The sequence below is a fragment of the Streptomyces plumbidurans genome (assembly GCF_019857225.1).
Classification (GTDB): Bacteria; Actinomycetota; Actinomycetes; order Streptomycetales; family Streptomycetaceae; genus Streptomyces; species Streptomyces plumbidurans.
The window spans coordinates 1-57,671 of sequence record NZ_JAFJSY010000002.1 but is presented as its reverse complement, the minus strand read 5'-3'; the positions used below and the strand labels follow the sequence as shown (position 1 = coordinate 57,671).

Annotated in this window: 47 protein-coding genes and 1 tRNA gene (1 of these 48 running past the window's edge); 19 read left to right on the top strand and 29 right to left on the bottom strand. The window is 70.6% G+C overall.

What is annotated here, in order from left to right; all coding sequences use genetic code 11:
* Together JYK17_RS01780 and JYK17_RS01775 are read left to right on the top strand one after the other, a co-directional pair.
* On the top strand, positions 1-932 hold the 3' portion of the coding sequence (locus JYK17_RS01780; RefSeq protein ID WP_222809616.1) for a trypsin-like serine peptidase. The gene continues 304 nt to the left of window position 1, outside the view; 932 of the gene's 1,236 nt are visible here — the last part of the coding sequence; the start codon falls outside the window, past its left edge; its stop codon occupies positions 930-932.
* 272 nt (positions 933-1,204) lie between these two features.
* Entirely contained in the window at positions 1,205-2,446 is a 1,242-nt protein-coding gene (locus JYK17_RS01775; protein ID WP_222809615.1) for a trypsin-like serine peptidase, read from the top strand.
* Positions 2,447-2,541: 95 nt separating this feature from the next.
* On the opposite strand, the gene hflX is transcribed toward JYK17_RS01775, so the two are convergent.
* The 6 genes from hflX to miaA all read right to left on the bottom strand — a co-directional run bounded on the left by hflX (position 2,542) and on the right by miaA (position 10,727).
* Positions 2,542-4,035, bottom strand: a complete 1,494-nt coding sequence (hflX, locus tag JYK17_RS01770; RefSeq protein ID WP_222809614.1) for a GTPase HflX — start codon at positions 4,033-4,035, stop codon at positions 2,542-2,544.
* Between the two features lie 123 nt (positions 4,036-4,158).
* On the bottom strand, positions 4,159-5,751 hold the full coding sequence (locus JYK17_RS01765; protein ID WP_222809613.1) for a M1 family metallopeptidase: 1,593 nt from the start codon (positions 5,749-5,751) through the stop codon (positions 4,159-4,161).
* An 82-nt stretch (positions 5,752-5,833) separates the two neighbouring features.
* Complete coding sequence (locus JYK17_RS01760; protein WP_222809612.1) at positions 5,834-7,963, bottom strand: RelA/SpoT family protein; 2,130 nt, start codon at positions 7,961-7,963, stop codon at positions 5,834-5,836.
* 298 nt (positions 7,964-8,261) lie between these two features.
* Positions 8,262-9,131 carry a diaminopimelate epimerase gene (gene dapF, locus JYK17_RS01755; RefSeq protein WP_108007335.1) on the bottom strand — a complete coding sequence of 290 codons (870 nt, stop codon included), beginning with the start codon at positions 9,129-9,131 and terminating at the stop codon, positions 8,262-8,264.
* Between the two features lie 46 nt (positions 9,132-9,177).
* Complete coding sequence (locus JYK17_RS01750) at positions 9,178-9,681, bottom strand: hypothetical protein (protein WP_108007337.1); 504 nt, start codon at positions 9,679-9,681, stop codon at positions 9,178-9,180.
* 107 nt (positions 9,682-9,788) lie between these two features.
* On the bottom strand, positions 9,789-10,727 hold the full coding sequence (miaA, locus tag JYK17_RS01745; protein ID WP_108007339.1) for a tRNA (adenosine(37)-N6)-dimethylallyltransferase MiaA: 939 nt from the start codon (positions 10,725-10,727) through the stop codon (positions 9,789-9,791).
* Between the two features lie 182 nt (positions 10,728-10,909).
* On the opposite strand from miaA, the gene JYK17_RS01740 reads away from it, so the two are divergent.
* The gene (locus JYK17_RS01740; protein ID WP_128801749.1) at positions 10,910-11,248 is read left to right on the top strand and encodes a hypothetical protein; all 339 of its coding nucleotides are present in this window, start codon (positions 10,910-10,912) and stop codon (positions 11,246-11,248) included.
* Positions 11,249-11,286: 38 nt separating this feature from the next.
* Positions 11,287-11,586, top strand: a complete 300-nt coding sequence (locus JYK17_RS01735; RefSeq protein WP_128801750.1) for an antitoxin — start codon at positions 11,287-11,289, stop codon at positions 11,584-11,586.
* A gap of 159 nt (positions 11,587-11,745) precedes the next feature.
* Here the strand turns inward: JYK17_RS01735 and JYK17_RS01730 are convergent, their stop codons facing one another.
* The 3 genes from JYK17_RS01730 to JYK17_RS01720 all read right to left on the bottom strand — a co-directional run bounded on the left by JYK17_RS01730 (position 11,746) and on the right by JYK17_RS01720 (position 14,661).
* Positions 11,746-12,465: a class III extradiol dioxygenase subunit B-like domain-containing protein gene (locus tag JYK17_RS01730; RefSeq protein WP_108007515.1), complete on the bottom strand. Its 720-nt coding sequence runs from the start codon at positions 12,463-12,465 to the stop codon at positions 11,746-11,748.
* Positions 12,466-12,656: 191 nt separating this feature from the next.
* Positions 12,657-14,174, bottom strand: a complete 1,518-nt coding sequence (gene miaB, locus JYK17_RS01725) for a tRNA (N6-isopentenyl adenosine(37)-C2)-methylthiotransferase MiaB (RefSeq protein ID WP_108007345.1) — start codon at positions 14,172-14,174, stop codon at positions 12,657-12,659.
* Between the two features lie 88 nt (positions 14,175-14,262).
* Positions 14,263-14,661 carry a pyrophosphohydrolase domain-containing protein gene (locus JYK17_RS01720; RefSeq protein WP_108007347.1) on the bottom strand — a complete coding sequence of 133 codons (399 nt, stop codon included), beginning with the start codon at positions 14,659-14,661 and terminating at the stop codon, positions 14,263-14,265.
* 109 nt (positions 14,662-14,770) lie between these two features.
* On the opposite strand from JYK17_RS01720, the gene JYK17_RS01715 reads away from it, so the two are divergent.
* On the top strand, positions 14,771-15,769 hold the full coding sequence (locus tag JYK17_RS01715) for a TAXI family TRAP transporter solute-binding subunit (protein WP_108007349.1): 999 nt from the start codon (positions 14,771-14,773) through the stop codon (positions 15,767-15,769).
* On the opposite strand, the gene JYK17_RS01710 is transcribed toward JYK17_RS01715, so the two are convergent.
* A complete protein-coding gene (locus JYK17_RS01710; RefSeq protein WP_222809611.1) occupies positions 15,759-17,162 on the bottom strand; it encodes a sensor histidine kinase in 1,404 nt (467 codons plus the stop codon). The genes JYK17_RS01715 and JYK17_RS01710 overlap by 11 nt on opposite strands.
* A 9-nt stretch (positions 17,163-17,171) precedes the next feature.
* Positions 17,172-17,858: a response regulator transcription factor gene (locus JYK17_RS01705; RefSeq protein WP_222809610.1), complete on the bottom strand. Its 687-nt coding sequence runs from the start codon at positions 17,856-17,858 to the stop codon at positions 17,172-17,174.
* 289 nt (positions 17,859-18,147) lie between these two features.
* Between JYK17_RS01705 and JYK17_RS01700 the strand changes: the two genes are divergently transcribed.
* From JYK17_RS01700 to JYK17_RS01670, 8 genes are all read left to right on the top strand, one after another.
* A complete protein-coding gene (locus JYK17_RS01700; protein ID WP_108007355.1) occupies positions 18,148-18,924 on the top strand; it encodes an amino acid ABC transporter ATP-binding protein in 777 nt (258 codons plus the stop codon).
* An 84-nt stretch (positions 18,925-19,008) separates the two neighbouring features.
* Positions 19,009-19,851: a glutamate ABC transporter substrate-binding protein gene (locus JYK17_RS01695; RefSeq protein ID WP_108007357.1), complete on the top strand. Its 843-nt coding sequence runs from the start codon at positions 19,009-19,011 to the stop codon at positions 19,849-19,851.
* 75 nt (positions 19,852-19,926) lie between these two features.
* Positions 19,927-20,592, top strand: coding sequence for an amino acid ABC transporter permease (locus JYK17_RS01690; protein WP_108007359.1), 666 nt, complete (start codon positions 19,927-19,929; stop codon positions 20,590-20,592).
* Entirely contained in the window at positions 20,589-21,530 is a 942-nt protein-coding gene (locus JYK17_RS01685; RefSeq protein WP_108007361.1) for an amino acid ABC transporter permease, read from the top strand. Before JYK17_RS01690 ends, JYK17_RS01685 begins: the two co-directional genes overlap by 4 nt.
* Positions 21,531-21,712: 182 nt before the next feature.
* Positions 21,713-23,332 (top strand): FAD-dependent monooxygenase, encoded by a 1,620-nt coding sequence (locus JYK17_RS01680; RefSeq protein WP_108007363.1) that lies wholly within the window; start codon positions 21,713-21,715, stop codon positions 23,330-23,332.
* A 79-nt stretch (positions 23,333-23,411) separates the two neighbouring features.
* The gene (locus JYK17_RS41120; RefSeq protein WP_351482515.1) at positions 23,412-23,498 is read left to right on the top strand and encodes a putative leader peptide; all 87 of its coding nucleotides are present in this window, start codon (positions 23,412-23,414) and stop codon (positions 23,496-23,498) included.
* Positions 23,499-23,576: 78 nt separating this feature from the next.
* A complete protein-coding gene (locus tag JYK17_RS01675; protein ID WP_108007365.1) occupies positions 23,577-24,107 on the top strand; it encodes a cupin domain-containing protein in 531 nt (176 codons plus the stop codon).
* On the top strand, positions 24,104-24,517 hold the full coding sequence (locus JYK17_RS01670; RefSeq protein ID WP_108007367.1) for a rhodanese-like domain-containing protein: 414 nt from the start codon (positions 24,104-24,106) through the stop codon (positions 24,515-24,517). The genes JYK17_RS01675 and JYK17_RS01670 overlap by 4 nt, the downstream gene beginning before the upstream one ends.
* Before the next feature lie 53 nt (positions 24,518-24,570).
* Here JYK17_RS01670 and recX read toward each other — a convergent pair whose 3' ends face one another.
* Positions 24,571-25,425 carry a recombination regulator RecX gene (gene recX, locus JYK17_RS01665; RefSeq protein ID WP_108007369.1) on the bottom strand — a complete coding sequence of 285 codons (855 nt, stop codon included), beginning with the start codon at positions 25,423-25,425 and terminating at the stop codon, positions 24,571-24,573.
* Positions 25,426-25,428: 3 nt separating this feature from the next.
* Positions 25,429-26,553: a recombinase RecA gene (gene recA / locus JYK17_RS01660; protein WP_108007370.1), complete on the bottom strand. Its 1,125-nt coding sequence runs from the start codon at positions 26,551-26,553 to the stop codon at positions 25,429-25,431.
* A 317-nt stretch (positions 26,554-26,870) separates the two neighbouring features.
* On the opposite strand from recA, the gene JYK17_RS01655 reads away from it, so the two are divergent.
* Entirely contained in the window at positions 26,871-27,668 is a 798-nt protein-coding gene (locus JYK17_RS01655) for a hypothetical protein (RefSeq protein WP_234548183.1), read from the top strand.
* On the opposite strand, the gene JYK17_RS01650 is transcribed toward JYK17_RS01655, so the two are convergent.
* Together JYK17_RS01650 and JYK17_RS01645 are read right to left on the bottom strand one after the other, a co-directional pair.
* Positions 27,662-28,954: an AI-2E family transporter gene (locus tag JYK17_RS01650; RefSeq protein WP_108007372.1), complete on the bottom strand. Its 1,293-nt coding sequence runs from the start codon at positions 28,952-28,954 to the stop codon at positions 27,662-27,664. The two genes, JYK17_RS01655 and JYK17_RS01650, sit on opposite strands and share 7 nt — an antisense overlap.
* A gap of 60 nt (positions 28,955-29,014) precedes the next feature.
* Positions 29,015-29,209 (bottom strand): DUF3046 domain-containing protein, encoded by a 195-nt coding sequence (locus JYK17_RS01645; RefSeq protein ID WP_108007375.1) that lies wholly within the window; start codon positions 29,207-29,209, stop codon positions 29,015-29,017.
* A gap of 79 nt (positions 29,210-29,288) precedes the next feature.
* Between JYK17_RS01645 and JYK17_RS01640 the strand changes: the two genes are divergently transcribed.
* Positions 29,289-30,263, top strand: coding sequence for a hypothetical protein (locus JYK17_RS01640; protein WP_222809609.1), 975 nt, complete (start codon positions 29,289-29,291; stop codon positions 30,261-30,263).
* Between the two features lie 398 nt (positions 30,264-30,661).
* Here JYK17_RS01640 and JYK17_RS01635 read toward each other — a convergent pair whose 3' ends face one another.
* Genes JYK17_RS01635 through JYK17_RS01625 form a run of 3 tightly spaced genes read right to left on the bottom strand, consistent with a single transcriptional unit; the run spans position 30,662 to position 32,615 of the window.
* The gene (locus tag JYK17_RS01635) at positions 30,662-30,970 is read right to left on the bottom strand and encodes an AzlD domain-containing protein (protein ID WP_222809608.1); all 309 of its coding nucleotides are present in this window, start codon (positions 30,968-30,970) and stop codon (positions 30,662-30,664) included.
* Positions 30,967-31,749, bottom strand: a complete 783-nt coding sequence (locus tag JYK17_RS01630) for an AzlC family ABC transporter permease (RefSeq protein WP_108007381.1) — start codon at positions 31,747-31,749, stop codon at positions 30,967-30,969. Before JYK17_RS01630 ends, JYK17_RS01635 begins: the two co-directional genes overlap by 4 nt.
* Complete coding sequence (locus JYK17_RS01625) at positions 31,650-32,615, bottom strand: AraC family transcriptional regulator (protein ID WP_108007383.1); 966 nt, start codon at positions 32,613-32,615, stop codon at positions 31,650-31,652. The genes JYK17_RS01630 and JYK17_RS01625 overlap by 100 nt, the downstream gene beginning before the upstream one ends.
* 135 nt (positions 32,616-32,750) lie before the next feature.
* On the opposite strand from JYK17_RS01625, the gene JYK17_RS01620 reads away from it, so the two are divergent.
* Genes JYK17_RS01620 through JYK17_RS01610 form a run of 3 tightly spaced genes read left to right on the top strand, consistent with a single transcriptional unit; the run spans position 32,751 to position 39,420 of the window.
* Complete coding sequence (locus JYK17_RS01620) at positions 32,751-37,730, top strand: ATP-dependent helicase (protein WP_222809607.1); 4,980 nt, start codon at positions 32,751-32,753, stop codon at positions 37,728-37,730.
* A 56-nt stretch (positions 37,731-37,786) separates the two neighbouring features.
* Entirely contained in the window at positions 37,787-38,623 is an 837-nt protein-coding gene (locus JYK17_RS01615; RefSeq protein ID WP_222809606.1) for an Fpg/Nei family DNA glycosylase, read from the top strand.
* Positions 38,624-38,655: 32 nt separating this feature from the next.
* The gene (locus JYK17_RS01610) at positions 38,656-39,420 is read left to right on the top strand and encodes an SDR family NAD(P)-dependent oxidoreductase (RefSeq protein ID WP_108007389.1); all 765 of its coding nucleotides are present in this window, start codon (positions 38,656-38,658) and stop codon (positions 39,418-39,420) included.
* On the opposite strand, the gene JYK17_RS40370 is transcribed toward JYK17_RS01610, so the two are convergent.
* The 9 genes from JYK17_RS40370 to JYK17_RS01570 form a co-directional block, all read right to left on the bottom strand.
* On the bottom strand, positions 39,368-39,646 hold the full coding sequence (locus JYK17_RS40370) for a hypothetical protein (protein ID WP_108007391.1): 279 nt from the start codon (positions 39,644-39,646) through the stop codon (positions 39,368-39,370). The genes JYK17_RS01610 and JYK17_RS40370 overlap by 53 nt on opposite strands.
* 257 nt (positions 39,647-39,903) lie before the next feature.
* The gene (locus JYK17_RS01605) at positions 39,904-40,278 is read right to left on the bottom strand and encodes a helix-turn-helix domain-containing protein (RefSeq protein WP_108007393.1); all 375 of its coding nucleotides are present in this window, start codon (positions 40,276-40,278) and stop codon (positions 39,904-39,906) included.
* A gap of 109 nt (positions 40,279-40,387) precedes the next feature.
* Positions 40,388-40,933, bottom strand: a complete 546-nt coding sequence (locus JYK17_RS01600; protein WP_108007395.1) for a CinA family protein — start codon at positions 40,931-40,933, stop codon at positions 40,388-40,390.
* Positions 40,930-41,652, bottom strand: a complete 723-nt coding sequence (gene pgsA / locus JYK17_RS01595) for a CDP-diacylglycerol--glycerol-3-phosphate 3-phosphatidyltransferase (RefSeq protein WP_108007397.1) — start codon at positions 41,650-41,652, stop codon at positions 40,930-40,932. Before pgsA ends, JYK17_RS01600 begins: the two co-directional genes overlap by 4 nt.
* Entirely contained in the window at positions 41,649-43,118 is a 1,470-nt protein-coding gene (rimO, locus tag JYK17_RS01590) for a 30S ribosomal protein S12 methylthiotransferase RimO (RefSeq protein WP_108007399.1), read from the bottom strand. Before rimO ends, pgsA begins: the two co-directional genes overlap by 4 nt.
* An 85-nt stretch (positions 43,119-43,203) precedes the next feature.
* Positions 43,204-44,043, bottom strand: coding sequence for a helix-turn-helix domain-containing protein (locus tag JYK17_RS01585; RefSeq protein ID WP_128801759.1), 840 nt, complete (start codon positions 44,041-44,043; stop codon positions 43,204-43,206).
* Positions 44,044-44,287: 244 nt separating this feature from the next.
* Complete coding sequence (locus tag JYK17_RS01580; protein WP_181362329.1) at positions 44,288-46,990, bottom strand: DNA translocase FtsK; 2,703 nt, start codon at positions 46,988-46,990, stop codon at positions 44,288-44,290.
* A gap of 124 nt (positions 46,991-47,114) precedes the next feature.
* Positions 47,115-47,795 (bottom strand): response regulator, encoded by a 681-nt coding sequence (locus tag JYK17_RS01575; protein WP_108007403.1) that lies wholly within the window; start codon positions 47,793-47,795, stop codon positions 47,115-47,117.
* Positions 47,796-48,039: 244 nt separating this feature from the next.
* A complete protein-coding gene (locus tag JYK17_RS01570) occupies positions 48,040-53,508 on the bottom strand; it encodes a HAMP domain-containing protein (RefSeq protein ID WP_108007405.1) in 5,469 nt (1,822 codons plus the stop codon).
* Between the two features lie 374 nt (positions 53,509-53,882).
* Between JYK17_RS01570 and JYK17_RS01565 the strand changes: the two genes are divergently transcribed.
* Entirely contained in the window at positions 53,883-56,636 is a 2,754-nt protein-coding gene (locus tag JYK17_RS01565) for a SpoIIE family protein phosphatase (RefSeq protein ID WP_222809605.1), read from the top strand.
* A 55-nt stretch (positions 56,637-56,691) separates the two neighbouring features.
* Here the strand turns inward: JYK17_RS01565 and JYK17_RS01560 are convergent.
* Both JYK17_RS01560 and JYK17_RS01555 read right to left on the bottom strand, forming a co-directional pair.
* Positions 56,692-56,764 (bottom strand) — tRNA-Thr (locus JYK17_RS01560).
* A gap of 96 nt (positions 56,765-56,860) precedes the next feature.
* Entirely contained in the window at positions 56,861-57,523 is a 663-nt protein-coding gene (locus JYK17_RS01555; protein WP_108007410.1) for a DegT/DnrJ/EryC1/StrS family aminotransferase, read from the bottom strand.
* Between the last annotated feature and the right edge of the window lie 148 nt (positions 57,524-57,671).

Sequence of the window (57,671 nt, the reverse complement as noted above, 5' to 3'; positions counted from 1 at the left end):
GCGAGGCCAACGACTTCGTCAACCCCATCATCAACGGCCTGTGGGACCCGGACCGGATGCGGCACGCCGACGACCCGGACAAGGGCGTCGACGACAACGACCTCTCCGGTGACCAGGGAGTGACCGACCCGACGCCCGCGCCGGTGAACGCCAAGGCCGTGGCGCCTACGTACCACGCGAACGCCGCGACGGCGGGCAAGGTGTTCTTCGACTCCCCCGAGGGCACGATGGTGTGCTCGGCGACGGTCGTCGAGGACCCGGCGCATCCGGGCAAGTCGAATCTCGTGTGGACGGCGGGCCACTGTGTGCACGCCGGCAAGAAGGGCGGCTGGTACCGCAACATCGCGTTCGTGCCGTCGTACAACGACTCGGGCAAGAGCGCCGATCAGCTGCAGAACGCGACCAAGGAAGAGGTCGCCCCCTACGGCGTCTACTGGGCCGACTGGGCGCAGACTTCCCAGCAGTGGATCGAGCAGGGCGGTGAGACGGGCGGCAACGGCGCGCCGTACGACTACGCCGTCATCCATGTGACGCCGGAGAAGGGCGGCAACGGCAAGTCGCTGGAGGAGACGGTCGGTTCGGCGCTTCCTGTGAACTTCAACGCCCCGGCCGTGCCGAAGGTTCCCAGCATCACGGCGACCGGCTACCCGGCAGCCCCGCCGTACGACGGCCAGAAGCTGTACCAGTGCACGGACAAGCCGGGCCGTCTGTCGATCGACACCGCGGCCCCGACGATGTACCGCATCGGCTGCACCATGACCGGCGGTTCATCCGGCGGCGGTTGGGTGGCCACCGGCTCGGACGGCAAGCCCGCGCTGGTGTCCAACACCTCGATCGGCCCGGTGACCTCGGGCTGGCTGGCGGGCCCGCGACTGGGTGACGTGGCCAAGGGTGTGTACGACTCTGTGAGCAAGAAATTCGCCGGGCAGTGAACCGCCGATCGGCGTCCGCAGTGACCGGCCGATGGGCACAGACTGATGGGCACAGACAGGGGTGGGGCGCCTCACGGAAACCTTCACCGTCCCGCCCCTGTTCGCCCTCAACCCCACCGGCATAGTGGGGTGTTGCTTCCCAGGGACAGGTTCGGCGCTCAACCCGGAACCAACGAGTCAGAATCGACACGTCGGAACCGGCAAGTCAGGACCGACACGTCAGAACTGGCAAGCACATGGCAGACATACGTTCCAACGGGGGTTACCGCACCATGCGTTCCACACGTACGCCCGCACCGTCATCACGCGACCGACGCACCCACCGCACCGACCACACTCCGCGCACCCGTCGCACCGCTCTCGTCGCCACCGGTCTGGTCGCGGCGCTCGCGCTGACCGCGACCGCCTGCAACGGCTCGGACGACAACTCGAGCGGCAAGCCCGACGGCACCATCACCGCCTCGGCGAGCGGCGGCGACGGCAAGCTCAAGATCCCCTCCGACATCGCGAGCAAGCTCAAGGACCACGGCATCGACGTCGACGAGTGGGCCAAGGGCGGCTGGAAGAACTGGGACAAGGACAAGTGGCTCAGCCAGGCCAAGGACTTCGTCAACCCGGTGATCGAGGGTCTGTGGAAGCCGGAGCGGATGCAGTCCGCGAAGGAGGCCAACAAGACGGTCTCCACCAAGGACGCGGCCGCCGACCAGGGCGTCAGCGATCCTGAGCCGGCGCCGGTGCAGGCCCAGGCCGAGAAGACGCCGTACCACCAGCACGCGGCCCCGGTCGGCAAGGTCTTCTTCGACTCCCCCGAGGGCTCGATGGTCTGCTCGGGCACGGTGATCAAGGACGTCAACCACCCGGGCAAGTCGAACCTGGTGTGGACGGCGGGCCACTGCGTGCACGCCGGCCAGGGCGGCGGCTGGTACCGCAACATCGCCTTCGTGCCGGCCTACAACGACCAGGGCCTGTCGGAGTCGCAGCTCAGCAGCGCCGACTCCACGCAGGTCGCTCCCTACGGCGAGTACTGGGCGGACTGGGCCTCCACCTCCAACCAGTGGATCCAGGGCGGCTCGGAGACGGGCGGCGCGGGTGCCGCGTACGACTACGCCATCCTGCATGTGAAGCCGGAGCGGGGCTCCAAGTCCCTTGAGGAGACGGTCGGCGCGGCCCTCGACGTGGACTTCTCGGCACCCGCGCCGCGCGAGGTGTCGAGCATGGGCGCCTGGGGATACCCGGCGGCTCCGCCGTTCAACGGCCTGAAGATGTTCCGCTGCATCGACCGGCCCGGCCGGCTCTCGCTGAGCCCCTCGCTGCCGACGATGTACCGCATCGGCTGCACCATGACCGGCGGCTCGTCCGGCGGCGGCTGGTTCCGCGTGGTGAACGGCAAGACCGAGCTGGTGTCCAACACCTCGATCGGCCCGTCGAACAACACCTGGCTCGCGGGCCCGCAGCTCGGCAAGGGCGCGCAGAAGCTGTACGAGAACATGAGTGAGACCTACGGCGGTCAGTGACGCCGCAACGCACAAGGCCCGCCCCCTGATGGTGCATTTCAGGGGCGGGCCTTGTGCGTTGCGGATCGCCGTTCTTCGCAGCGGACCGCCGTGGATCAGAGGGCCGGAGCGGGTGCGTACGGCTGGAGTTCCGCCGCGAGTTCCTCGTGCACCCGCACCTTGAGCAGGGTGCCCTCCGGGGTGTGCTCCTCGGAGATCACCTCGCCCTCGTCGTGGGCGCGGGCCACCAGCTTGCCGTGGGTGTACGGCACCAGCACCTCGATCTCGACGGACGGCCTGGGCAGTTCGTTGTCGATGAGGGCCAGCAGTTCGGTGATGCCGCGGCCGGTGCGGGCCGAGACGGCGATGGCGCGCTTCTCGATCCGCAGGAGCCGCTGAAGGGTCAACGGGTCGGCCGCGTCCGCCTTGTTGATCACGACGATCTCGGGCACGTCGGTGGCGCCGACGTCCCTGATCACCTCGCGCACGGCGGCCAGCTGCTCCTCCGGGTCGGGGTGCGAGCCGTCCACCACGTGCAGGATCAGGTCGGACTCGCCGACCTCCTCCATGGTGGAGCGGAACGCCTCGACCAGGTGGTGCGGCAGATGCCGGACAAAACCGACCGTGTCCGCCAGCGTGTACAGACGGCCGCTGGGCGTCTCCGCGCGGCGGACGGTCGGGTCCAGGGTCGCGAACAGTGCGTTCTCGACCAGGACGCCCGCACCCGTCAGGCGGTTGAGCAGCGAGGACTTGCCGGCGTTGGTGTAACCCGCGATGGCCACCGAGGGCACCTTGTGGCGCTTGCGCTCCTGGCGCTTGATCTCGCGGCCCGTCTTCATGTCCGCGATCTCCCGGCGCATCTTCGCCATCTTCTCGCGGATCCGTCGCCGGTCCGTCTCGATCTTGGTCTCACCGGGACCACGGGTGGCGAGGCCGCCGCCCTTGCCGCCGCCCATCTGACGGGACAGCGACTGACCCCAGCCTCGCAGCCTCGGCAGCATGTACTGCATCTGCGCGAGAGCGACCTGCGCCTTGCCCTCTCGGGACTTGGCGTGCTGGGCGAAGATGTCGAGGATCAGGGCCGTACGGTCGATGACCTTGACCTTGACGACGTCTTCCAGGTGGATGAGCTGCCCCGGGCTGAGCTCGCCGTCGCAGATGACGGTGTCCGCGCCCGTTTCGAGCACCATGTCGCGCAGTTCGGTGGCCTTGCCGGAACCGATGTACGTGGCGGCGTCCGGCTTGTCGCGGCGCTGGATCACGCCGTCGAGCACGAGCGCGCCCGCGGTCTCCGCGAGGGCGGCGAGCTCCGCGAGGGAGTTCTCGGCGTCCCGGACCGTACCCGTGGTCCACACACCTACGAGCACGACCCGCTCCAGGCGGAGCTGGCGGTACTCGACCTCGGTGACGTCCTCGAGCTCTGTGGAAAGGCCCACCACGCGGCGCAGGGCCGCGCGGTCCGAGCGGTCGAACTGGTCGCCGTCCCGATCTCCGTCGATCTCGTGGCTCCAGGCGACGTCCTCTTCCATCAGGGCATCGGCCCGAAGACCTTCGGCGTAGTTCTGCGCGAAGCGCTCAGTGTCCTGGGAAGGGGATGAAGAGGAGGTCATTGGATCCTTACGTCGATGGGAAGTGACTCGATACTCACAACGTACGAGTACCCCGGGAGATTCCCGGGACCCGAGTCACGGACTGGAAGATGGTCGCACGGCACGGCCCGTCTCGTCATCGCCTTATTTCGCGGCCTTGGCGGTGCTGGAGGCCTTGGGCGCCTTGGCGGCCTTCGGGTTCTTGGCGTCCGGTGCGTCCGACTTCCAGTCCGGGTGACCGGGCATCGGAGGGGTCTTCTCGCCGTACAGCCATGCCTTGAAGAAGCCGCTCAGGTCGCGCCCGGAGATCTGGGAGGCGAGCCGCTCGTAGTCGGCGGTCGAGGCCGTCCCGTCGCGGTGCAGGCTCACCCACCTCCGCTCCAGCTTCTCGAAGGCCGGCCGGCCGATCTCCTGGCGCAGGGCGTAGAGCGCGAGCGCGGCGCCGTCGTAGACGTTCGGCCGGAAGATGCTGATCTTCTGGCCGGGCCGGGGCCCCTTGGGTGCGGCCGGCGGGCCGCCGTCCGCGCGCCAGCCGTCGGAGGCGGCGTACGCGGCCTTCATGCGCTTGTCCATGGACTTGCCGGCCTTCTCCTGCGCGTACAGGGCCTCGTACCAGGTGGCGTGCCCTTCGTTGAGCCACAGGTCGGACCAGGTGCGGGGGCTGACGCTGTCGCCGAACCACTGGTGGGACAGCTCATGGACCATGATCGACTCGACGTACCAGTCGGGGTAGGTGTTGCCGGTGAAAAGCTCTCTCTCGAAGAGAGAGAGTGTCTGCGTCTCGAGTTCGAAGCCGGTGGAGGCGTCCGCCATGAGCAGGCCGTACGTCTCGAAGGGGTAGCGGCCGACCTTGCTCTCCATCCAGGCGATCTGGTCGGGGGTCTTGGCGAGCCACGGTTCGAGTGCCTTGCGGTCCTGGGTGCGTACGACGTCGCGTACGGGCAGGCCGTGCGGTCCGGTGCGGTGCAGCACGCTGGAGCGGCCGATGGACACCTGGGCGAGTTCGGTGGCCATGGGGTGCCGGGTGCGGTACGTCCACGTGGTCGCCCTGGCGGACCGCTCCCGGTCGGTCTGTACTCCGTTGGCCACGGCCGTGTAGCCGTTGGGGGCGGTGATCCTGATCTTGAACATCGCCTTGTCGGAGGGGTGGTCGTTGCACGGGAACACCAGGTGCCCGGCGTCGGCCTGGTTGGCCATCGCCAGCCCGTCGGAAGTCTGCACCCAGCCGCCGTCCTGGCCCTTCGCGGGTACGGGGTCGCTGGTGTGCCGCACGGTGATCCGCGTCCAGCTGCCCGCGGGCAGCGGTGTGGCGGGCGTGACGACGAGGTCCTCGCCCGCACCGGCGAACGTGGCCGGCCGGCCGTCGACCGTCACCGACTCGACCTTGCCGTGAGCGAAGTCGAGGTTGAGGTGGTCCAGGCTCTCGGTGGTCCGCGCGCTGATGGTGGTGACGGCCTGGAGCGGCTTGCTGTTGCTGCCGGCATACCTGAACGAGAGGTCGTACGACTGCACGTCGTAGCCGGGGTTGCCGAGGTCCGGGAAGAGGCGGTCACCGATGCCCGCGGGGGTGGCGGGCGCGCCGGCGGCGAGGAGGCAGACGGAGACGGCGGAGGCGAGCAGCGCGGTCGCCTTCAGGCGGCGCGATCGCGGTGGCCTACGACGGAACCGGGACGGGTTGCCGGGCCGGGGACCGTGGGCGCCCGTTCCTGTGGTCTGGGAGCGAGGGGTGAGCAGCATGGATCACCGCTATCAGCGCACACGCCCCGAACGGCGCCGACTCGCGATCGGCCCACTCGAATGGGTTCTCCCGCCCCCGGCGTCAAGCCCCCGATGTCTGCGCCCGGCTCACGTCGTACACGCCCGGTACGTTGCGCATCGCTCGCATCAGGGCGGGGAGGTGTGCTGCGTCGGGGAGCTGGACCGTGTAGGTGTGGCGGACGCGTTGCTGGGTGGGGGGTTCGACCGTGGCGGAGACGATCTCGGCGCCTTCGAGGGCCATGGCCTCCGTGAGGTCGGCCAGCAGGTGCGGTCGGCCGAACGATTCGGCATGCAGGGTGACCCGGCACTCGGTGGTGTCCCCCCAGCGCACGCCGACCTCCGGGCGCCCCGCGCTCTTCATGCGCTCCACCGCGGCGCACTCGACGCGGTGGACGGTGACCACGCCGCCGCGTACGGCGAAACCGGTCACCTCGTCGGGAGGCACGGGCGTACAACAGCCGGCGAGGCGTACGGTCGCGCCGGGCCGGTCGACGACGATGTCATCGGTGGTGGAGCGCAGGGCGGCGCCCTCGCCGACGGGCCGGGGAGCGGTCGCGGGCGCCTCCTCGATCTCCAGCAGCCGCTCCGGCTCGCTCTCCTGCGCGTCGTCGTGGGCCGGGTGGGCCGCGAGCCAGCGCTGGATGGCGATACGGGCGGCGGGCGTGTGCGCGTGCTCCAGCCACTCCCTGGATGGCTCGGAGGCCGGGTCCTGGCCCATCAGGAGCTGGACCGTGTCGCCGTCCCGCAGGACCGTACTCAGCGTCGCCAGGCGGCCGTTGACGCGGGCGCCGATGCACGCGTGCGCGTCCTCGCCGTACTGCGCGTACGCGGCGTCGACGCAGCTGGCGCCCTCGGGCAGGCCCAGTGTGCCGCCGTCCGGCCGGAAGACGGTGATCTCGCGGTCCTGGGCGAGGTCCTCGCGGAGGGTCGACCAGAACGTGTCGGGGTCGGGCGCTCCCTCCTGCCAATCGAGGAGGCGGGAGAGCCAGCCGGGGCGGGTGGGGTCGACCCGCTCGCCGTCGGTCGGATCGTCGGGCGCCGGGGCGTACGGGTTGCCCAGTGCGATGACCCCGGCCTCCGCGACCTTGTGCATCTGGTACGTGCGGATGAGGACCTCGGCGACCTGGCCGTCCGCCCGCGCGACCGCGGTGTGCAGCGACTGGTACAGGTTGAACTTGGGGACGGCGATGAAGTCCTTGAACTCCGAGACCACGGGGGTCATGCAGGTGTGCAGTTCTCCGAGGACGCCGTAGCAGTCCGCGTCCTCGTTCACCAGTACCAGCAGGCGGCCGAAGTCGGCGCCGCGCAGTTCGCCGCGCTTGCGGGCGACACGGTGGACGGAGACGAAGTGCCGCGGCCGGATGAGCACTTCGGCCTGGATGCCGGCCTCGCGAAGGACGCCGCGCACCTCGTCGGCGATGTCGGCGAGCGGGTCGTCGGCGCGGGAGGCGTTGTCGACGATCAACTCCCGTGTGTACTCGTACTCCTCGGGGTGCAGGATCGCGAAGACGAGGTCCTCCAGCTCGGTCTTGAGCGCCTGGACGCCGAGCCGTTCGGCGAGCGGGATGAGGACGTCCCGGGTGACCTTGGCGATGCGCGCCTGTTTCTCGGGGCGCATGACGCCGAGGGTGCGCATGTTGTGCAGCCGGTCGGCGAGTTTGATCGACATCACGCGGACGTCGCTGCCGGTGGCGACGAGCATCTTGCGGAAGGTCTCGGGCTCGGCGGCGGCGCCGTAGTCGACCTTCTCCAGCTTCGTGACGCCGTCGACGAGATAGCGGACCTCCGCCCCGAACTCCTCGCCGACCTGATCGAGGGTCACATCGGTGTCCTCGACGGTGTCGTGGAGCAGAGAGGCCGTCAAAGTCGTTGTTTCGGCGCCGAGTTCGGCGAGGATCAGGGTCACGGCGAGCGGGTGCGTAATGTACGGCTCGCCGCTCTTGCGCATCTGGCCGCGGTGCGAGGACTCGGCCAGCACATAGGCGCGGCGCAGCGGTTCGAGGTCGGCGCCCGGGTAGTGGGCGCGATGGGCGTCGACGACATGACTGATGGCGCTGGGCAGCCGGTCTCGGGCGGTGGGGCCGAGCAGCGCGGCACGGCCGAGGCGGCGCAGATCGATGCGCGCTCGCCAGCGCGCGGCCGAGCCTGCTACCGGACCTGGGGTCGCGGGGTTGGTCGCCTCCGCACTCATGGGCACCTCCGGCTGCATCGACCGGCGGACGGGGTGCCCCAGGACGGACACGGCTCAGGGGATGGCAACGGTCCCCCGCCCGGGCCGGTGCTTGATGCTACCGAGCCCATCACGTGCGACCGACCGCCTCTCGCCGAGCGTGAAACGGATCACTCATTCGAGCGAAGGTCTGTAGGTTTACGATTTCGCGCCATGCGAAAGGCGGACGGCCATGGTTTCGAACGCCCGGTCGTCGCACCGGTAGTTGACGCGTGCACCTTCCGATGCACACGCCTGCGATCCCAAGCCGCCGTCCCACTCACTGGGCGATCTTTTCCAGCCACTCGCCGTCGATCTCGCCCTCGGCGACGATCACCGCGGGACCGGTCATCTCGATCTCGCCGTCGGTCCGCTCGGTGATCACCAGCGTTCCCCCGGGCACATCGACGGTGTACGTCGCCGGGGTGCCGGTGACGGCCGGGTCGGCGCCGTCCCGGCGGGCGGCGGCCACGGCGACCGCGCACGCGCCCGTGCCGCAGGAGCGGGTCTCGCCGGAGCCGCGCTCGTGCACGCGCATCGCGACGTGCCGGGCGCCGCGGTCGACCACGAACTCGACGTTCACACCGTCCGGGTAGGCGGAGGCCGGACTGAACGGCGGGGGCGTGTACAGATGGCCGGCGTGCGCGAGGTCGTCGACGAACGCGACCGCGTGCGGATTGCCCATGTTCACGTTCCGCGCGGGCCAGTTGCGCTCGCCCACGCTCACGGTGACGTCCCCCTCGGGCAGGCGCGCCCTGCCCATGCCGACGGTGATGTCGCCGTCCTTGTCGATGTGCACGCCCTTCACGCCACCGCGCGTGGCGATCGCGAGGTCCCCCTCGCCGGCGTACCCGGCGCGCTGGAGGTAGCGCGCGAACACGCGCACGCCGTTGCCGCACATCTCCGCTACCGAGCCGTCGCCGTTGCGGTAGTCCATGAACCACTCGGCCTCGGCCGCCATGTCCCGCGCCTCGGGATGCGCGGCGGACCGCACGACGTGCAGCAGACCGTCACCGCCGATGCCCGCGCGGCGGTCGCACAGGGCGGCGACGGCGGCCGGGGGCAGGTCGACGGCGTTCTCGGGGTCCGGGACGATCACGAAGTCGTTCTCCGTGCCGTGCCCCTTGAGGAAGGCGATCCGCGTGCTCATGCCTCGATCGTACGGTGTGGGTACGACAACCCCGCGCGCGTGATCGTCAGCGCAGCCGGGCCACGCGCCACACGGCGAGCACCACGACCGCCGCGACGACCACGACGTACGCCAGCACGACCCGCCAGTCCGGTCTGCGCCCGGAGCCCCGCTGCGGCAGTCCCGGCCACGTGTAACCGACGCGGCGCGCGGCCATCATTCCCCAGCCGGCGGCACAGGAGCAGATCAGCAGTCCCAGCATGGCGATCACCGCGCCGCTGTCGCCGAAGTCGAAGGCGAGCGGGAAGGCGAACATCAGGGAGCCGACCGCGGCCAGGGCGACGATGGGAGCGAGCTGCCAGATGCGCAGCCGCCGCTGCGGGCGCAGCTCCACCTCGACCTCGGGGCCGCCGGCGAACATCTCGTCGGGCTCCGGGCCGTCGGCGGTGACGCCGCCCTGTGTGTCGTCGGGCCCGTCGGGGCTCAGACGGTCCTCGTCCTCCTCCTGATCACCGCTTTCGACGGTGAGGGGCTCGGTGCCTTGTGCGGTGTCGCGAGGGCCGGCCTCCATCGCCACGCGCCCTCCCAACTAGGACTCCACTGGTCGATCGAAGCTCGATGATGGCACGGCGCCGAAGGCCGGGATGACGGCCGGAGCGTCCCGATGCCATGACGTGATCAGGCTGTAACCGGTCGTTCGACCAAGGCCATTGCGAGCTGCGGAAGTTCTGTGACATCCGCCGCAGCCCCACTGAGCCAGTGCACCCGTGGGTCGCGCCTGAACCATGAATCCTGGCGGCGCGCGAAGCGCTTGGTGGCTCTCACGGTCTCGGCCCGCGCCTCCTCGAGCGTGCACTCCCCCGCGAGCGCCGCGAGCACCTGCTGATAGCCGAGCGCGCGCGCAGCCGTACGCCCCTGGCGCAGGCCCTGCGCCTCCAGCGCGCGCACCTCCTCCACGAGCCCGGCGTCCCACATGCGGTCCACCCGGCGGGCGATGCGCTCGTCGAGCTCGGGGCGGGCCACGTCGACGCCGATCTGCACGGTGTCGTAGACCGAGTCGTGCCCGGGGAGATTGGCGGTGAAGGGCTGTCCGGTGATCTCGATCACCTCGAGCGCCCGGACGATACGGCGGCCGTTGCTGGGCAGGATCGCCTGCGCCGCCCCGGGATCGGCGGCGGCCAGGCGGGCGTGCAGCGCTCCGGAGCCGCGCAGCGCGAGCTCCTGCTCGAGGCGCGCCCTGACCTCGGGGTCGGTGCCGGGGAACTCGAGGTTGTCGACGGCCCCGCGGACGTACAGGCCGGAGCCGCCGACCAGGATCGGCCAGCGGCCGTCGGCGAGCAGGGCGTCGATCCTGGCGCGGGCCAGGCGCTGGTACTCGGCGACGGACGCCGTCACCGTCACGTCCCAGATGTCCAGGAGGTGGTGCGGGACGCCGCCGCGCTCCTCGGGCGTCAGTTTGGCGGTGCCGATGTCCATCCCCCGGTAGAGCTGCATGGAGTCGGCGTTGACGACCTCCCCACCCAGGCGCCGGGCGAGAAAAACACCCAGATCGGACTTTCCGGCCGCGGTGGGTCCGACGACGGCGATGACTCGGGGGGCGGGGGGTGCGCTGCTCACCGGACCAGTCTCGCAAACCCCCGAGGCGCTCCTCGAACGAGTTACGTGACGGGGCAGGGGCGGGGTCGTTGCCCGTTGCGAGGTTCTCGCCGCCGGTTTCGAGTGGCGGCGATCCGGGCGGCGCAAACGGGCGCACCGGACGACGCGGGATTTCGCCCGCACGAGTAACGTATGGAGTGGATATGGGCGTTTTCGCACGACTTCTCCGGAGGTCGAAGACTGCGGAGGAGGCGTCAACCGCCGGGGCACAGGCCGGCACACCGTCGGCCGGGTCCACGGCGGCCGAGCCTGCGGCCGAGGAGGCGGCAGAGGCGAAGGGATCCGGGGCCGCCGAGGCCGTCACCGGCACCGATGCCAAGGCCGATGCTGAGGCCGAGGGCGGAAGCGAGCGCGCGGCGGACGAGGCGGGGGCCGTCGAGGACGCTTCCCGTGACGCGTCCGGTGAGGGCGTCGAGATTCCCAAGCAGCAGTCCGCGGAGGCGGCGGCCGACAGCGAGGCCGGCGAGGACGCCCGCACGTAACCGCTCCGCGCGAGCCCGGTGACGACGGAAGGTGGACCATGGGTCTCCTGGACAATATGAAGGCCAAGCTCTCCCCGGCCAAGGACAAGGTGTCCGGCCTCGCGCAGCAGCACGGGGACAAGATCGCCCACGGCCTCGACCGGGCCGCGCAGGTCGTCGACGAGAAGACCAAGGGCAAGTACAGCGACCAGATCCAGACCGGGACCGGCAAGGCCAAGGGCGCCATGGACAGACTCGCGCACAAGGACGACCCGGGGGCCCCGGGCGACCCGGGCGACCCGGGGACGGGCGGCGGCACGACCGCGACGCCCCCGGACTCGCCTCCGCCGGCTTCCTGACCGGCAGCACGGCACGGCAGGACGGCAGGTCGCACGACAGCACGACAGCACGGCACATCGACGGACGGCTGCGGGGCCGAGGGCTCCCGGCCGTCCGCCGTGTCCGCGGTGCCCTCCGCGCCTGCCCTGTTCGCAGTTCCCGCCTTCGCGGTCGGTGCGCTACGACCAGGTCGCGACCAGATAGCCCACGCCGTACGGCGCGTCCTCGTACAGCAGGGCGCCACTCAGGCCCGCGCCCTCCGCCGCACCCGCGAGCACCTGCCACGGGGCCCGGCCGGACGCCTTCAGCTCGTACGCCAGCTCGGGGTCCAGCTCCTTGACGGCCGTCACGTCCGCCGCGCCCAGCGCACGTGCGACCTCCGCGTCGAAGGGGGCCGCCCGCTCATCGAGGTAACCGGGGGCCTTGAGCGTGCGGCAGGCGCTGGCGTCGCCCATCACCAGCAGCGCCACCCGCCCGGCACGGGAGGCGACGTCCCTTCCGACTTCAATACACCGCTCGGGCGCGAGAGGTTCCCCCACGCCGAGTCCCTCGATCGGGGCATCCGCCCACCCGATCCGCTCCAGCAGCCAGGCCCCCACGGCGAGCGAGGTCGGCAGGACCCGCTCCGCCTCCGCGCCAGATGCCTCCGGTACGCCCAGCCGTACGTCGACGTCCACGCCGAAGCCGCTGAACGAGCCTCGCGCGCCTTGCGGGTGCGCGCCGCGTCCGCTCTTCTCGGCGGGGCCTACGACCACCAGCAGGTCGGGCCGGGATGCGGCGAGCACCCCGAGCGCGTCGGCGCACGCCCTCCGGGCGGCGTCCAGTTCGGCCGCTGCGCCCGCCGCGACCTCGGGCACGAGCAACGGTGGGCAGGGGCAGACGGCGGCGGCGACAAGCATGATCGGCAGGGTACGCCGCCGGTACGCGCAGCGCGCCGACGCCTGGAGCCGCCGGGCGAGCGCCGCTCTGGGCGGATGATCCCGGCGTCCGCGTCCCGGCGTCCCGGCGCCCCGACCCTTCGGCGTCTGTCCGTTCGGCGTCTGTCCGTTCGGGTGTCTGTCCGTTCGGGTGTCTGTCCGTCCCCGTCCCGTCAGTCGCAGCCGCAGCCGCTGCCCGTCGCGACCGGCAGGGGCTCGGGGACGCCGATCTTCGGCAGACCCAGCATCACGCCCGCGGGCTTGGCCGCCTCGGCCGCGTTGCGCTTCTCCCAGGCGTCGCCCGCGCGCGTGCGGCGCACGTCGAGGACGGCGCCCTCGGCGAGGAGGTGGTGCGGGGCGGCGTAGGTGATCTCGACCGTGACCACGTCGCCGGGGCGCACCTCCTGCTCGGGCTTGGTGAAGTGGACCAGGCGGTTGTCGGGGGCGCGGCCGGAGAGGCGGTGGGTGGTGCCGTCCTTGCGGCCCTCGCCCTCGGCGACCATCAGTTCCAGGGTGCGGCCGATCTGCTTCTTGTTCTCCTCCCAGGAGATCTCCTCCTGGAGGGTGACGAGTCGCTCGTACCGCTCCTGGACGACCTTCTTGGGGATCTGGTCCTCCATGGTCGCGGCCGGGGTGCCGGGGCGCTTGGAGTACTGGAACGTGAAGGCCTGGGCGAACCGGGCCTCGCGGACGACGTGCAGGGTCTGCTCGAAGTCCTCCTCGGTCTCGCCGGGGAAGCCCACGATGATGTCGGTGGTGATCGCCGCGTGCGGGATGGCCGCCCGCACCTTCTCGATGATGCCCAGGTAGCGCTCCTGGCGGTACGAGCGGCGCATCGCCTTCAGGACGGTGTCCGAGCCGGACTGGAGCGGCATGTGGAGCTGCGGCATGACGTTCGGTGTCTCGGCCATGGCCGTGATCACGTCGTCCGTGAAGTCACGGGGGTGCGGCGAGGTGAAGCGGACGCGCTCCAGGCCCTCGATCTGTCCACAGGCGCGCAGCAGCTTGCTGAAGGCCTCACGGTCGCCGATGTCGGAACCGTACGCGTTCACGTTCTGCCCGAGCAGGGTGATCTCGGAGACGCCCTCGGCGACCAGCGCCTCGACCTCGGCGAGGATGTCGCCGGGGCGGCGGTCCTTCTCCTTGCCGCGCAGGGCCGGGACGATGCAGAACGTGCAGGTGTTGTTGCAGCCGACGGAGATCGACACCCACGCGGCGTACGCGCTCTCGCGCCGGGTCGGCAGCGTGGACGGGAACGCCTCCAGGGACTCGGCGATCTCGACCTGGGCCTCCTCCTGCACGCGTGCGCGCTCCAGCAGGACCGGGAGCTTGCCGATGTTGTGCGTGCCGAAGACGACGTCCACCCAGGGCGCCCTCTTCACGATGGTGTCGCGGTCCTTCTGCGCCAGGCAGCCGCCGACCGCGATCTGCATGCCGGGGCGCGCGGCCTTCTTCGGGGCGAGGTGGCCGAGGTTGCCGTACAGCTTGTTGTCGGCGTTCTCCCGGACCGCGCAGGTGTTGAAGACGACGACGTCCGCGTCGCCGTCCGAGCCCTCGGGGGCGCGCACATAACCGGCGTCCTCGAGCAGTCCCGACAATCGCTCGGAATCGTGGACGTTCATCTGGCACCCGTAGGTGCGCACTTCGTAGGTCTTCACGCCCACTGCCTGGCTCCGGTCGATGCTGCTCATGTGACAAGGGTAGGCGGTGCCGGAAGCGGCTCCGCTCGGCCTGTGGACAACCGGGCTCAGGGCCTCAGGGGTGGCCGCCCCCCGGCGCTCACGCGTCCGCCCACCCCTGGCGGCGCAGCACCGCCGACACGTCCGGGGCCTCGTAGTGCTCGCCCTTGAGGACCTTGCCGTCGGCTCTGCGCGCGACCTGACCGTCGGGGCCCACCTTGGTCATGTTGGAGCGGTGGATCTCGGCGATCACCGCGTCGAGGTCGATGCCGTGGACCAGGGCCGTGCCGTAGGCGACGTAGACGACGTCGGCCAGTTCGTGCGCCAGCTTGTCGAGCGGTCCGCTGACCGAGACCTCGGCGACCTCCGCCGCCTCCTCCGCGAGCAGCTCTCCGCGGTGGGCGGCCAGCGGGGCCGGGATCTCGGTGGGTGTGCTGCGGGCGTCCAGCCCTACGGCGAGGTGGAACTGGCGGACCAGGTCGGCGGGCGATGAGCTCATACGGCGACTGTATCGACCGGCACCGACACCGCCCCAGGTGATCCCTTTGCGGTCACGTTGTGGCTCCTGCCCTGGTCAGCACCGCACGGCGACTGGCAGGATCCCTCGCATGTCCAGGATGTTCCCGCATGTCGGCCGGCACCGTGTCCTCGAGGGCGCGGCCGCCGGCTTCGTCGTCCTCGGGCTGCTGCTGTGGTGGCTGCTGCCGCTGGGCGACACGGCTCCGAGCGGGACGATCACCATCAGCACGGGCACGAAGGCCGGGGTCTACCAGCAGTACGCGATGCTCCTGCGCAACGCGCTCGACGAGGACATGCCCGACCTCAAGGTGACGCTGCAGACCAGCGACGGCTCGCAGGAGAACGTCACGCGCGTGGCGGACGGCGAGGCCGACTTCACCATCGCGGCGGCCGACGCCGTGGAGACGTACAAGCTCGAACACCGCACCGGTGCGGCGGGGTTGCGCGGTGTCGCCCGGCTCTACGACGACTACGTGCAGCTCGTCGTGCCGCGTGACTCGGACATCACCTCCGTCGCGGACCTGAAGGGCAAGCGGGTGGCCGTCGGGCCGCCCAGTTCGGGTGTGCGGCTCATTGCCGACCGGGTGCTCAAGGCGGCCGGCATCGACGCGAAGAGGGACATCACCCCGTACTCCGACGGCATCGACACCGGCCCGGACCGTCTGCGTCAGGGCAAGATCGACGCATTCTTCTGGTCGGGGGGACTGCCCACCGTGGGGGTGCAGCAGCTCGCGGACCGCTTCACGCTCCGGTTCGTGCCGATCGGGCCCGACCTTGTGGCCAAGCTGCACGACCAGGGCGGTGCCACCCGCTACTACCGCGCCACCAACATGCCGGAGTCGGCCTACCCCAGCGTCCAGAACGGGCTCGCCGTGCCGACCCTCGCGGTCGCCAACCTGCTGATGACCCGCGAGGACGTAAACCCCAGGCTCACCGAGTGGGTGACGCGCACCGTGCTCAGGAGCCGGGACGGGATCGGCACCCGGGTGCACTCCGCACAGCTCGTGGACCTGCGCACCGCGATCTACACCGACCCGCTGGCCCTGCACGAGGGCGCCCGGCGCTACTACCGCTCGGTCAAGCCGTAGGACTGCTCCTCGGCACCGACACCCGTACCGTCAGCCCGTGCGGTTCGTGATGGCCGTAGGAGAGGGAGCCGCCGCCCGCCTCGAGCAGGGTGCGTGAGATGGACAGGCCGAGGCCGGAGCCCTTGATGTTCTGGTGGCGGCCGCTGCGCCAGAAGCGGTCGCCGACGCGGCCGAGTTCCTCGTCGGTCAGGCCCGGGCCGTTGTCGGTGACCACGACGCTCGTGACGTCGCCGTCCGCCGAGACCGTCACTTCGACGCACTCGCCCTCGGGCGTGAACTTGACCGCGTTGTCGATCACCGCGTCCAGCGCGCTGGAGAGGGTGACCGGGTCGGCCCAGCCGGTGGTCGGCGGGCAGTCGCCCACCAGCGTCACGCCCTTGGCCTCGGCCGTCGGCGTCCAGGCGGCGACCCGCTCGGCGGCCAGCGCGCCGATGTCGGTGGTCCGCAGGTCGGCCTCGGTGTGCTCGGCCAGGGCCAGGTCGAGCAGATCGTCCAGCACTTCGGCGAGGCGCTTGCCCTCGGTGCGCACCGAGGCGATCTCCTCGTTGTCCTCGGGCAGTTCGAGAGCGAGCAGCTCGATCCGCAGCAGCAGTGCGGCGAGCGGATTGCGCAGCTGGTGCGAGGCGTCGGCGACGAAGGCGCGCTGCTGTTCGAGCACGTCCTCGACGTTGTCCGCCATCTCGTTGAACGCCCGGGCCAGGCGCCTGAGTTCCGGCGGCCCGCCCGCGGCTGCGACCCGCGACTTCAGCCTTCCGCTCGCGATGGCGTGGGTGGTGGCGTCCAGCACCCGTACGGGTCTGAGGACCCAGCCCGTCAGCCGGAGCGCGGCTCCGACCGCCAGCAGCATCGCGGCGATCTCGCCCGCCCCGATGATCAGCCAGCCGTGCAGGATGCGCGAACGCAGCTGCCCTGTGGGCGAGTCGGTGACGACGACCGCGACGACGTCGCCGTCCCGGATGACCGGTGAGGCGACGACGAGACGGCCGCGCTGCCAGGGCCACACCTGGTTCGGGTCGTGGCTGCGGCGGCTGAGCAGCGCCTCGGCGAACGCGGCGCGCACCTCGCCCGTGTTGGGCAGGTAGAAGGTGCGCGGCGCCTGGGCCATGGGGACGTCGCTGCGGCAGAAGACGCCGGCCCTGATGCCGTAGACGCCGTAGTAGCTGGCCAGTTCGGTGGTGAGGGTTTCGAGGCGCTCGTCGCGGGACGTGCGCGTGGAGCTGCAGGCGTCGGTGACGAACTGTGCGAGGGACGCGAAACGTGCCGTGTCATCGATCCGGTCGACGACGACCTTCTGCTGCTGGGCGGCGGCCACGCTCACGGCCAGGGGAATGCCGAGCGCGAGCAGCACGGCTGCCATCAGGACAATGAGCAGCGGAAGAAGACGTGAGTGCACCCGTGCACGCTACGAGGAGGGGGCGACGAGCCGGTAGCCGACGCCGCGCACGGTCTCGATCAGGGCGGGCATGCGCAGTTTGGCGCGCAGGGACGCCACATGCACCTCCAGGGTGCGTCCGGTCCCCTCCCAACTGGTGCGCCACACCTCGCTGATGATCTGCTCCCGCCGGAAGACGACTCCGGGGCGCTGCGCGAGCAGGGCGAGAAGATCGAACTCCTTGCGGGTCAGTTGGACAATCGAACCGTCCACACTGACCTGCCGGGTGGGCAGCTCGATGAGCACGGGCCCCAGGCGCAGCTCGCTGTCGGCGCCCGTGGCGGCGTCCTCGTGGGAGGTGCGCCGGCTGACGGCATGGATCCGCGCGAGCAGTTCTCCGGTGTCGTACGGCTTCACCACGTAGTCGTCGGCGCCGAGGTTGAGGCCGTGGATGCGGGAGCGGACGTCGGAGCGGGCGGTGACCATGATCACCGGGGTGCTGGTGCGCTTGCGGATCTTGCCGCAGACCTCGTAGCCGTCCTGGTCGGGCAGTCCCAGGTCGAGCAGGACGACGCCGAAGCCGTCACTCTCCGGAACGAGCGCCTGGAGCGCCTCCTCGCCGCTGCGCGCGTGGGTGACGTCGAAACCGTGCCGTGCCAGAACCGCAGAAAGAGCGGCGGCCACATGGTTGTCGTCCTCGACGAGGAGCAGCCTCATCCGGTCCTCCTTCGGTTCGTAGGCCGTGCGATCAGGATGGATGCAAACCGCGTGGGCACGCGCGCGTGCACCAAGGCAGTCACGCTGATGGACGACGACGGCGTCAAGTGGGTTCCGGGGCAGCGCCGCTTTAGTTATCCGGCCGATACCGGGCCCGCGGGACAACTGCTACGACACGTGTCCGATTGCTACCGGATCGTGATGCTCAGATTCCCCTCAGATGTAATGACGCTGGTCGTCGCGTCTCACTACTGTCCTGCGAAACCGAGGTGGACGGAGCCTGAGAGCGATGACCGAAGTATCGGTGGCCAAGGAAGACGTGGCCGGTGCAGGCGAGCTTGTCGTCCTGAAGAGCGTCAACAAGCATTTCGGCGCGTTGCACGTGCTGCAGGACATCGATCTGACGATCTCCCGTGGCGAGGTCGTCGTGGTCATCGGGCCCTCCGGGTCCGGGAAGTCCACGTTGTGCCGCACCATCAACCGGCTGGAGACCGTCGACTCGGGCGCGATCGCGATCGACGGGAAGCCGCTGCCCGAGGAGGGCAAGGAGCTGGCCCGGCTGCGCGCCGACGTCGGCATGGTCTTCCAGTCCTTCAACCTCTTCGCGCACAAGACCGTGCTCGAGAACGTGATGCTGGGCCAGATCAAGGTCCGCAAAACGGACAAGAAGGCGGCCGAGGACAAGGCCCGGGCCCTGCTGGACCGGGTCGGCGTGGCCACGCAGGCGGACAAGTACCCGGCGCAGCTCTCCGGCGGCCAGCAGCAGCGCGTCGCCATCGCACGCGCCCTGGCCATGGACCCGAAGGTCATGCTCTTCGACGAGCCCACGTCGGCGCTCGACCCGGAGATGATCAACGAGGTCCTCGAGGTCATGCAGCAGCTCGCCCGGGACGGCATGACCATGATCGTCGTCACCCATGAGATGGGCTTCGCACGATCGGCTGCAAACCGCGTGGTGTTCATGGCGGACGGCCGGATCGTCGAAGAGGCTGCGCCCGACCAGTTCTTCAGCAATCCGCGCAGCGACCGCGCCAAGGACTTCCTGTCGAAGATCCTTCACCACTGACGGCCCGGCCGCCCGCACAGCCTCACCGGCCCGCCTCTGCGCCGGCCCTCTCCTCTGCATCGCATCAGCCAAAGGATGTTCACCATGAAGCTCCGCAAGGTCACCGCCGCCTCGGCCGCCGTCCTCGCCCTCGCCGTGGCCGCCACCGCGTGCGGGTCCAGTGACAACGACAAGGACAGCGGGTCGTCCTCCGGGGGCGGCAAGAAGGTCACCATCGGCATCAAGTTCGATCAGCCGGGTCTCGGGCAGAAGACGCCGCAGGGCTACTCCGGTTTCGACGTCGACGTGGCCACGTACGTCGCCAAGAAGCTCGGCTACAGCGCGGACCAGATCGAGTGGAAGGAGTCGAAGAGCGCCGACCGCGAGACCATGCTGCAGCGCGGTGACGTCGACTTCATCGCGGCCACCTACTCGATCACCCCGGAGCGCGAGCAGAAGGTCGACTTCGCCGGCCCGTACCTGCTGGCCCACCAGGACGTGCTGATCCGCTCCGACGAGAAGTCGATCAAGTCGCCGTCGGACCTCAACAGCAAGAAGCTGTGCTCCGTGACTGGCTCGACCTCGGCGCAGAACGTCAAGGACAAGCTCGCGCCCAAGGCCCAGCTCCAGCAGTACCCGACCTACTCGGCCTGTCTGACCGGTGTGCAGAACGGCGCCATCGACGCCCTCACCACGGACGACTCGATCCTCGCCGGTTACGCCTCCCAGTCCCAGTACAAGGGCAAGTTCAAGCTCGGCGGCTTCAAGATGACCAACGAGAACTACGGCATCGGCGTCAAGAAGGGCAGCGCCCTCAAGGCGAAGATCAACACGGCCCTCGAGGCGATGGTCTCGGACGGTTCCTGGCAGAAGGCCGTGGACAAGAACTTCGGTCCCGCCAACTACAAGAACGAGCCCGCGCCGAAGATCGGCGACATCAAGAGCTGAAGCAGCGCCTGATGGGTGCGCCGTCCTTCGCGGCGGCGCACCGCGGCATCCCTACACGCGGAAGCGCGGGAGATCGTGTTCGACTTTCTTGAGGGTTACGACGTACTGGGAGCCTTCTGGACGACAGTGCAGCTGACGCTGCTCGCCGCTGTCGGTTCCCTGGTCTGGGGCACTCTGCTGGCTGCCATGCGGGTGGGCCCGGTGCCACTGATGCGCGGGTTCGGGACGTTCTACGTGAACACCGTGCGGAACATCCCCCTGACCGTGATCATCCTGTTCACGTCGCTGGGCCTGCACAACACCCTGGGCATCGGCCTCGGCTCGCAGGTCATCGACACGGTCAACTTCCGGCTCGCCGTGCTCGGCCTGGTCGCCTACACGTCGGCTTTCGTGTGCGAGGCGCTTCGGTCCGGCATCAACACCGTGCCGGTCGGGCAGGCGGAGGCGGCGCGGGCGATCGGCCTCAACTTCTCCCAGGTACTGCGGCTGGTCGTCCTGCCGCAGGCGTTCCGTTCGTCCATCGGCCCCCTGGCGAACGTGCTGATCGCGCTCACCAAGAACACCACCGTGGCCGCCGCCATCGGTGTCGCCGAGGCGGCGACCCTGATGAAGGAGATGGTCGAGAACGAGGCCCAGCTCATCCCGATCTCCGCGGTCTTCGCCCTGGGCTTTGTGATCCTGACGCTGCCGACCGGCCTGATCCTCGGCTGGGTGGGCAAGAAGCTGGCGGTGAAGCGATGAGCTCCGTTCTCTACGACGCCCAGGGACCGCGCGCCAAGCGGCGCAACGTGCTCTTCACGGGTGTCTTCGTCGTCGTCATCGCCGCGGTGCTGTGGTGGGTGTACACCAGCCTGGACGACAAGGGCCAGCTCGAATGGACGCTGTGGAAGCCCTTCTTCCACAGCGAGGCCTGGTCCACCTACATCTGGCCGGGGCTGCAGAACACGCTGAAGGCCGCGGCGCTGGCCATGGTCATCGCGCTGCCGCTCGGTGCGGTGCTGGGCATCGCCCGGCTCTCCGACCACCTCTGGATCCGTGTCCCGGCCGCGATCGTGGTGGAGTTCTTCCGCGCCATCCCGGTGCTGGTCCTGATGATCTTCGGGCTGGCCCTGTACGCGAACTACACCGACATCAGCTCGGACGACCGCCCGCTGTACGCGGTCGTCACCGGCCTCGTGCTCTACAACGCGGCCGTGCTCGCCGAGATCGTCCGGGCCGGCATCCTGGCCCTGCCGAGGGGCCAGGCCGAGGCCGGGGTGGCCATCGGCCTGCGCAAGAACCAGGTCATGCGGCTCATCCTGCTGCCCCAGTCGGTGACCGCGATGCTCCCGGCCATCGTCAGCCAGCTCGTCGTCATCGCGAAGGACACGGCCCTGGGCGGCGCGGTCCTCACCTTCCCGGAGCTGCTCTCGTCGGCGAACACAATGATCGGCTACTACGGCAACACCATCGCCAGCTTCACCGCGGTGGCCGTCATCTACATCGCCCTCAACTTCTCCCTGACGACCTTCGCCGGCTGGCTCGAAGCCAGGCTCAGGCGCAGCAAGAAGAGCACGGGCGCGGTCCTGGGCGCCGAGGACATGAAGGAGCTCAACCCCGCGGGCGTGGGCGGTGCCTTCGGTACCGGCGGTGAGGGCGGCGGCCCGGCCGGGATCACCGACACCCGGCCGCCCCGATGATCTGACACACGGTCAAGTTGCATAAACGGCGCACGGAGGCAGTGGCTTGATCGCCACGGCCTTCGTCGCTTGACGCAAACCTCGCCAATGGGTTGCATACGTTCTGTGATCGTGCACCCTGCTCCAACTTCCTGTTCACCAACGTCCGTGAGGACATCGCCGCGGGCAGGGGGCGCCACGCCGTGGACCCGGTGATCATCGTCGGAGCGGGGCCCGTCGGGCTCACGCTCGCCCTGGCACTGGCACGGCAGGAAGTGCCCACGATCGTGCTGGACGAGGGCCCCGGCAAGGAGGATTCACGCCCGGCGCGCACCGTGGTCCTGCGGGAGGACACCACGGCTCTGCTGGAGCGGCTGACCGGGGCGCCGCTCGCGCGAGAGGGGGCCCGGTGGGCCGCATGGCGGTCGGTGCGGCGCAAGCAGGTGATGCGCGAGGTCACGTTCGGCGACGGAGAACCCGCCCCGCTGCACATCGCCCAGCACGTCCTGACGGGTGCCCTGCGCGAGGCCCTGGCCGCCGAACGTCTCGTCCAGATCGCCGTGGACAGCCGCCTCGACAGCGTCGAGCAGGAGACCTCGGGGGTCACCGCCCACACCCGCGGCCCGCAGGGCACCTGGTGGCGCGGCAGCCATCTGGTCGGCTGCGACGGCCCCCGCTCCACCGTGCGCAAACTCCTGGACATCCGCTTCCCCGGACGTACGGCGGTGGAGCGACACGCCGTGGCCACGCTGCGCACGGAACTTCCGTGGCCGGACGAGGCGTTGCTCCATCGGATGCCGCCGTGGCGGACGTCCGGGCCCTCGGCCGGGGAGGTGACCGCCCGCCCCCTCCCGGACGACATGTGGCGCCTGGACTGGCTGCTGCCGCCGGGCAAGGACCTGGTCACGCCCGAGGCGCTGCTGGCGCGCGTCCGGGAGACGCTCGCCGGCTGGTCGGGCGGCGTTACACCGCCGTACGAACTGCTCGACACCGGAGTCCACACCGTCCACCATCGCCTCGCCCGCCGGTGGCGGGTCGGCCGGGTCTTCCTCGCCGGGGACGCGGCGCACCTGCTCGGCGCGCTGGGCACGCAGGGGCTGGACGAAGGGCTCAGGGACGCCGACAACCTGGCCTGGAAGCTGGCGCTCGCCTGGCACCACGGGCCGCACGACGCGCTGCTCGACAGCTACCAGGCGGAGCGCCGCGGGAGCGTCGCGGCCCGGCTGCGCGCCGCCGACCAGGTGCTGCCGCTGCTGCGCGGCGGCGGAGGGCTGCGGGCATACGTGCCCGGCTCGGCCCGCGGCCACGACGCTCTGCTCTCGGACGGTCACCTGGGGCGCGGGGCGCTCGGTGCGCCGGGGGTGTACGACGTCTCGCCGCTCGCGCCCCGGCATCTGGAGGCGGAGGTGCCGGTGGGCACGGCTCCCGGTGCTCAGGTCACCGATGTGCGGGTCACCGCGGAGGACGGTTCGTTCGTCCGGCTGCGGGACCGGCTGGGGCGTGGCGCGCTGCTGGTGGTGCTGATCGCGCCGGGCACGGGCGTGTGGGCTCGCAAGCACTGGGTGAGCGCCGGGATCATGCCGCGGCTGGCGGCCGCGGTGGCCGCGCTCCCGCACCGCGCCGAGCTACTGGTCGCCGAGAGCTACCCGGGTGCGGCCGCCCATACGGTGCTGCTGGTGCGGCCCGACGGCCATCTGGTCACGGCACTGGGCGGCGTCCGCCCTGCGGACCTGTACGCCGCCGCGGAGGCCACGCTCGGCGGCCCGGCACTTGCGGAGACTGAGGCGGACGCAGAGGCCACGGCCGGTTCCGCGGCCCAGTGACCGTACTCACCGTTACTTTGTGGTCCACATAGTGACGGTGAGTTGACCTTGCCGTATCTGCAGTGGTGTACTCCCGACCATGACCGACACCTATGTGCGCCTGTGGCGGAGGGTCCATATGGACCTCGTCCGCTATGCGGGCTGCGTGTGTCGTCCGTCCTGCTGAATTCGCATCTCTTTTTCCCGCGCGCGCCTGTCTGTGCTGCCGTGCGCCCCACGCGAACTTTCTCCAGGACGGTGTCCCATGTCTGTCTCCCCCGCTGTCTCCACGTCCGCCCTTCACACGCCGACGCAGGCGGACCTTCTCGACTTCGTACGGCGTACGGCCGCCGACGCCGAGCTGATCGCCTCGCTCCCGCTCGACCCCGAGGGCCGCACCTGGGTGCGTCTGGAGGGGCCGGGCGGCAGTGAGGCCTGGCTGATCGGCTGGCCGCCCGGCACGGGCACCGGCTGGCACGACCACGCCGAGTCCATCGGCGCGTTCACGACCGCGGCCGGTGAGCTCAAGGAGAACTCGCTCGCCGCCCGGCTGCCCGCCGACGGCTGGAAGACCCTGGAACTCACCGACGACGTCGACCGTGAGCGGCGGCTGCCGACCGGCCGGGGCCGCGCCTTCGGCCGCCATCACGTGCACGAGGTGCTCAACGAGTCCACCGAGCGGCACGCGATCTCCGTCCACGCCTATTACCCGCCCCTGCCGCAGATCCGCCGCTACAGTCGCGTGGGTCAGGTGCTCCGCCTGGAACAGGTCGAACGCCCGGAGGACTGGCAGTGAGCGAGGCAGTGATCGGGACGGACGAACAGCCGGTCGGCATCGACGAGTTGCTGGAGCGGGTCCGCGTCGGCTACGAGCGGATCGAGCCCGAGGAGGCGTACGAGGCTGCCCGGAGCGGCGAGGCGCTCCTGGTGGACATCCGCTACGCCGCCCTGCGCGAGCGGGACGGTCTGATCCCCGGTGCCCTCGTCGTCGAGCGCAACGAGCTGGAGTGGCGCCTCGATCCGCAGGGCAGCCACCGCGTGCCCGAGGCCACGGGGCACGACGTGCGGGTCGTGGTGATCTGCAACGAGGGGTACGCGTCCAGTCTCGCGGCGGCGTCCCTGCACCAGCTGGGGCTTGCCCGGGCCACCGATCTGGTCGGTGGCTTCCAGGCGTGGAGGGCGGCGGGGCTGCCGGTGACGTCGTAGGCGGTTCGCCGACCCGCCACCGCGGACGCGAAGGTCTGTCTCCCCGCCCCGCGTCAGAACCCCTCGTCCCCCAGGAACTCCGTGTCCTCGCCCTCTTCCTCCAGCGCCTGGCGCACCACCCGCAGGGCCATGCCCTCGGGGTAGCCCTTGCGGGCGAGCATGCCCGCGAGGCGGCGCAGCCGCTTGTCGCGGTCGAGGCCGCGCGTGGCGCGCAGCTTGCGGTCGACGAGTTCGCGCGCGGTCGTCTCCTCCTGCTCGGAGTCGAGCTGGGAGACGGCCGCGTCGATCAGTGTGGAGTCGACGCCCTTGGTCCGCAGTTCCTGGGCCAGTGCGCGCCGGGCCAGCCCTCGGCCGTGATGCCGGGACTCCACCCAGGCGTCCGCGAACGCGCCGTCGTTGATCAGTCCGACCTCCTCGAACCGCGACAGCACCTCCTCCGCGGCCTCCTCGGGAATCTCCCGCTTGCGCAGGGCGTCCGCGAGTTGCTTGCGCGTGCGCGGGGTCCCGGTGAGCAGGCGCAGACAGATCGCCCTTGCCCGCTCGACCGGGTCCCCCGAGGACTCCTCCCGCTCGGCCCTCGCCGAGGAGGAACCCCCGTCCTCACCGGACGACTCCTCGCGACGCCGCCGCCTGCGACCGCGGGAACCGCCGTCGCCAGGACCCCCGTCACGGGCCCTGCCGGCGCGCCGCGAGCGGCCACGGGGCGAGCCGAGACCCTCCGGTGCCCCGGGGGTGTCCGGTTTCGCTCCGTCGTCCGGCCCGCCGCTGTACGAGCCGTCGTCGCCGAACGGCCCATCGGCGCCGTACACAGCGCGGCCCGGCCCGGCGGATCCCCCGTCGCTTCCGCCGTTCCGCTCACCCGCGGCGTCCTGGTAGGCGTACTCGGCCCAGTCGGTTCGCCGTGTCATGCGTCAGCTCTTGGCAGCCGGAGCCTTGGCCTTGGCTCCCTTGGCCGCCGGTGCCGGCACCGTCTTCGCGGCGTCGTCCGGGGCGGCGGAGACGGCGGCGTCGGCGCCCGGCTCCGCGGCCGGCTTCTCCGGCTGCACGCCGACGCCCAGCTTCTCCTTGATCTTCTTCTCGATCTCGTTGGCCAGGTCGGGGTTGTCCTTGAGGAAGTTGCGCGCGTTCTCCTTGCCCTGGCCGAGCTGGTCGCCCTCGTACGTGTACCAGGCGCCGGCCTTGCGGACGAAGCCGTGCTCCACGCCCATGTCGATCAGGCCGCCCTCGCGGCTGATGCCCTGGCCGTAGAGGATGTCGAACTCGGCCTGCTTGAAGGGCGGGGCCACCTTGTTCTTGACGACCTTCACGCGGGTGCGGTTGCCGACCGCGTCCGTGCCGTCCTTCAGGGTCTCGATGCGGCGGATGTCCATGCGCACCGAGGCGTAGAACTTCAGCGCCCGGCCACCGGTCGTGGTCTCCGGGGAGCCGAACATCACGCCGATCTTCTCGCGGAGCTGGTTGATGAAGATCGCGGTGGTCTTGGACTGGTTGAGCGCGCTGGTGATCTTCCGCAGCGCCTGGCTCATCAGACGGGCCTGCAGACCGACGTGGCTGTCGCCCATCTCGCCCTCGATCTCCGCGCGCGGGACGAGCGCGGCGACGGAGTCGATGACGATCAGGTCCAGGGCGCCGGAGCGGACCAGCATGTCCACGATCTCCAGAGCCTGCTCGCCGTTGTCGGGCTGGGACAGGATCAGGTTGTCGACGTCGACGCCGAGCTTTCGCGCGTACTCCGGGTCGAGGGCGTGCTCCGCGTCCACGAAGGCCACCTGGCCGCCGGCCCGCTGCGCGTTCGCCACCGCGTGCAGGGTCAGGGTCGTCTTGCCGGAGGACTCCGGTCCGTACACCTCCACCACTCGGCCGCGCGGGATGCCGCCCACGCCGAGGGCCACGTCGAGCGCGGTCGACCCGGTGGGGATGACCTCGATGGGCTCGTTCGGCCGCTCGCCCATGCGCATGACCGCGCCCTTGCCGAATTGCCGTTCAATCTGTGCGAGAGCGGCTTCGAGGGCCTTCTCGCGGTCGGTTCCTGCCATGGGTTCCACCCGATTTGCTTGAGTCGATCGCTTCACGTCAAAGACGCTAACGCCTGCCACTGACAATGCGCCCCGACGCCCGTCCGGCCTGTGGATAACTCGGGCACTTCTCCGTCGAAACCATGTCGAAACACCCGCCGAGGACTTCACCGGAACCTCCATAAGAATGGAGGTTCGATTTTCGTGTCAAGCGCACCACGCGGCACCTCCGAGACCGTGTCCGCGCCGAGTTGGGGCCCTCGCTACTTCCCGTGGCGTACGGCGGGTGTCTTCGGCGGGACGACGACGCACGGAGAGGTTGTCGCGAGGCTGAGGGCATGGAGATCGACAAGAACACCCTGGAGACCACCCCGCCGCGCGCGAGAGCGGGGTGGTCCGGGATACGTCCGGTGGAGCGCCTCGCCTGCGGCGTCGGCCTGCTCCTGATCCTCTCCGGCCTGGTGCACCTCGGGGTCTTCGCCGTCGACGGCGGCCCCTGGTACGGACCCGTCTCCTGGCGCAAGCCCGTCACGTTCGGGCTGTCCTTCGGGGCGACGCTGATCGCGGTCACCTGGGTGACGTCGTACGTGCGCGTAGACCCGCGGCTGCGTTCCCTGCTGCTCGCCGTGTTCACCGCCGACTGCGTCGTGGAGGTCGGCGGCATCACGCTCCAGGCCTGGCGCCGGGTGCCCTCTCACCTCGACATGGAGACGCCGTTCGACACCGTGGTCTCCATGACGCTCGCGGTGGGCGGCGGGGCTTTGGTGGTGCTGCTCACCGTGTTCGCCCTGGCCTCGTTCCGGCAACGGCCCGCGGGCCCCGCGGGGATGGACCTCGCCGTCCGGTCCGGCTTCGCGATCCTGCTCGTCGGGCTCGCCTCGGGCGCCGCGATGATCGCGCGCGGGGTCGTGCTCACCCGTACCGGCCACCAGGAGGCGGCGTACCACTCGACGGCCCCTCTCAAGCCGCTCCACGGGGTCAGCCTGCACGCGGTCCTGGTCCTGCCGGCGCTGGCCTGGCTGCTGTCCCGCACCTCCTGGAGCGAACCGGTGCGGCGCCGCATCGTCACGGCGGCGATCGGTTGCTACGTGGCTGCCGTCGTCGGCGCCGGGGTGTGGGCCGTCCTGACCTACTGACCTGGCGAGGAGCCCTCCCCGGGCTCGTCCGAGTCGTCCTCCGAGTCGCCCTGTGCCGCCCCCTGCCGCCGTGCCCACGACTGCCGCGCGCGGGCGAGCAGGCCGGGCCCTCCCGGGTCCCCTCGCCGGTGGCCGTGGACCCGGGGGTCGTCCGTGACCGCGTACCGCTTCACGTACGCCCCCAGGAACGCCTGCAGCGTGGCGACCGCGGGGATGGCGATCAGCGCGCCGACGGCGCCGAGGAGCGCGGTGCCGGCGATGACCGAGCCGAACGCCACGGCGGGGTGGATGTCGACGGTCTTCGAGGTCAGCTTGGGCTGCAGCATGTAGTTCTCGAACTGCTGGTAGATCACGACGAAGATCAGCACCCACAGCGCGTACCAGGGATCGACGGTGAACGCGATCAGCATGGGCAGCGCGCCCGCGAGATAGGTGCCGATGGTCGGGATGAACTGCGAGACCAGGCCGACCCAGACGCCGAGCACGGGCGCGTACGGCACGCCCAGGATCTGCAGCAGGATGTAGTGCGCTATGCCGGAGATGAGGGCCATCAGACCGCGCGAGTAGATGTAGCCGCCGGTCTTGTTGACGGCGATCTCCCACGCGCGCAGCACCTCGGCCTGGCGCGCGGGCGGCAGCACGGAGCAGATCGCGCGCCGCAGCCGGGGACCGTCGGCGGCGAAGTAGAACGAGAACAGCGCGATCGTCAGCAGCTGGAAGAGACCGCCGAGGACCTGCGCGGACACGTCCAGGACACCGGTCGCGCTGTGCTGCACGTAGTTGCGCAGCCAGTCGGAGCGCAGCAGACCCTCCTGGACGTCCACCCGCTTCAGATCGGTGTGGAAGTTCGTGTTGACCCAGTTGATCACGGAGTCGAGATAGTCCGGGAAGTCCTCGACGATCTTGATGATCTGGCCCGCCAGCATCGAGCCGAGCAAGGTGATGAACCCGGCGGACACGATCATCACGGCGAGGAACACGAGGGCTGCGGCCAGGCCCCTGCGCAGACCGCGTGTGGCCATCCAGCTCACCGCGGGCTCGATGGCAAGGGCCAGGAAGAACGCGATGAGTATGTTGATCAGCAGGCCGGTGAGCTGGTGGAAGGCCCAAGTACCCAGCTGGAAAACGGCGTAGAGACCGAGCACGAGCAGCACCGCGCGCGGCAGCCAGCGCGGCATGCCGACGCCCTGTCCCGCGGCGCCTTCGGCCGGAGGCCGGCCGGGCGGCGTGGTGCCGAAGGGGGATGCCTGCCGGGACGTCTGCCCGGTCTCGTCAGTGGATGCCACGGACCAAGTCTCGCCCACCGGTCCGACAATCCGCTCCCGCCCTGCGATCTTCGCGAACGATCAGCGCTTCTCCCCCGGAACGTTCATCACCGTGCAGACCACACGCCACACGTCCTTGGCGTCCCAGCCGGCGTCCAGTGCGTCGTGCACCGTACGACCGCCGAGCTCCGCCATCACGTGGTCGCGCGCGAAGGTGTCGGCGTATCCCGGACCGAAGTGATCCGCCATCCGCTGCCAGAAGACCGTCAACCGCATGACTCCAGTATCCCGCTCCAGGGGTGGGCCTGAGCAGGTACCCGTTGGCGAGACCGCTTTCCGCCCTACGGTCTGACGCATGCCCGAAACAGGAGCTTCCCCACTGCCTGCCCCGTCCCCGGCGCGCTCCCCGCTCTTGCGTGCCGAGCAGTTCGTGTGGCTCACCGCGCGCGTGCTGGAACAGCGCCTCTTCGCACACCACTTCCTGAACGGGGGCGCGGACCCCGTGGAGTGCGCGCTGGACGCCTACCGCAACGAGGACGGCGGGTACGGCCACGCCCTGGAACCGGATCTGCGCGGCCCGGTCAGCCAGCCGCTGCACACTGGGCACGCGCTGCGCGTCCTGGACGCCATCGGCCGCTGCGGCGGACAGCGCGCGGAACGCGTGTGCCGCTATCTGACCGCCGTCTCGACGACCGACGGCGCACTGCCGGCGATCCTTCCCGGCCCACGCGGCTGTCCGACGGCCCCGTTCTTCCAGGCCGTGGCCGATCCGCCCAGTGAACTCCTCGCCACAGGGCCGGTGGTGGGCCTGTTGCACCGCAACGAGGTATGGCACGCCTGGCTGTTCAGGGCCACGGACTTCTGCTGGCAGGCGATCGAGTCGCTGGAGAAGTCCCATCCCTACGAGATCCAGGCCGCCGTGGCCTTCCTGGACGCCGTTCCCGACCGCCCGCGCGCGGAGGCGGCCGCCGACCGCCTCGGCCGCCTGGTGCGCGAGCAGCGGCTCGCGGCGCTGGAACCCGACCGGCTCGACATGTGGCCGATCGCGCCCGGCTACCCGCCCGGTGAGCACCATTTCCCGCACGACTACGCGAAGACGCCGAGTTCCCTCGCGCGCGCGTGGTTCACGGATGCCGAGATGGCCCGCTCGCTCGACCACCTCGCGGATACGCAGCAGGACGATGGCGGCTGGCCGCTCCTGCCGCACGCCACGACGCGTGGGTGGTATCCCGAGCACACGTGGACACCGGGCGCCGCCCTGGAGGCCCGCCCCATGGTGACCATCGAGGCGCTGAGCACGCTCAGGGCACACGGCCGGCCCATCGGCTGACCGGGGGGCCGGGGCCGGATGCGCCGGGTCATTGCCGGGGGGCCTATGCCGGGGGGGCCACTGCCCGGGTGACTACTGCCGGGATGGCGACTGCCGTGCTGGCCGCCTGTCGGGATGGCGACTGCCGTGCTGGCCGCCTGTCGGGATGGCCACTGCCGCGATGGCGACTGCCAGGGTGGCGGCTGCCGTGCCGGCCTGCCGGGATGGCCGCTGCCGGGACGGCCACAGCCGGGATGGCGGCTGCCGTGCCGGCCTGTCGCAACGGCCACCGCCGCGATGGCTACAGCCGGGATCGCGACTGCCGTGCCTGCCCGTCGCAACGGCCACTACCGCGATGGCCACAGCCGGGATGACCTATCGCAATGGCCACTACCAGGGTGGCCACTACCGGGTGCCCGTCAGCCGCCCATGGCCCGCACCCCGGCGGTCACCAGCACGGCCGCCGCCACGACGAGCAGGAACGGGGCGCGCAGGACCAGCGTGACGGCGGCCGCGCCGAGTCCCGCGACCCTCGCGTCGAGCACCAGAGCGTGCCCGTCGGCGAAGGTTTGCTGGGCCGTGAGGGCGGCCAGGAGGGCCACCGGGAGCAGCGCTGCCAGACGCCTGACGAGCGGCCTCTCCAGGGCGCCCGCGGGCACCAGCAGTCCGGCGAGCTTGACGGCGTAGCAACCGACGGCGGTCGCGCCGATGGCGATCCAGGTGTTCAACGGGCTTCCTCGGGGGCGTCGTTCGGGGCGTCCGGGGTGTCGTCCACGCGCGCGTGGACGCGTGATGTGCCGCTGCGGCGGCCCTCCAGGCAGAGGACGGCGGGTGCCGCGAGCGCGGCTGCAAGAACGGGTACTCCGGCGGGCAGCACGGGCAGCAGACCGAGCCCCAGGAGGACCGCGAGGCCGGCCACGGCGCGCTCGGTGGTGGTCTTGAGCATCGGCGCGAGCAGCGCGAGGAAGACGGCGGGTCCGGCCGCGTCGAGGCCCCATGCGGCGGTGTCGCCGATGGCCCGGGCGCCCAGTTGGCCGAGCAGCGTGGTGAGGTTCCACAGGATGTAGAGGCTGAGTCCGGTGACGGCGAACCCGATGCGTGTGGCCCGCCGGGTGGGCTGCGCCAGCGCGACCGCGGTCGTCTCGTCGATGACCCACTGGGCGGCGAACGGCCGCACCGCGCGCGGGAGGGCGAGCAGTTGGGACAGCCGCAGCCCGTAGAAGGCGTTGCGGACCCCCAGGAAGAAGGCGCCCGCCGCCGCAGTGAGCGGGTTGCCCCCGGCCGCCAGCGCCCCCACGAGGGCGAACTGGGATGCACCGGTGAACACCAGGAGGCTGAGCGCGCAGGTCTGCAGCAGTGTGAGCCCGCTCCCGGCGGAGGTCACCCCGAAGGCGAAGCCGGACAGTCCTACGGCGACGCCGACTGCGAGGGCGTCCCGTACGACGGCGGCGTCGGTCTTTCCGCCGTCCTCGGACCGTATGTCTGCGGGAGCTGTCTGTTCTGCCACGCGTCGGACGGTACGAGCAGTCGGCCTCGCGCGTCTTGTACGTTCTTGCGCTCACGCCGGTACGCGCCCGGGGGCACGCCCACGATCCGGGTGAAGTGCCGGTTCAGGTGCGGCTGATCGGTGAACCCCACGGCGACGGCCGCCTCCGCGGGCGTGACGCCGACGTCCAGCAGCCGCCGCGCCTCCCGCACCCGGGCGTCGGTGAGCCAGGTGTGCGGCGGCATGCCGTAGGCGTCCCGGAACGCCCGCAGCAGCGCGAACGGGCTGGTGCCGAGGTCGGCCGCGAGTCTCTCCAGGGTCGGCGGCTCGGCCATCCGCTCCTCCAGCGCGGCACGCGCGCGTGCCGCGATCCGGGCCCCCGCCGTGCGCACCTCCCGCTGCGGAAGCGGCCCGCCGTTCAGCCGGAGCAGCCTGGTCACGGCGACGCGCAGCAGGGTGTCGGCGGCGAGGGCGTTGCCGTCCTCCGTGGCGCGCAGCACCTGATGCACCAGCCGCACGGCGTACGGATCGTCGAGCACCGGGCTGACGAACCCGGGCGTCCCGCGTATGAGGGTGGTCTCCGCCGCGATCTCGGCCACGACCTCGGGCGAGGGGTAGACGGCCCCGTACCGCCAGCCCTCGGGCACTCCGGCCCGACCGGTGTGCGTGGTGTCCGGGTTGACGAGCGCGAGCGCCCCGGCGCCGGCGTACTGGTCGGCGCCGCGGTGGTGGAAGACCTCGACGCCGTCCGCGATGGCGGCGATCACGAAGTTCTCGTGGGTGTGCCGGACGAACGTCTTGCGGATGTACCGGGCGCGCAGGAGATCGACCCCGGGCAGCTCGGCGTACTGCCAGTGCCGCGCCGCCTCCTTCCTCGAACCTGCCATGCCCCCATTCTCCGCCAGACCGCGCCAGGGGACGGATGCGCCGGAACGCGTCCGGTGCGGCACCGCCGAGCGCTCTCCGGCGCGGCATCACCGCAGCTCAGCCGCATTGTCAGTGGACGGGTGCAGGATGGACGCATGGTCAGCTCCGCACACCGGGCCCTCGACGGCTTCTCCCCCGCGACCCGCGGCTGGTTCACGGGGGCCTTCTCCGCGCCCACCGCGGCCCAGGCGGGCGCGTGGCAGGCCATCGGGGCGGGGTCGGACGTGCTGGTGGTCGCCCCCACCGGCTCGGGCAAGACCCTGGCCGCGTTCCTCGCGGCGCTGGACCAGCTGGCCTCCACGCCCCCGCCGGCGGATCCGAAGAAGCGCTGCCGCGTCCTGTACGTGTCCCCGCTGAAGGCCCTCGCGGTCGACGTCGAGCGCAACCTCCGCAGCCCGCTGACCGGCATCCGCCAGGAGTCCGTGCGCCTGGGCCGGCCCGAGCCCGAGGTGAAGGTGGGCATCCGCTCCGGCGACACCCCGCCCGCCGAGCGCCGCGCCCTGTCCACCCGGCCCCCGGACATCCTGATCACCACCCCGGAGTCCCTGTTCCTGATGCTGACGTCGGCCACGCGGGACGCGCTGACCGGCATCGAGACGGTGATCCTGGACGAGGTGCACGCGGTGGCGGGCACCAAGCGCGGCGCCCATCTGACGCTCTCCCTGGAGCGCCTGGACGAATTGCTGCCGAAGCCCGCCCGCCGCATCGGCCTCTCCGCGACGGTCCGCCCGGTCGACGAGGTGGCGCGGTATCTCTCGCCGCGCCGCAAGGTGGAGATCGTCCAGCCGACGTCGGGCAAGGAGTTCGACCTCTCGGTGGTCGTCCCGGTCGAGGACCTGGGCGAGCTGGGCGGCTCCCCGGTCGCCGACGGTTCCGAGGGCACGGAGCGCCCGTCCATCTGGCCGCACGTCGAGGAGCGGATCACCGACCTGGTCCAGGCGCACCGCTCCACCATTGTGTTCGCCAACTCCCGGCGCCTGGCGGAGCGCCTGTGCAACCGGCTCAACGAGATCGCCTACGAGCGGGCCACCGGCGAGCCCCTGGAGGAGCACCACTCCCCTGCCGAGCTCATGGGCGGTTCGGGCGCGGCCCAGGGCGCCCCGCCCGTCATCGCGCGCGCCCACCACGGCTCGGTCTCCAAGGAGCAGCGGGCGCTCGTCGAGGAGGACCTCAAGGCGGGCCGGCTGCCCGCCGTGGTCGCCACCTCCAGCCTGGAGCTGGGCATCGACATGGGTGCGGTGGACCTCGTCGTCCAGGTGGAGTCCCCGCCGTCCGTCGCCTCCGGCCTGCAGCGCGTGGGCCGTGCCGGACACCAGGTGGGCGCCGTCTCCACCGGGGTGGTCTTCCCCAAGTACCGCGGCGACCTGGTCCAGGCCGCGGTGGTCACCGAGCGCATGCGCACCGGCTCCATCGAGTCGCTGAGGATTCCCACGAACCCCCTGGACGTGCTGGCCCAGCAACTCGTGGCGATGACGGCGCTGGACACCTGGCAGGTCGACGACCTGCTGGCCACGGTCCGCCGCGCCGCCCCCTTCGCCTCGCTCCCGGAGTCGGCGTTCACGGCGGTCCTGGACATGCTCGCGGGCCGCTATCCCTCCGACGCCTTCGCCGAGCTGCGCCCGCGCGTGGTGTGGGACCGCGTCGCCGGTACGGTCACGGGCCGCCCCGGAGCGCAGCGCCTCGCGGTCACCTCCGGGGGCACCATCCCCGACCGCGGGCTCTTCGGCGTCTTCCTCGCCGGATCCGACCCGAAGAAGGGCGGCGGCCGGGTCGGCGAGCTGGACGAGGAGATGGTCTACGAGTCGCGCGTGGGCGACGTCTTCACGCTCGGCACCAGCTCCTGGCGCATCGAGGACATCACGCGCGACCGCGTCCTGGTCTCCCCCGCACCGGGCGTTCCGGGCCGGCTCCCCTTCTGGAAGGGCGACCAGCTGGGCCGCCCCCTCGAACTGGGCCGCGCCTTGGGCCAGTTCCTGCGCGAGGTCGGCTCGCTCCCCAAGGAGGACGCCCGGCTGCGCCTGCTCGCGGCGGGCCTGGACGCCTGGGCCGCGGACAACGTCCTGGCGTATCTGGACGAGCAGCGCGAGGCCTGCGGCCACATCCCCGACGACCGCACGATCGTCGTGGAGCGCTTCCGCGACGAGCTCGGCGACTGGCGGGTCGTCGTGCACTCCCCCTTCGGTGCCCAGGTGCACGCCCCCTGGGCACTCGCCCTCGGCGCCAAGCTCTCCGAGCGCTACGGCATGGACGCCCAGGTCATGCACGCCGACGACGGCATCGTGCTGCGCCTGCCGGACGCCGACCTCATGGGCCTGGACCTGCTCGACCAGGAGCCCATGAAGGCGGGCACGGCGTTCGACTCCGAGCAGGCGCCCGTGGGCGCGGCGGACGTCGTCTTCGACAAGGGCGAGGTCAATCAGGTCGTCACGGACCAGGTCGGCGGCTCGGCCCTGTTCGCCGCCCGCTTCCGCGAATGCGCCGCCCGCGCGCTGCTGCTGCCCCGGCGCAACCCCGGCAGGCGCACCCCCCTGTGGCAGCAGCGCCAGCGCGCGGCCCAACTGCTGGAAGTGGCCAGCGAGTTCGGTTCGTTCCCGATCGTCCTGGAGGCCGTCCGCGAATGCCTCCAGGACGTCTTCGACGTCCCCGGGCTCGTCGAGCTGATGGGCGACCTGGAGTCCCGCAAGGTACGCCTGGTCGAGGTCACCACCCCCGAGCCGTCCCCCTTCGCCCGCTCCCTGCTGTTCGGGTATGTCGCCCAGTTCCTCTACGAGGGCGACTCCCCGCTCGCCGAGCGCCGCGCCGCCGCACTCTCCCTGGACTCGCGGCTGCTGGCCGAGCTGCTGGGCCAGGCGGAGCTGCGCGAGCTGCTGGACGCCGAGGTGCTCACCGAGCTGGAGCAGGAGCTGCAGTGGCTCACCGAGGACCGGCGTATCAAGGACGCCGAAGGTGTCGCCGACCGGCTGCGGATGCTCGGGCCGCTCACCGACGCGGAGCTGGCCGAGCGCGGCGCCGAACCGCAGTGGGCGCAGGAGCTGGCCGATGCCCGCCGCGCGATCAAGGTCCGGATCGCCGGCGCCGACCACTGGGCGGCGACCGAGGACGCCGGCCGCCTGCGCGACGCCCTCGGCACCGCCCTGCCCGTCGGCGTCCCGGAGGCCTTCACGGAACCGGTGAAGGACCCGCTGGGCGACCTCCTCGCCCGCCACGCACGTACGCACGGCCCCTTCACGTCCACCACCGCGGCAGCCCGCTTCGGCCTGGGCGTGGCCGTCACGGAGGGCGCGCTGCAGCGCCTCGCCGCCGGCGGCCGTGTCGTGCAGGGGGAGTTCCACCCGGCGGGCATCGGCCAGGAGTGGTGCGACGCGGCCGTGCTGCGTCGGCTGCGCCGCCGTTCCCTGGCCGCGCTGCGGCACGAGCTGGAGCCGGTCGCTCCGGCCGCGCTCGCCCAGTTCCTCCCGCAGTGGCAGCACATCGGCAAGGGCCACGGGCTGCGCGGCATCGACGGACTGGTGCGCGCCGTCGAGCAGTTGCAGGGCGCGTCCGTGCCCGCATCGGCTCTGGAGAAGCTGGTGCTGCCGTCCCGCGTCGCGGGCTACACACCGGCGATGCTCGACGAGCTCACCTCCGCCGGAGAGCTCGTCTGGGCCGGTGCGGGCGCCCTCCCTGGCAAGGACGGCTGGGTCTCGCTGTATCTCGCGGACGCGGCACCCCTGCTGCTGCCCCCGCCCCACCCGCTGGAGCTGACGGCGCTGCACCAGTCCGTCCTGGACGCCCTCTCCGGGGGGTACGGCCTGTTCTTCCGCCAGATCGCCGAGCAGGTCCGCGCGACCACCCACCCCGAGGCCACCGACCCCCAACTGGCCGACGCCGTCTGGGACCTGGCCTGGTCCGGCCGTCTCACCAACGACACGCTGAGCCCCATGCGCTCCCTGCTCGGCTCCGGCCGCACCGCGGGTTCCACGGCCCACCGCGCCAAGCGCAACGTCCCCCGCGGGCGCTACGGCTCCCTGACCGCCGCGGCCCGCACCGCCTCCCGCAGCGGACCGCCGACCGTGGCCGGCCGCTGGTCCCTGCTCCCGGCGCTCGAGGCGGACCCCACGGTGCGCGCGCATGCCCTCGCCCGCACCCTCCTCGACCGGCACGGCGTGGTCACCCGGGGAGCCGTCGCTGCCGAAGGCGTCGAGGGCGGCTTCTCGGCGACGTACCGCATCCTGTCCGTCTTCGAGGAGAGCGGCCAGGCACGGCGCGGCTATGTGGTGGAGGGGCTCGGCGCGGCACAGTTCGCGATGGACGGCGCGGTGGACCGGCTGCGCGCGGTGTCGAACGCCCGCGACCGCGGCGAGGCCCTGCCGCAGTCCTCGCCCGACGGCGCCCCGGACGGCTTCGCACCGGACGTTTTCGCAACAGGCGGCTTCGACCCCGCCGACAGCCGGGCCTTCGATGGGACCGAGGCACCGTTCACCACCGAGTTCGACGCGCCGTTGGGCTCGCCCGGCGACGCTTCCTCCGGCGACGAGTTCCAGAGATCCACGGCCGACGACTTCGGCCCCTGGAACCCCCGTACGGCACCGCACGAGTACACCTCGCCGCGCGACTACCCCCCGGCAGGCCCCCGGGGCGCACAGGGTTTCGGGCGCGGCCCGGGAGGCGGTCCCGCCGGTCGCCGCAACCGCTCGTCCCCGGACTCCCGTGCCGTCGTGCTGGCCGCCGCGGATCCGGCGAACGCGTACGGCGCGGCACTCCCCTGGCCCGAGCCCCCGACCGGCGCGGGCCACAAGCCCGGCCGCAAAGCGGGCTCCCTGGTCGTCCTCGTCGACGGCGAGCTGACGCTCTACATGGAGCGCGGCGGCAAGACCCTGCTCGCCTGGCCCGCCGACCCGGACGGCACCGTCACCGAGGATCCCCGCCTGCAGGACGCCGCCCAGGCCCTGGCGGCGGCCGCGAAAGCGGGCTCCCTGGGCACGGTCACCGTGGAGCGGGTGAACGGCGCCCCGGCCCTGACGTCCCCCATCGGCACCCTCCTGGAAGGAGCCGGCTTCATCGCCACCCCACGTGGCCTGCGGCTGCGGGCATGAGCCGGCGCAGGCCGCACGGTGCGCCCCTCGGGCCCGCCCCGTGCCACCCTTGACCCATGCCCGAAGGAGACACGGTCTGGCAGGCCGCGAGGCGATTGCACGACGCCCTCGCGGGCAAGGTCCTGACCCGCAGCGACCTCCGGGTGCCGAAGTTCGCCACGGCCGACCTCACGGGTCGCGCCGTCCTGGACGTCACTCCCCGCGGCAAGCACCTCCTGACCCGTATCGAGGGCAACCTGACCCTCCACTCGCATCTGCGGATGGACGGCTCCTGGAAGGTGTTCGCGCAGGGTCAGCGCTGGAGCGGCGGCCCGTCCCACCAGATCCGCGCGATCCTGGGCAACGCGGACCGCACGGCCGTCGGCTACCGCCTCCCCGTCCTGGAGCTGGTGCGCACCACCGACGAACACAACGTCGTCGGCCATCTCGGCCCCGACCTGCTCGGCCCGGACTGGGACCCCGATCAGGCGCTCGCCAACCTGCTCGCCGACCCGGACCGCTCCCTCGGCGAGGCCCTGCTGGACCAGCGCAATCTCGCCGGGATCGGCAATGTCTACAAGAGCGAGCTCTGCTTCCTGCTCGGCGCCACCCCCTGGCTCCCCATCGGCGCGCTGCCCGCCGACCGCGCCGCGAAGCTGCCCGAGCTCGCCAAGGCGCTCCTGGAGGCCAACCGCGACCGCCCGGTCCGCAGGACCACGAACCGCAGCGGCCAGAACCTGTTCGTCTACGGCCGCGCACCCCGCCCCTGTCTGCGCTGCCGCACCTCCGTGCGCGTGGCCGAACAGGGCGACGGCTCCCGCGAACGCCCCACGTACTGGTGCCCGAACTGCCAGACCGGACCGGCTCCGAGCACCACCCGGCATCGCGGAACTCCACGCCGTACCACTAATTGACGACCCGTCAGAAACCCTCGTACCGTCCTTGCATGCCAGTCAAGGCGTACGACCTCACCGGACGCACCGCATTCGTCACCGGGGCCGCCGGCGGCATCGGCCGCGCCTCGGCCGTGCTGCTCGCCGAGGCGGGCGCCACGGTCCACTGCGCCGACCGCGACGAGAAGGGCCTCGACGAGACGGCGACCCTCGTCAAGGCCGTGGGCGGGACCGCCCGCATCCATCGGCTCGACGTCACCGACCGGGAACAGCTCGCCCAAGCGGTCGCCTCCTGCGAGCGTCTGGACGTGATGGCGGCGATCGCCGGGATTATGCACAGCAGCCCGGTCCTGGAGACCCGCGACGAGGACCTCGACCGAGTGCTCGGCGTCAACTTCAAGGGGGTGCTCCACGCCTGCCAGGAGGCAGCTCGGCGCATGCTCGACCAGCACGCGCCCGGCAGCATCATCACCATGGCCTCGGGCGCCGTGGACACCGGCCGCCCCGGCCTGCTCTGCTACGGGGTGGCCAAGGCGGCCGTCGTCCAACTGACCAAAACCCTGGCGAACGAGGTCGGCCGGCACGGGATCCGGGTCAATGCCGTCGCGCCGGGCTGGATCCGCACGCCCATGACCGAGCGCCACGAAGCGGATGCACAGGCGCGGACCGAGGCGCAGATGGCGCGCATGGCGCCCCTGGGCCGGGTCGGCGAACCGGAGGACGTGGCCCACACCGTGCTCTATCTGGCCTCGGACGCCTCGTCCTTCACCACGGGCCAGATTCTGCGCCCGAACGGCGGAGTGGCGATGCCGTGGTAGTCCGCACCGCCCGCAAGGCGACCCGCCATCGCTCCGGCCCCACGGCCCCGGACGCCTGCGCCCTGGGCACACAGTGCACCGGCAGCACACTCAGCCCCCAGCCACCGGCGGCGACGGCCGCCTCCAGGACCCCGGCACCGGGTGCGAACACCAGCCGCAGCACCGCCCACCACCACAGCAACCCGAGCCCGAGAACCGCCCCCCGGCGCACTGCAGGCCGTGCCATGGACGCCACCTCCAGCCCCTCCGGCCCCGAAGCCAGACCGCGCGGCCTTCACCCCCGGGGAGGGTGTACCGACGGCACATGGTCGCAACGCACCCTCCACCATGACCGTCCCGGGCCGCACCGGCAAACGGACCCGGACTGCATCAGCCCTGCCCCGGGAACGCGGAAACCCCGACCGCTCCTCTCCGGCTCTTCCGGAGAGGCCCCGGCCGGGGCCTTGCATGTGCGGGTCGGCTCACGCAGTCACGCGCGTGATGTCACGCGGCGACCACGTCCACCGCTTCGGCGGGCGCCTTGATGGTCACCCGTTCCGGTGGCACGCCGGTCACCGACACGGAACCCAGCATCGGACGAACCGGCGAGGGCACAGACTCGGTGGCCGCAGCAGACTGGGCCAGCTCCGCGAGGGCGAGCTCGTCGCTCACTTCCCGCATGAGCTCGGACATCCGTACGTCCAGCGCGTCGCAGATGGCGGAGAGCAGCTCGGAGGAAGCCTCCTTCTGCCCCCGCTCCACCTCGGAGAGATAGCCGAGTGAGACTCGGGCGGACGAGGAGACTTCGCGCAGAGTACGGCCCTGGCGCTGGCGCTGCCGACGCAGCACGTCACCCAGCAGGCGACGGAGCAGAATCATCGGTGGCTCCCTCCTCGGACCGCGTAACCGCATCCTTCACGCCCCACCGTACCGCCTCGCGCTGCGGCCGTGCGGGGAGCGATGTCGTGTTCACTCAGGGCTGCAAACATCAAAACCCCCCGTTCTGTTCCGTATCCTGTGCCGGCTCATTCCCGGACCGTTCGCCCGTAAGCTCCTTCCAGAGCAGTGCGAGTACGCTCCGTACACTCTCCATACGGATTTCCGCGCGGTCGCCGTTCAACCGCAGGGCCTCCACTTTTCCGCCACCGGCAGAATCCGGATCGCCCTCGAACGGTCCGTCCACGGCCACGAAGACCGTCCCGACGGGTTTGCCGTCCTGCGGTTCCGGGCCCGCCACACCAGTGGTCGCAAGGCCCCAGTCGGCGCCGAGCGCCTTGCGTACGCCCGCCGCCATCTGAGCCGCTACCTGCGGATCCACCGCTCCTCGCCGCGCCAGCAGAGCGGCGTCGACGCCCAGCAGCTCGTGCTTCAGCTCGGTGGCGTAGGCGGTCACCGAGCCGCGGAAGGCCTTGGACGCGCCGGGGACCGCAGTGACCTCCGCCGCGACCAGTCCACCGGTCAGGGACTCGGCGACCGCGAGGGTCTCACCCCTCACTGTCAGTAGTCGTACGACGTCGGCGGCCCGGGAACTCACGCTTCCGACTCCTCCAGCGCGGCCTTGCGCTCGGCGATTCCCTGCCTGCGCAGCACAATGGCCTGTCTCACATAGTCCAGCCCGGTCACGACGGTCAGGACGACCGCCACTGCCATCACCCAGAACCTCAGCGTGGCCAGCCATCCCGTCAGTGCCAGCACATACATGCCGACGGCCACGCCCTGGGTCAGGGTCTTCAGCTTGCCGCCGCGGCTTGCCGGGATGACGCCGTAGCGGATGACCAGAAAACGCAGCAGCGTGATGCCGAGTTCCCGGCCGAGGATGACGATCGTCACCCACCACGGCAGGTCGCCCAGTGCCGACAGACAGATCAGCGCCGCCCCCATGATCGCCTTGTCGGCGATGGGGTCGGCGATCTTCCCGAAGTCGGTGACGAGGTCGTAGGCGCGTGCCAGATGGCCGTCGAACAGGTCGGTGATCATGGCGACGGCGAAGGCGGCCCAGGCCAGCGAGCGCCAGGCCGGGTCGTATCCGCCGTCGGCCAGCATCAGCGCGACGAAGCCGGGCACGAGGAGCAGCCGGAGCATCGTCAGCAGGTTGGCGACGTTCCAGACGCTGGCCTGGTTGACGGCCGCGGCGGTCAGCTTCGCGCCCCGCGGGGGCTTCGCGCCACCCGGCGCATCGGGCCCGGTGCTGCCCGCCTTCGCGGAACCCGCCTGCGAGGAGCCGTTCGCCGCCGATGCCGGTACTCCGGTCATCTGCCCGCCTCCTCACTACACCCGAGGGAGCCCGCCAGTGGCTCGGCCACCAGGTCGACACCTTCCGTGCCGACCACCTTGGCCTCGACGATACGGCCGACGCTCAGACCTTCGCCGCTCGTCAGCAGCACCTGGCCGTCCGTCTCCGGCGCCTGGTGCGCACCGCGGCCGTACACCCCCTCGTCGTCCACGGACTCCACCAGCACGTGCACGCTCTCGCCCAGGCGCTCCTCGGCGCGCTGCGAGACGAGTTCCTCGGCCAGCCGGGAGACACGTGCCAGCCGCTCGGCGACGACCTCCTCGTCCAGCTTCTTCTCGTACGTCGCCGCCTCCGTGCCCTCCTCGTCGGAGTAGCCGAAGACGCCGATGGCGTCCAGCCGCGCGCCGCTGAGGAACCGCTCCAGCTCCGCGAGGTCGGCCTCGCTCTCGCCGGGGAAGCCGACGATGAAGTTGGAGCGCACGCCGGCCTGCGGGGCCTTGCCGCGGATGGTGTCGAGCAGCTCCAGGAAGCGGTCCGTGTCGCCGAAGCGCCGCATGGCGCGCAGCACATCCGGGGCGGAGTGCTGGAAGGACAGGTCGAAGTAGGGGGCGATCTTCGGCGTCGAGGTCAGGACGTCGATCAGCCCCGGGCGCATCTCGGCCGGCTGGAGGTAGCTGACGCGCACGCGCTCGATGCCGTCGACCTCCGCCAGCTCCGGCAGCAGCGACTCCAGCAGGCGGATGTCGCCCAGGTCCTTGCCGTAGGAGGTGTTGTTCTCGGAGACCAGCATGATCTCCTTGACGCCCTGCTCGGCCAGCCAGCGCGTCTCGTTCAGCACGTCGCTCGGGCGGCGGGAGATGAAGGAGCCGCGGAAGGAGGGGATGGCGCAGAAGGAGCAGCGCCGGTCGCAGCCGGAGGCGAGCTTCACCGAGGCGACCGGGGAGCCGTCCAGCCGGCGGCGCAGGGGCGCACGGGGGCCGGAGGCGGGCGCCAGCCCGTCCGGCAGGTCCACGGGGCCGTGCCCGGGAAGGGCGACCTCGGCCGCGGACTCCTGGCGCTCGGCGGGGCTGATCGGCAGCAGCTTGCGCCGGTCGCGCGGGGTGTGGGAGGCGTGGATGCCGCCGTTGAGGATGGTCTGCAGACGGTCGGAGATGTCCGCGTAGTCGTCGAAGCCGAGCACACCGTCGGCCTCGGGGAGGGCCTCGGCGAGCTCCTTGCCGTACCGCTCGGCCATGCAGCCCACCGCCACGACGGCCTGGGTTCTGCTGTGGCCCTTGAGGTCGTTGGCCTCCAGGAGGGCGTCGACGGAGTCCTTCTTGGCGGCTTCGACGAAGCCACAGGTGTTGACGACGGCGACATCCGCTTGCGCGGCGTCCTCCACGAGGTCCCAGCCGTCCGCCTCCAAGCGGCCTGCGAGCTCCTCCGAGTCCACCTCGTTACGGGCGCAGCCAAGGGTGACGAGTGCGACGGTACGGCGTTCAGGCATGCGCTCAAGACTACTTTGTCTCGCCGACAGCCCACGTCGACGGGGCTGGTGATCTTCACCAGCCCTGTGAGAGCGCGCTGCGGCTTCAGCCGACCTGGGGGTCGCCCTTCGTGTACGTCAGGCGTTCCACCGCACCCGGCTGGAACTGGTTGTCGATCTTCTTGCCGTTGACGTAGAGCTGGATCGCGCCGGCGTCACCGAGGACGAGGTTGATCTTCTGGCTGTCCTGGAAGGTCTTGGAGTCGCCCTGCTTGAGGAGCCCGTCGAACAGGAGCCGGCCGTTGTGGTCCTTGGCCGAGATCCAGCTGCGGCCGTCGGCGGCGCTGACCTGGACGGTCACCTTGTCCTGGGGCGCAGCGGCGATGGCGCTGTCCGAGGGGTCGGACTTCGGGTTGTCGGCCTTGGTGTGCGTCGGCGTGGGCGAGGCGGACTTGCTGTGGGTGGGCGTGGACCCCTCGGCGACCTGGCTCTTGGCGCCGCCGTCGTCGCCGCCCTTGAAGGCGGTGAAGCCGACGAAGCCGACCACGGCGACGATCGCGGCGACCATGGCCGCGGTCCAGTTGGGCCCGCGCCGCTCGGGGCGGATGCGTTCCGCCTCGAAGAGGGGGGCTGCCGGGGTCGGAGCCGGGCGGCCGCCGTGCTGCGCGTCGAACTGCTCGAGCAGCGGGGCGGGATCGAGGTGGACAGCCTTGGCCAGGGTCCGGATGTGGCCGCGGGCGTAGACGTCTCCGCCACAGGGGGCGAAGTCGTCGGCCTCGATGGCGTGCACGATCGAGATCCGGACCCGGGTGGCGTTGGTGACGTCGTCGACGGTCAGCCCGGCTGCGATGCGGGCCTGCCGTAGGGCATGGCCGATGGAGAGGCGGGCTTCCTCGCGATCGTCTTCGAACGGACGCTCGTCTTCAGGAGAGTTGCCGATGGACACGGGGGCGCCTTTCGAGCGTTAAGCCACCTGTGCTGGAGGTTCAGTCTATGGGGGGTACAAATGGGCGGGGCAACCGGGCGGTGAAGCTTGTTAGCCCATCGGTATGGCCGGACACGCCGATGGTCGGGTACGCGCTTGTCGCTTCCCTCAACTTGACGTACGCCGACGGGAAACGGTTGCTCAATGATCCCTTACGGGTGAGTCACGATCCGACATCGCTCCTCACGCCACTTGAGCCTCTTCCTCAAGCCTCCCCGCGGATCACCGCGAGCACTCCGTCCAGCTCATCAGCCTTCACAAGAACGTCACGAGCCTTCGAACCCTCACTGGGTCCGACGATGTTCCGCGACTCCATGAGGTCCATGAGCCGGCCGGCCTTGGCGAAGCCGACGCGCAGCTTGCGCTGGAGCATGGACGTCGACCCGAACTGCGTGGAGACCACCAGCTCGGCCGCCTGGCACAGCAGGTCGAGATCGTCCCCGATCTCCTCGTCGATCTCCTTCTTCTGCTTGGTGCCCACGGTGACGTCCTCCCGGAAGACGGGCGCCATCTGGTCCTTGCAGTGCTGGACGACGGCGGCGACCTCCTCCTCCGTCACGAAGGCGCCCTGCATACGGGTGGGCTTGTTCTGACCCATCGGCAGATACAGCCCGTCACCCTTGCCGATCAGCTTCTCGGCGCCTGGCTGGTCGAGGATGACGCGGCTGTCGGCGAGCGAGGAGGTGGCGAACGCGAGCCGGGAGGGGACGTTCGCCTTGATCAGACCGGTGACGACGTCGACCGACGGCCGCTGCGTGGCGAGCACCAGGTGGATGCCGGCCGCGCGCGCGAGCTGTGTGATGCGCACGATCGCGTCCTCGACGTCGCGCGGGGCGACCATCATCAGGTCGGCGAGCTCGTCGACGATCACCAGCAGGTACGGGTACGGCTGCAGCTCCCGCTCGCTGCCCTCCGGCGGCTTCACCTTGCCGTTGCGCACGGCCTCGTTGAAGTCGTCGATGTGCCGGTAGCCGTAGGCCGCCAGGTCGTCGTATCGGAGGTCCATCTCCCGTACGACCCACTGGAGCGCCTCGGCGGCCCGCTTGGGGTTGGTGATGATGGGCGTGATCAGGTGCGGGATGCCCTCGTAGGCCGTCAGCTCGACGCGCTTGGGGTCGACGAGGACCATCCGGACGTCCTCGGGGGTCGCGCGCACCATGATCGACGTGATCAGGCAGTTGATGCACGACGACTTGCCGGAGCCGGTGGCCCCGGCCACCAGTACGTGCGGCATCTTCGCGAGGTTGGCCATCACGTAGCCGCCCTCGACGTCCTTGCCGAGCGCGACCAGCATCGGGTGTTCGTCCTCGGCGGCCGCCGCCAGGCGCAGCACGTCGCCGAGGTTGACCATCTCGCGGTCGGTGTTGGGGATTTCGATGCCGACCGCGGACTTGCCGGGGATCGGGCTGATGATCCGTACGTCCGGGCTGGCGACGGCGTAGGCGATGTTCTTCGTCAGCGCCGTGATCCGCTCGACCTTCACCGCGGGGCCGAGCTCGACCTCGTAGCGCGTGACCGTCGGTCCGCGGGTGAAGCCGGTGACGGCGGCGTCGACCTTGAACTCGGAGAAGACGGTGGTGAGCGAGGCGACCACCGCGTCGTTGGCGGCGCTGCGCGCCTTGCCGGGGCCGCCGCGCTCCAGGAGGTCGAGGGAGGGCAGGGAGTAGGTGATGTCGCCGGAGAGCTGGAGCTGTTCGGCGCGCGGCGGCAGTTCGCCGGTGTCCTCGGGCGCGGGCTTGGTGAGATCCGCGACCTCGACCTTCAGCTTCTCCTGCTTGGGGCGCGCCGCCGGAACGGCCTTCGGGGCCGGCGTGGGCGTGGACTCCTCGCGGTCGCCCACGCGCACGCCCTGGGTGAGGTCCGCGACGATCGGCGAGGGCGGCATCCCGTGCAGGACCGCGCCGTCGAGCGCGGCGGCCGCCGCGGCGGCGACGTCCACGGCGTCCATGGGGCGCGCCATGTCGGGCTGCGGTACCGCGGAGCGCCTGGGGCGGCCACGGCGCTTGGAGAGCGCCTCCTGCTCCGCCCTGTCGGGGTCGTACGGATCGGCGGGGGCCGCGCCGCGCTTGCGCGGGCGCGCGGGCAGCGACTCGCGCCACTGGTCGTCGTAGCGCTGGTCGTCCTCGCCGAACTCGTCGTCCTCCGGGTCGTGCAGGACGCCGAGCTTCACGCCGAGCAGCCGCAGCCGCTGCGGGATGGCGTTGACCGGGGTGGCGGTGACGACGAGCAGGCCGAAGATCGTCAGCAGGACGAGCAGCGGGACGGCGAGCACCTCGCCCATCGTGTACGTCAGCGGGGTCGCCGCACCCCAGCCGATGAGACCGCCCGCGTCCCTTATGGCCTGCATGCCGTCGCTGCGGGCGGGTGCGCCGCAGGCGATGTGGACCTGGCCGAGCACGCCGATGACGAGCGCGGACAGACCGATCACGATGCGGCCGTTGGCCTCGGGCTGCTCGGGATGCCGGATGAAGCGCACGGCGATGACCCCGAGCAGTATCGGCACCAGCAGGTCGAGGCGGCCGAAGGCGCCGGTCACCAGGATCTCGACGAGATCGCCGACCGGACCGCGCAGATCGGCCCAGGTGCCCGCGGCGACGATCAGCGCGATACCGAACAGCAGCAGGGCGACGCCGTCCTTGCGGTGTGCGGGGTCGAGGTTCTTCGCGCCGTTCCCTATGCCGCGGAAGACGGCGCCGACGGTGTGCGCGAGGCCCAGCCAGAGGGCGCGCACCAGCTTGTAGATGCCGCCGGTCGGACTCGGTGCCGGCTTCGGCGGCGCCGACTTCTTGGCCGCGGCCTTCCTGGCGGGCGCCTTCTTCGCCGGAGCCTTCTTCGCAGCGGCCTTCTTCGCCGGAGCCGCCGCCTTCTTGGCGGGCTGCTTCTTGGCAGCGGAGGGACGTGAGGCCATAGGTGTGAGGTTACCGGTGGAGACGCCGATGGACACGTGTGCCCACTGCTTCACCCGTTCGTGTCGCCCTGAAGGGGGCGCGGAACTGACGCGTCCTCATGCGCAACTGGTCCGCGCCGCCACGTCAGTTCTGCGAGGACACCGACGATGTGTTGCCGGCCCCTGGCTCCAGGGCGTCCAGCGCCCGCCGCAATCCCGTGAGTTTGCGTTCGAGATGGGCCGCGGTGGCCACGGCCGCCGCGTCCGCCGACTCGTCGTCGAGCTGCTTGGACAGTGCCTCGGCCTGCTCCTCGACCGCCGCGAGCCGCGCCGAGAGCTCCGCGAGCAGCCCGGCGGGCTCCTTGACGTCGCCGACCGCGGCCTTGCCGCCGCCCTCCAACTGCAGCCGCAGCAGCGCCGCCTGCTCCCGGAGCTGGCAGTTCTTCATGTACAGCTCGACGAAGACGGAGACCTTCGCGCGCAGCACCCACGGGTCGAACGGCTTGGAGATGTAGTCCACCGCGCCGGCCGCATACCCACGGAACGTGTGGTGGGGGCCGTGGTTGATCGCGGTGAGGAAGATGATCGGGATGTCCCGCGTCCGTTCTCGGCGCTTGATGTGGGCGGCCGTTTCGAAACCGTCCATTCCCGGCATCTGGACGTCCAGCAGAATGACCGCGAAGTCGTCCGTGAGCAGTGCTTTGAGCGCTTCCTCCCCGGACGATGCCCGCACCAGTGTCTGATCGAGCGCAGAGAGGATGGCCTCCAGCGCCAGCAGATTCTCCGGCCGGTCATCGACCAGGAGGATCTTGGCCTTCTGCACCATGGCCCGCCCTCCTCGCCCCGGCTGTGCACCGGGTGCCGCCCCTTGGGACGACTCCCTTTCGCCGCCCGTCCTTGTGCCGGTCATCGTAGCCGCACCCTGCCCGTCGCCACACCCTGTCACCGCGATGTCACTGTGCACGTAGCAGAAACGGACCGGGAGACCAGAAGGTTCCCCGAATCCCGTACTTCTACACGGCATCGGCCACACTCAGTCAGCAACTCCGAGTGAACCTCGATGGTTCCCGTCACTCCCCTCGCATCCACTGTTCCATCACGGACAGAAGGTGATCGGGATCGACCGGCTTGGTCACATAGTCGGACGCGCCGGACTCGATCGCCTTCTCCCGGTCTCCCTTCATTGCCTTGGCGGTCAACGCGATGATCGGCAGACCCGCGAACTGCGGCATCCTGCGGATCGCCGTCGTCGTCGCATATCCATCCATCTCGGGCATCATGATGTCCATCAGGACGACCGCCACGTCGTCGTGCTGCTCCAGGACCTCGATGCCCTCGCGACCGTTCTCGGCGTACAGCACGGACAGCCCGTGCTGCTCCAGGACACTGGTCAGCGCGAACACGTTACGGATGTCGTCGTCGACGATGAGCACCTTCTGGCCACCGAAGCGGATGCCCCGGTGCGGCTGCGACTCCGCGTCCTGGTCCTGGGACGGCCACTGCTCCGACGAGGCCGGTCCGTCCGCGTCCAGGCCGCTCCTGCGGCGGCGCCTGAAGAGCGCGGCGGCGCCGTTCTGCGTCTCGCGGTACGACTTCACCTCGGCCGGCGTCTCGATCTCCGCCTCGGAGATCTGGGCCAGGTCCGCGGAGGCCACCAGATCGCCCGCGTTCAGGGTCGGCAGGGCCTGCTGATAACCCTGCGGGGGCAGTTCGCTCGGATGCAGTGGCAAATACAGCGTGAACGTCGATCCCCGTCCCGGCTCGCTCTGCGCGTGGATCTCACCGCCGAGCAACTGGGCGATCTCCCGGGAGATCGACAGCCCGAGGCCGGTGCCGCCGTACTTGCGGCTGGTCGTGCCGTCCGCCTGCTTGAACGCCTCGAAGATCACCCGCATCTTGCTGGCGGCGATGCCGATACCGGTGTCGGTCACCGAGAACGCGATCAGGTCCGCGTCCGGATCGCTCATCGAACCGGCCTCGAGGAGCTGTTCCTTGATCCTCCCGGGGACGTCCCGCCCGGCCGGCCGGATCACCAGCTCGACCGAGCCGGAGTCGGTGAACTTCACCGCGTTGGACAGCAGGTTCCGCAGCACCTGGAGCAACCGCTGCTCGTCGGTGTGCAGGGTGGCGGGCAGCTCCGGAGAGACCCGTACGGACAGGTCCAGGCCCTTCTCCGCGGTCAGCGGCCGGAAGGTGGCCTCCACGTAGTCGACGAGCTGGACGAGCGCGATACGCGTCGGGGAGACGTCCATCTTGCCCGCCTCCACCTTCGACAGGTCGAGGATGTCGTTGATCAGCTGGAGCAGGTCGGAACCCGCGCCGTGGATCGTCTCGGCGAACTCGACCTGCTTCGGGGTGAGGTTGGCGTCCGCGTTGTCGGCGAGCAACTTGGCCAGGATCAGCAGCGAGTTGAGCGGCGTACGCAGCTCGTGCGACATGTTGGCCAGGAACTCGCTCTTGTAGCGCATGGAGACCGCGAGCTGTTCGGCGCGCTCCTCCAGGACCTGGCGCGCCTCCTCGATCTCGGTGTTCTTCACCTCGATGTCGCGGTTCTGCTGGGCCAGCAGCTCGGCCTTCTCCTCCAGTTCGGCGTTGGACGCCTGGAGGGCCTTCTGCCGGTTCTCCAACTCCGCCGAGCGCTCGCGCAGTTGCTCGGTCAGCTCCTGCGACTGCTTCAGCAGCTGCTCCGTCTTGGTGTTCACCGAGATGGTGTTGACGCTGGTCGCGATCATCTCGGCGATCTGGTTGAGGAAGTCCCGCTGGATCTGCGTGAACGGCGTGAAGGAGGCCAGTTCGATGATGCCGAGCACCTTGCCCTCGAACAGCACGGGAAGGACGATCACCTGCGCCGGCGGCGCCTCGCCGAGGCCGGAGGCGATCTTCAGATAGCCGCTGGGCGCGTTCTCCACCAGGATCGTGCGCTTCTCCTCCGCGGCCGTCCCGATCAGCGCCTCACCCGGGCGGAAGGACGTCGGCATGGAGCCGATCGAGTAGCCGTACGACCCCAGCATGCGCAGTTCGTACGCGTCCTCGCTCTCGGCGCTCAGGTCCTTGCCGTCCACCAGGGGCATGGCCACGAAGAACGCGCCGTGCTGCGCCGAGACCACCGGCGTCAGCTCGCTCATGATCAGCGAGGCGACGTCCTGCAGGTCGCGGCGGCCCTGCATCAGCGCCGAGATACGGGCGAGGTTGCCCTTGAGCCAGTCCTGCTCCTTATTGGCGATGGTGGTGTCGCGCAGGTTGGCGATCATCTTGTTGATGTAGTCCTGCAGTTCCTGGATCTCGCCGGACGCGTCGACGTCGATCTTCAGGTTCAGGTCGCCACGGGTCACCGCGGTCGCCACGCGCGCGATGGCGCGCACCTGCCGGGTGAGGTTCCCGGCCATCTCGTTCACGGACTCGGTGAGGTCGCGCCAGGTTCCGTCGACGTCACGCACGCGTGCCTGGCCGCCGAGCTGCCCCTCCGTGCCCACCTCGCGGGCGACTCGGGTGACCTCCTCGGCGAAGCTGGACAGCTGATCAACCATCGTGTTGATCGTCGTCTTGAGTTCGAGGATCTCGCCGCGGGCGTCAATGTCGATCTTCTTGGTCAAGTCACCCTTGGCGATGGCCGTGGTGACCATGGCGATGTTGCGCACCTGACCGGTCAGGTTGGACGCCATCTGGTTCACGGACTCGGTGAGGTCCTTCCACGTACCGGCCACACCCGGTACGTGCGCCTGGCCGCCGAGGATGCCGTCCGTGCCCACCTCGCGGGCCACCTTGGTGACCTGGTCGGCGAACGAACTCAGCGTCTTGACCATGGTGTTGAAGGTGTCGGCGAGCTGCGCGACCTCGCCGCGCGCCTCGATCGTCACCGTCCGCGTCAGGTCGCCGTTGGCGACCGCCGCCGCGACCTGGGAGATGTTGCGCACCTGCACGGTCAGGTTCTTGGCCATGAGGTTGACGTTGTCGCTGAGGTCCTTCCAGATGCCGACGACGCCCGGCACGTGCGCCTGGCCGCCCAGGATGCCCTCGGTGCCCACCTCGCGGGCCACCCGGGTCACCTGCTCGGCGAAGCTGGACAGCTGATCAACCATCGTGTTGACCGTCGTGACGAGTTCAAGAATCTCGCCCTTCGCGTCAACAGTGATCTTCTTCGACAGGTCGCCCTTGGCGACCGCGGTCGTGACCTCGGCGATGTTGCGCACCTGGATGGTCAGGTTGTTCGCCATGAAGTTCACGGACTGCGTGAGGTCCTTCCAGGTGCCGGAGACGCCCTGGACCTCGGCCTGACCGCCGAGCTGGCCCTCCGTGCCCACCTCACGGGCGACCCTGGTGACCTCCTCCGCGAACGACGACAGCTGGTCGACCATCGTGTTCAAGGTGTTCTTCAGCTCCAGGATCTCCCCGCGCGCGTCCACGGTGATCTTCTGGGACAGGTCACCGCGGGCCACCGCGGTGGCGACCTGGGCGATGTTGCGCACCTGGGCCGTCAGGTTCCCGGCCATGCCGTTCACGGAATCCGTCAGATCCCGCCACACACCCGCGACGCCGGGCACCTGCGCCTGACCGCCGAGGCGGCCCTCGGTGCCCACCTCGCGGGCCACGCGGGTCACCTGGTCGGCGAACCCGGAGAGCTGGTCGACCATCGTGTTGATGGTGTTCTTCAGCTCCAGGATCTCCCCGCGCGCGTCCACGTCGATCTTCTGCGACAGATCACCGCGCGCGACCGCGGTGGTCACCTGGGCGATGTTGCGCACCTGGGCCGTCAGGTTCCCGGCCATGCCGTTGACGGAGTCGGTGAGCTCCTTCCACGTACCGGCGACGCCCGGTACGACGGCCTGCCCGCCCAGGCGGCCCTCCGTCCCCACGTCCCGGGCCATCCGGGTCACCTGGTCGGCGAAGGACGACAGCTGGTCCACCATCGTGTTCACGGTGTTCTTCAGCTGGAGCATCTCGCCGGAGACGTCGACGGTGACCTTCTGCGACAGATCACCGTTGGCCACGGCCGTCGTCACCTGGGCGATGTTGCGGACCTGACCGGTGAGGTTGCGGAATGCAGTGTTGACCGAGTCGGTCAAGTCCTTCCACGTACCGGCCGCACCGGGCACCTGCGCCTGGCCGCCCAGCTCACCCTCGACACCGACCTCGCGCGCCACGCGCGTGACCTCGGAACCGAAGGACGACAGCTGGTCCACCATGCCGTTGACGGTGTTCTTCAGCTCCAGCATCTCGCCGGCCACGTCGACGGTGACCTTCTGCGACAGGTCACCGTTGGCCACGGCCGTCGTCACGGCGGCGATGTCCCTCACCTGTGTGGTGAGATTCCGGAACACCGTGTTGACGGAGTCCGTCAGGTCCTTCCACGTCCCCGCGGCGCCCGGCACGTTCGCCTGGCCGCCCAGCTGTCCGGCGGCGCCGACCTCGTTGGCCACACGCGTGACCTCGTCCGCGAAGATCCGCAGCGTCTCGGTCATCTGGTTGATCGTGTCCGCGAGCTGCGCGACCTCGCCGCGCGCCGAAACGGTCACCTTCTGCGACAGATCACCGTTGGCGACCGCGGTGGTGACCTGGGAGATCCCGCGCACCTGGGCCGTGAGGTTGCCGGCCATGAGGTTCACCGAATCGGTGAGGTCCTTCCACACGCCCGCCACACCCGGCACCTGCGCCTGGCCGCCGAGCTCGCCCTCGGTGCCCACCTCGCGCGCGACTCGCGTCACCTCGGAGGAGAACGACGACAGCTGGTCCACCATCGTGTTGACGGTGTTCTTCAGCTCCAGCATCTCGCCGGCCACGTGAACCGTGACCTTCCGGGACAGATCACCCTTGGCCACCGCCGTCGTCACCAGGGCGATGTCCCGCACCTGCGCCGTCAGCCGGTACGCCATCGTGTTGACGGAGTCCGTGAGGTCCTTCCACGAACCCGACATGCCACGCACGCGTGCCTGACCGCCCAGCTTGCCCTCGGTGCCCACCTCGCTGGCCACCCGGGTGACCTCGTCGGTGAACGTCGACAGCTGGTCGACGAGGTTGTTGACCGTACGGCCGACCTTGAGGAACTCCCCGCGCAGCGGATGCCCGGTGCCGTCCTGCGCCTGCGTCCGCAGCTCCATGCGCGGCGACAGGTCACCCTCGGCCACCGCGGTCAGTACCCGCCCGACCTCGGAGACGGGGCGTACGAGGTCGTCCACGAGCGCGTTGGAGGCGTCGATCGCGGCGGCCCAGGAACCCTCATAGGCGCCCGCGTCGAGCCGCTCCGTGAGCTTGCCCTCGCGGCCGACCATGCGCCGTACTCGGGATAGCTCGTTCGTCAGATGCAGATTGCGGTCGGCCACCTCGTTGAAAACCGCGGCAATCTCCGACATCACGCCGTCGCCGGACACCGTGAGCCGCTTTCGGAAGTTCCCGTCACGCATCGCCACAAGGGCCGCCAGCAGTCGGTTCATGGCCGCCGTGTCCACCGCGGTGGTTCCGCCGCGCGGTTTGCGCTGGTTGTTCAGGGACTGTCCGCCTTTCGCGCGCGTTTTAGTGCCCCGCGTCGCTTCGCCAGACTCCACTGTGTCCCTCCCGCAGGGGTCGACCGTTACTGCTGTGTTCCGGTACTACCGTTGGCCGTACCAGGTACTGCTGGGTATTTCTGCCGGATATACCAGGCCGCACCACGGGCTGCTGCCCACTGCGTACGGAAGTCACTCGGCCTGTCCGGACCTTCACAAGAAGCTTGCCCAGTGTTTCACCCTGCTTGAACCCGGCCATAACAGTTCGGCAGCTTCGCACATCGTCCGCACACCCTCTGGGCGGAAACACTGCAGACCGGCATCCGCATGGACCGCGAAGGTAAGTAACCTTGCATGCGGCTGTCCAGCCGCGCCGGTCCGTCCGGCCTGGGCGGTGGTACGAGACGAGCGGGCATCGGAGGGGCGGCCGGACCATGACCACCGGACTGATCCCGGGGGGACAGCCCCCGGACCCCCGGCCGACGGGCGCTCTGCCGCATCAGCGGCACGAGCCGGTCGGCCAGTCAGCCCTGCCCGCCGACAACCGGACGAGGAGTTCTGTGATCACCGCGCGTGCGGCCGCCAGCTTCGAGCCCGTGGGGCGATCGGTCGCGACCGCCCGCTCCTTCGTCCGCGACACCCTCCAGGGCTGGGGGTTCGCCGACATCGTCGACGACGCCGTCGTGCTCACCAGCGAGCTGGTCACCAACGCCGTCGTGCACGCGGGCACCTCCGCCGACGTTCTGTGCCTGCGCAGTGACGAAGGGGTACGGATCGAGGTCGCCGACCGCTACCCGGAACGTGAGATCCCCCTCCAGGGCTCCCCCGTCAACATGGGCAGCCCCGACCGCGAGGGCGGCCGCGGCCTCCAGCTGTGCGCGGCGCTGGCGGGCCGCTGGGGCGTCGAGTACACCTCCACGCACAAGCAGGTCTGGTTCCAGCTGGACCTCCCCGCACGCGCGGTCGGCACCCGCGCCGCCGGCCCGTCCCTGCCCTCCGCCCTCCTCCCGGTCGCCGACGGCCGGGTGCGCGTCGCGGTAATCCAGATCGACCGCACAGGCGCCATCACCGCCTGGAACGAGGACGCGGAAGAAATCTTCGGCTACGCGGCCGAGCAGGTCACCGGCAAGCCCCTCACCGATTTCGCCGCCTGGCCGCACACCCCGGGCACCAGCACGGGCATCGTGGAGGCCCTCCAACTCTCGCGCTGGGAAGGCAGTTACGGCATAAGGGGCGCCAACGGCCGCGTCACCCCGGTCTACGCCTCACACCTGCGCGTCCGCGACACCGACGGCGAGCCGTCCACGGTCTGTCTGCTCGTCCGGGACCACGAACGGGCCGTACTGCAGAGCCCGTTGCGCATGCCCTCGTCGGACGCCGTCAGCAACGCCGAGGGGCAGAGCAGCGACCCGTTCGAGGTGTTCATCGGCTCCCCCGCCCCCGACGACCTCGACGGCCTCCTGCAGCGCACCGTGGAGCGCGCCCGCGACATGCTCGACGCGGACTCGGCCTTCCTGCTCCTCGCGACCGACGACGAAACGGAGCTGGAGGTCCGCGCCTCCACCGGCCTGCCCTCCGCCCGTCAGCGCTTCGCGCGCGTGCCCGTGGAAGCGGGCCCCGGCCGCTACGGCTCGGCCCGCATGCCGGCCGTCCACGACGACCTCATGGCCGTTCCGGGCGCCGTCCCGCTCCTCAACGGCACGGGCATGCGCTCCGTCGTCACGGTCCCCCTGAAGGTCGAGGGACGACTCACCGGCTCCCTCGGCGTCGCGGCCGAAGGCGCCGGGAGATACTCCAACGAGGAGGCCCTGCGCCTCCAATTCGCCGCCGACCGCATCGCGTTGGCCGTCGAGTCGGCCCGCCTCGGCGAACTGGAACGCCTGCGCCGAGGCTCCCTGAGCTTCCTCGTCGAAGCCTCCGACCTGCTGGCCGGCACCCTGGACCGCGACCAGACCCTCGCGCTCATGGCCCAGATGACGGTCCCCACCCTCGCCACCTGGTGCGCCGTCTACACCATCGCCGACCAGGCCTCCGAGCCGTATCTCTCGTACGTCCTGCACGAGGACGAGGAACTCATCGACGGCATCAAGTCGTTGCTCTCCAAGGTCCCCCCGCCGGACCCGGTGCCGACCCCCGGCGCCCGCGTCTGGACGGCCCCCGGTGAGGTCGCCCACCAGGCGGCCCTGCGCAGCTCCATGCGCAGCCTGGGCCTCAGTGGCGGCCCCACCCACCAGATCGCCTCGGGTATCGGCCCCACGCTCGCCACGGCCTCCGCGGTGGGCGGCGAGACCGTCGTCCTCCCCCTGGTGGCCCGTAACCGCGTCATCGGCATGCTGACCCTCGGCAAGCCCACCGACGAGCACTTCCGCCAGGAAATCCTGGAACTGGCCGAGGACTTGAGCCGCAGGGCCGCCCTGGCCCTGGACAACGCCCGCCTCTACTCCGAGCGCACGGCCATCAGCCAGTCCCTCCAGCGCAGCCTCCTGCCGCCCGAACTGCCCCTGATCGACGGCGTCGAGGTCGAGGTCATCTACCGCGCGGCCGGCGAGGGCAACGAGGTCGGCGGTGACTTCTACGACCTCTTCCCGATCAGCGACGGCGCCTACGGCTTCGCCATCGGCGACGTCTGCGGTACGGGCCCCAACGCGGCCGCGGTCACCGGCCTCGCCCGGCACGCCCTGCGCCTGCTGGCCCGCGAGGGCCTCAGCGGCCCGGCGGTGCTGGAGCGACTGAACTCGGCCATTCTCGACGAGGGCGCCCGCAGCCGCTTCCTGACGCTTCTCTACGGCGAGTTGAGGCCACAGGAGGACGGCAGCGCCGAGCTCAAGGTGGTGTGCGCCGGGCACCCGCTCCCGCTGCGCCTGCGCCAGGACGGCACGGTCGAACCCGCCGCCGAACCCCAGCCCCTGCTCGGCGTCATGGACGACCTGGAGCTCTACGAGCAGACGGTCACCCTCGACCCGGGCGACGTCCTCCTGTGCGTCACGGACGGCGTCACGGAGCGCCGCGAGGGCACGCGCATGTTGGGCGACGACGGCCTGGCGGACGTCCTGACCACCTGCACGGGCCTGACCGCCGGCGCGGTCGCGGCACGCATCATGCGCGCGGTGGAGCGCTTCGCCTCCGACGCCCCGTCGGACGACATGGCCATCCTGGCGATGCGCGTACCCGGCCTCCACAAGGACTGAGGGACCCACAAACACCAAAAGGCCCCGCCCAATTGGGCGGGGCCTTTTTGCTCGAAGCCCCCAAACGGAATCGAACCGTTGACCTTCTCCTTACCATGGAGACGCTCTACCGACTGAGCTATAGGGGCCTGTCGCCTTTTCGAGGTGTGCCTCGCAGCGACGCGATAGATCATACCCCGATCGGACTCCTGCTCCCAACCACGTCGTTCAGCGGTAAAGGCGGTTCAGAAGGCCGGCTGAAGCAGTCCGCCCAGCGCATTGCAGGCGCCGACGATCCGCTGCATGTCCCGCTTCGTCAACACGGCGTCCACGGGCAGCGCGAGGGTCTCGTCGGCGGCCCGCTCGGTCTCCGGCAGCGACACGCACCGGCGAAATTCCGGCAGCCGGTGCACCGGGGTCTTCACCGGTACCCGCACCTCAACTCCCTTGGCCCGCACGGCCCGGGCGAAAGCGTCCCGGTCCGGGCGCCCATTGCCCGGCACCCGCACGACGTACTGCTGATAGGTGTGCCCGTCACCCCCGTCGGGCGTCCGCACACCCCGCAGCTTGGCGTCGAGATAAGCAGCCCGCTCCCGACGCTGAGCCACCTCGCCGTACGGCACTTCGGACTCGCCCTGCTCCAGCACCAGAAGCCCGTGCCGCCGACCCACCTCGTGCAGCCGCGCGATGTCGGCCGGCCGCCCGAAGCGGTGCACGACGACGACAGCCGCCGTCCGCGGCGTCAAGGCCAGCTCAACGGCGGCAGGATCGATGCAGTACGACACCGGATCTATGTCGGCGAACACCGGCAGCGCTCCGGCCATGGCCACGGCCTCGGCCACTTCGACGTTCCCGAAGGCCGGTACGACGACCTCGTCACCGAGCCCGACACCGGCGGCCCTGAGCATTGCAGCAGTACCCATGCGCAGGATCGTTGTTGCGCAACGTGAACTTCAAGTGACGCACAACAAAAAAGGGTTGGACCCCGAACCGAAGTTCAGGATCCAACCCTTTGAATGATTGTTCGGCGGCGTCCTACTCTCCCACAGGGTCCCC

Coding starts and splice junctions, on each gene's coding strand:
- JYK17_RS01775 (WP_222809615.1), top strand. CDS start 1,205: ATGCGTTCCACACGTACGCCCGCACCGTCATCACGCGACCGACGCACC.
- hflX (WP_222809614.1), bottom strand. CDS start 4,035: ATGACCTCCTCTTCATCCCCTTCCCAGGACACTGAGCGCTTCGCGCAG.
- JYK17_RS01765 (WP_222809613.1), bottom strand. CDS start 5,751: ATGCTGCTCACCCCTCGCTCCCAGACCACAGGAACGGGCGCCCACGGT.
- JYK17_RS01760 (WP_222809612.1), bottom strand. CDS start 7,963: ATGAGTGCGGAGGCGACCAACCCCGCGACCCCAGGTCCGGTAGCAGGC.
- dapF (WP_108007335.1), bottom strand. CDS start 9,131: ATGAGCACGCGGATCGCCTTCCTCAAGGGGCACGGCACGGAGAACGAC.
- JYK17_RS01750 (WP_108007337.1), bottom strand. CDS start 9,681: ATGGAGGCCGGCCCTCGCGACACCGCACAAGGCACCGAGCCCCTCACC.
- JYK17_RS01740 (WP_128801749.1), top strand. CDS start 10,910: ATGGGCGTTTTCGCACGACTTCTCCGGAGGTCGAAGACTGCGGAGGAG.
- JYK17_RS01735 (WP_128801750.1), top strand. CDS start 11,287: ATGGGTCTCCTGGACAATATGAAGGCCAAGCTCTCCCCGGCCAAGGAC.
- JYK17_RS01730 (WP_108007515.1), bottom strand. CDS start 12,465: ATGCTTGTCGCCGCCGCCGTCTGCCCCTGCCCACCGTTGCTCGTGCCC.
- miaB (WP_108007345.1), bottom strand. CDS start 14,174: ATGAGCAGCATCGACCGGAGCCAGGCAGTGGGCGTGAAGACCTACGAA.
- JYK17_RS01720 (WP_108007347.1), bottom strand. CDS start 14,661: ATGAGCTCATCGCCCGCCGACCTGGTCCGCCAGTTCCACCTCGCCGTA.
- JYK17_RS01715 (WP_108007349.1), top strand. CDS start 14,771: ATGTCCAGGATGTTCCCGCATGTCGGCCGGCACCGTGTCCTCGAGGGC.
- JYK17_RS01705 (WP_222809610.1), bottom strand. CDS start 17,858: ATGAGGCTGCTCCTCGTCGAGGACGACAACCATGTGGCCGCCGCTCTT.
- JYK17_RS01700 (WP_108007355.1), top strand. CDS start 18,148: ATGACCGAAGTATCGGTGGCCAAGGAAGACGTGGCCGGTGCAGGCGAG.
- JYK17_RS01695 (WP_108007357.1), top strand. CDS start 19,009: ATGAAGCTCCGCAAGGTCACCGCCGCCTCGGCCGCCGTCCTCGCCCTC.
- JYK17_RS01685 (WP_108007361.1), top strand. CDS start 20,589: ATGAGCTCCGTTCTCTACGACGCCCAGGGACCGCGCGCCAAGCGGCGC.
- JYK17_RS41120 (WP_351482515.1), top strand. CDS start 23,412: ATGACCGACACCTATGTGCGCCTGTGGCGGAGGGTCCATATGGACCTC.
- JYK17_RS01675 (WP_108007365.1), top strand. CDS start 23,577: ATGTCTGTCTCCCCCGCTGTCTCCACGTCCGCCCTTCACACGCCGACG.
- recX (WP_108007369.1), bottom strand. CDS start 25,425: ATGACACGGCGAACCGACTGGGCCGAGTACGCCTACCAGGACGCCGCG.
- recA (WP_108007370.1), bottom strand. CDS start 26,553: ATGGCAGGAACCGACCGCGAGAAGGCCCTCGAAGCCGCTCTCGCACAG.
- JYK17_RS01655 (WP_234548183.1), top strand. CDS start 26,871: ATGGAGATCGACAAGAACACCCTGGAGACCACCCCGCCGCGCGCGAGA.
- JYK17_RS01645 (WP_108007375.1), bottom strand. CDS start 29,209: ATGCGGTTGACGGTCTTCTGGCAGCGGATGGCGGATCACTTCGGTCCG.
- JYK17_RS01640 (WP_222809609.1), top strand. CDS start 29,289: ATGCCCGAAACAGGAGCTTCCCCACTGCCTGCCCCGTCCCCGGCGCGC.
- JYK17_RS01625 (WP_108007383.1), bottom strand. CDS start 32,615: ATGGCAGGTTCGAGGAAGGAGGCGGCGCGGCACTGGCAGTACGCCGAG.
- JYK17_RS01620 (WP_222809607.1), top strand. CDS start 32,751: ATGGTCAGCTCCGCACACCGGGCCCTCGACGGCTTCTCCCCCGCGACC.
- JYK17_RS01615 (WP_222809606.1), top strand. CDS start 37,787: ATGCCCGAAGGAGACACGGTCTGGCAGGCCGCGAGGCGATTGCACGAC.
- JYK17_RS01610 (WP_108007389.1), top strand. CDS start 38,656: ATGCCAGTCAAGGCGTACGACCTCACCGGACGCACCGCATTCGTCACC.
- JYK17_RS40370 (WP_108007391.1), bottom strand. CDS start 39,646: ATGGCACGGCCTGCAGTGCGCCGGGGGGCGGTTCTCGGGCTCGGGTTG.
- JYK17_RS01605 (WP_108007393.1), bottom strand. CDS start 40,278: ATGATTCTGCTCCGTCGCCTGCTGGGTGACGTGCTGCGTCGGCAGCGC.
- pgsA (WP_108007397.1), bottom strand. CDS start 41,652: ATGACCGGAGTACCGGCATCGGCGGCGAACGGCTCCTCGCAGGCGGGT.
- rimO (WP_108007399.1), bottom strand. CDS start 43,118: ATGCCTGAACGCCGTACCGTCGCACTCGTCACCCTTGGCTGCGCCCGT.
- JYK17_RS01580 (WP_181362329.1), bottom strand. CDS start 46,990: ATGGCCTCACGTCCCTCCGCTGCCAAGAAGCAGCCCGCCAAGAAGGCG.
- JYK17_RS01575 (WP_108007403.1), bottom strand. CDS start 47,795: ATGGTGCAGAAGGCCAAGATCCTCCTGGTCGATGACCGGCCGGAGAAT.
- JYK17_RS01565 (WP_222809605.1), top strand. CDS start 53,883: ATGACCACCGGACTGATCCCGGGGGGACAGCCCCCGGACCCCCGGCCG.
- JYK17_RS01555 (WP_108007410.1), bottom strand. CDS start 57,523: ATGCTCAGGGCCGCCGGTGTCGGGCTCGGTGACGAGGTCGTCGTACCG.